We start from the raw sequence: 55,284 nt of genomic DNA on the forward strand, positions 1-55,284 counted from the left end.
AAAGTGACGACAGAGGCAGAAACGGAATTCCGCACAATTATGTCAGTTGTAAATACGATTAGTACTTCAGTGGAACAAATTGTAGAAGAGGTACATAACATCGGTCATGAGCAAGGAGAAATTACAGCGGTCATGCATACAATTGCTGGTACGAGTCAAGAAAGCGCAGCTGTTTCGGAAGAGGTAAATGCTGCAACTGAATCACAAGTGAATCATCTAGAAAAGGTAGCCCATACGATGGAAAGTTTGACCGAGCATATGAGAGACTTAGAAAGATTAGTTGAGCAGTTTAAAATAGAGGAATAACAAATTAGTAAAATGATGAGTATTTCGGTAAAATAGACAATGGATATATAAGAAGCAATTATAGGAGGAAGACTACTATGGCAATTGTTGACGTATCGATTATTCCAGTAGGAACAGGTAATCCAAGTGTAAGTGAATATGTAGCAGAAGTACAAAAGGTGCTAGAGAAAAATGCAGATCGCGTGAAGTATCAATTAACACCAATGAATACAATTATTGAAGGAGATCTTCCTGTCATTCTAGAAGTAATTCAACAAATGCATGAAGTTCCATATGCGAAAGGTGCGCAGCGCGTTGCGACAACAATTCGTATTGATGATCGTCGCGATAAAGTAAGCACAATGGAGAAGAAATTAAACTCTGTTCGATCAAAATTATAAAGAAAAGCAGCGATCTTCGCTGCTTTTTTCATATAGGAGGTAGATAAAATGAGTGAAAAGTTTAACGAACAATTTGACGGGTTGTTAGAGAAATACACGGAACTATTACTTGGAGAGAGCAATGAAGAGAGAAAAGAACAGGTGCAGAAGTGGGCACTGTATTCTTACATAGCCAAGACGATGCCGGCTTTAGTGAAGCATTGGAATGAAACATATCCTGATGCGAAAGAAGAGATGGTACAGTTAATTACAGATATTAAAAGGCTGAATGAAGAGAAGAGAAATGAGCAATAAAAAAACTTGAGGCAAATATAATCTCAAGTTTTCTGTATTAATATCCTTGTATAATTTACATGGAATATAAAGGGTTTTATAGGCATGTCGAATATTTTCGACATGCCTATTTTGTGCCTAGTAAACTCCATTTTTCTAAATGTCGAAAAATATTTCAGGCATATTTATAAGCGAGAATATAGGGTTTTAAATGTTTTTATAGTATTTTATAAATTATCTAAATAATTATTTGTATCCAATAATTTTAAACAATGATATAATTTTGAAGAGGGGTAAAAAACAGATAAATCAAGTCATAGGGGTGAATTACATGGAACAATTAATGCGAAATTCGTTTCTTTTCTTATCTAAAAATAAAGCGCTAACAAAACTGGCTAAAAAGTACGGTTTACGCTTTGGTGCAGGTCGCTTTGTCGCAGGGGAGACAATTGAATTAGCGACAGCAGCTATTAAACAATTAAACAAGCAAGGACTTTGTGTAACAATCGATTATTTAGGGGAATTCGTTGATAATGAAGCGGAAGCAAATGAAATGGCTAACCAATCGATTGAAGCAATCCGTGCAATTGGAAGAGAAGGTCTTGATTCGCAACTTTCTTTAAAAATGACTTCTATGGGATTAGATATCTCTGATGAAATCGTAATGAACAATATGCGCCGCATTTTAGAAGCTGCAAAAGAAAATGGTGTGTTCGTTACAATTGATATGGAAGATTATACACGCTGTGGAAAGACGATTGATATCTTTAAACAGTTAAAGTCTGAGTACGATAATATTGGTACTGTTATTCAAGCTTACCTATATCGTACAGAAAAAGATATTGAGGACTTAAATGCTTATAATCCTAATTTACGTCTTGTAAAAGGGGCTTATAAAGAACCTGAAGAAGTGGCGTTCCCGGACAAGAAAGATGTAGATGACAATTATAAAAAGATTATTAAAATGCACTTATTAAATGGAAATTATACTGCAATTGCTTCACATGACGAAGCGATTATTGAATATACGAAAAAACTTGCCGAAGAACACAACATTCCAAGAGACCAATTTGAATTCCAAATGTTATATGGTATTCGTAATGAGCGTCAACTTGAGCTAGTAAAAGAAGGTTACAAAATGCGTGTTTACGTACCTTATGGAAACGACTGGTATGGCTACTTCATGCGTCGTCTAGCAGAGCGTCCAGCAAACGTTGCGTTCGTATTAAAAGGTATGGTTAAAAAATAACCAAGGAGAAAATACTCCTTGGTTATTTTAATTGCTGAAATGCGTAATGTGCCATTTTCTTCGTATCAGGATATAGTTGCGTGCGAGTAGAAGATAATACAACATTAATAACGCGTTTACCGTCTTTTTCATCCACTGTTACGACCGTATATTTTCCGAGTGCTGATAGACCGCTCTTACTTCCAATTGCATATGGATCATCATATAGTTCTTCTCGTCCATAGTTTGCGATGTTTGGAGAGCGTTCCGAAGTATGTAAAGTTGTACGTGTTGAATTCATATATTCTAAAACAACTGGGTACTTTAATGCTTCTTTCGTAATCATAGCAATGTCATATGGTGATACTTTATTTCCAAGTGCATCAGCACCACTTGCGTTTTTGAAAGTCGCATGCTTTGTACCAAGTTCCTTCGCTCTAGCATTCATCATTTTTACAAATTCATTTTTTGATCCTGCGATATGTTCTGCGATGGATTCAGCTATTGGGTCTGCACTAATGATAAGCATCAGTTTTAATGCCTCATCACGCTTTAACTTTTCCCCAGCACGAAGTTTAATTTTTTTACTTTGACTTTCTGTTTTAATTGCGTTCTCTGTAACTGTAATTTCTTCGTCTTCTTTTACATTCTCTAGTAAAAGAAGGGTTGTCATCATTTTGGCTATACTAGCCGGATAGGAGCGTTCGTCCTCTCGTTTTCCATACAAAATTTCACCTGTGTCTGCATCAATTGTAATGGCGTATTGCCCAGTGATACTAGGTTGATCGGATCTTACAGCTTGCTGTCTTTGTGCGTAAGAAAAGAAAATCATCCCTGTAAATAGTGTGGCAATCATTACAATCATAACTATTGTTCGTTTCATCATCGTTCCCTCTTTTGTTTTCCATATGTACAAATAAATTGGGCAGAAAAAGTAGCCATTACCCATTATGCCACGTTCTCTGCCCAAAAATATAGCGTTATTTTTCGCCCATATTATGCTTCTTATATTGCTGGTTATTACCTTGACGGCCCTTTTCCACACCGTGATTATGCGGACCTGCATTTCCAGTTACGCTTGCTGCACTAATTCCAGCCTTTGAAGGGTTCTTCTTAAGTTTTGCCATATATATTCCTCCAGTTTCGTCAGATTATAAAAAGGGAAAGTGTATTTTAGTGAAGAAAATACATATATAGCATGGGCAAATAAAAGAAAAATATTTATTTCAGAAAATTTTATCAATAAATATATTGCGAAAATTTAAACAGTATCATATATTTATTAGTAGAGGCTCACTCATTGATTGCGACTTATGTCGAAAAATTGAATGAGCATTCATTCAAGAATAGGGGGAGAAATGGATGTTCCAAATTAAAAAGGCTGCTGTTCTAGGTTCAGGCGTAATGGGTTCAGGGATTGCGGCACACTTAGCTAATATTGGTATTCCGACATTATTGCTTGATATTGTACCACCTGCGCTTACGAAAGAAGAAGAAGCGAAGGGACTTACATTAGAACATAAAAGTGTGAGAAATCGTTTTAGTAATACGGCACTGCAAAAACTATTAAAGCAAAAACCAGCTCCTCTGACAGTGAAAGGAAACCTAGCACTGATTGAAGCAGGTAACTTAGAAGATGATCTTGAGCGTCTAGCTGATGTAGATTGGATTATTGAAGTAGTAGTTGAAAACTTAGATATTAAAAAGAAACTATTTGAAAAAGTAGATGCTGTTCGTAAACCGGGTTCTATTGTAAGCTCGAATACGTCAGGCATTTCAGTTGAAAAAATGGCAGAAGGTCGTTCAGACGACTTCCAGAAACACTTCTTAGGCACACACTTTTTTAACCCACCACGATATTTAAAACTTCTAGAGGTAATACCGACGAAAGAAACTGATCCACAAGTATTAAGCTTCATGAAATTATTTGGCGAAGACGTTCTTGGAAAGGGCGTTGTTATCGCAAAAGACACACCAAACTTTATTGGAAACCGCATCGGTACGTATGGTTTACTTGTAACTCTTCAAGAGATGGTAAAACGCGGCTATAGCATTGGGGAAGTTGATTCTGTAACAGGCCCGCTTATTGGTCGTCCGAAGAGCGCAACGTTCCGTACATTAGATGTTGTTGGTTTAGATACATTCGTACACGTTGCAAATAACGTATATGAAAATGTACAAGAAGAAGAGCGCGATGTATTTAAAGTACCAGCTTTCATGCATGACATGCTTGATAAAAAATGGCTTGGAAGCAAAACTGGTCAAGGATTCTTCTTAAAACAAGGAAAAGAAATTTTAGAATTAAATCCTGAAACGATGGAGTACGAAGCTCGTAAAAAATTAAAAGCTGCATCGATCGAGTTAAGTAAACAAGAAAAAGGTTTATCGAATAAATTGAAAGCGCTTGTATATGCGAAAGATCGCGCAGGAGAGTTGTTATGGAATATCATCACACCAACTCTTTTATACTCTGCAAAACTTCATAAAGAAATTGCCGACGATATCGTTGCAATTGACCAAGCGATGAAGTGGGGATTCGGCTGGGAGCAAGGACCATTTGAAGTTTGGGATGCAATCGGCGTTGAAAAGTCCGTTCAAAAGATGGAAGAAAACGGCGTAGTTGTTCCGACTTGGGTGAAAGACATGTTAGAGAAAGGATTCACTACTTTCTACAAACATGATAACGGAGATAGCTACTATTACGATAATGGCGAATATAAGCTAATTGAGCGTAATAAAAAGGCAATTTCTCTTAAACAATTAAAAGCAAAAAATGGTGTATTAAAGAAAAATAGCGGAGCGAGCTTAATCGATTTAGGCGACGGTATCCTTTGCTTAGAATTCCATTCGAAGAGCAATGCAATCGGTATGGATATTACGCAAATGATTAACTACGCTGTTGACGAAGTAGAAAAGAATTACAAAGGTCTTGTTATCGGTAACCAATCGAAGAACTTCTGCGTTGGTGCAAACTTAGCAATGATCTTAATGGAAGCGCAAGATGACAACTACTTTGAAATTGAGTTAGTTGTGAAAAACTTCCAAGATGCAATGACGAAAATTAAATATTCTTCTAAGCCAGTTGTAGCAGCGCCATATGGTATGACGCTTGGCGGAGGTACAGAAGTTTGCTTACCAGCAGCTAGCATCCAAGCTTCTAGTGAAACGTATATGGGCTTAGTAGAAGTTGGTGTTGGCTTAATCCCTGGCGGAGGCGGTAACAAAGAGCTATACATTAAGCACTTAAATAAAATGGCAAACGGCGTAGAGTTTGATCTGCAAAAAGTTGCAAATAAAGTGTTCGAAACAGTCGCAATGGCGAAAGTTTCAACTTCAGGACAAGAAGCAGTTTCTCATAACTTCTTAGGTGATAAAGACGGTATTAGTGTGAATGGTGATCACTTACTATACGATGCAAAACAGAAAGCACTTGCTTTATATGAAGCGGGTTATAAAGCACCAATCCGTAAAAAGATACCGGTTGTTGGTGAAACAGGATATGCAACTCTTGCACTTGGTGCAGAAGCAATGCACTTATCTGGTTATATTTCAGAGTACGATCTTCACATTGCAAAGAAACTTGCATATGTCATCGCGGGTGGAAAAGTGCCGTACGGAACAGAAGTTGATGAGCAGTATTTATTAGATGTAGAACGTGAAGCATTTATTAGCTTAGTAAGTGAGATGAAATCACAAGCAAGAATGCAGCACATGCTTGTAAAAGGAAAGCCATTACGTAACTAATAACGAGGGGAGATATCGTTCATGAGAGAAGCTGTCATTGTTGCGGGAGCAAGAACACCAATTGGAAAAGCAAAGAGGGGTTCATTAAAAACAGTTCGTCCTGACGATTTAGGGGCGTTAGTAGTAAAAGAAACGTTAAAGCGTGCGAATTATGAAGGACCAATCGATGATTTAATTTTTGGTTGTGCGATGCCAGAAGCAGAGCAAGGTTTAAATATGGCTCGTAATATCGGGGGATTAGCAGGTCTTTCTTACGATGTTCCAGCTATTACAATTAACCGTTACTGTTCTTCAGGTTTACAAAGTATCGCTTACGGAGCAGAGCGCATTATGCTTGGTCACTCGGAGGCGGTATTATCAGGCGGAGCGGAATCAATGAGTTTAGTTCCAATGATGGGACACGTTGTTCGTCCAAACAGTCGCCTTGTAGAAGCAGCTCCAGAATATTATATGGGTATGGGACATACAGCAGAGCAAGTTGCTGTGAAATATGGAATTTCTCGTGAAGAGCAAGATGCATTTGCAGTAAGAAGTCATCAACGCGCTGCCAAAGCATTAGCTGCAGGTAACTTCGCTGATGAAACAGTATCTGTAGATGTAACGTTACGTACTGTTGGAGCAAACAACAAATTACAAGAAGAAACAATCACTTTCGCACAAGACGAAGGTGTAAGAGCAGAAACGACATTAGACATTTTAGGTAAATTACGTCCAGCATTTAACGTTCGCGGTTCTGTAACAGCTGGTAACTCTTCACAAATGAGTGATGGTGCAGCATCTGTATTATTAATGGATCGTGAAAAAGCAGTAAGTGATGGTATGAAGCCACTTGCGAAATTCCGTTCATTTGCAGTAGCGGGTGTACCACCAGAAGTAATGGGAATCGGCCCAATCGCAGCAATTCCGAAAGCGTTAAAACTAGCTGGTTTAGAACTATCTGATATCGGTCTATTCGAACTAAATGAAGCATTCGCTTCACAATCAATCCAAGTTATTCGTGAGCTTGGCTTAGATGAAGAAAAAGTAAACGTAAACGGCGGTGCAATCGCACTTGGACATCCACTTGGTTGTACAGGAGCAAAACTAACACTATCTCTTATTCACGAAATGAAACGCCGCAACGAACAATTCGGTATCGTAACAATGTGTATCGGCGGCGGAATGGGAGCAGCGGGAGTATTTGAATTACTATAAAAAAGTGGAAGCGGCTTGCTCAGAATGTGAGGGGGATGGAGCTTCAGACGTAGAGGCGCTCTTTGCCTCGCAGGAAGAAGCGAAGCCACCGAACATTCTAGCCGCTGGAACTGGATTATAAAGAATGGAAGCAACAAAGGTTTATAAAAACAAAAGGGAGAGCCAGCTTCTTTCAAAATGGAAGAAGCGGCTTATGAAAATATGAAGGAGGAAATTTTCATGGAAAAAACAGTAGGAAGTGCGGTTAAAGGCGGTAGCTTTTTAGTTGATGAGATTACGATTGATCAAGTGTTTACGCCAGAAGATTTTTCATCTGAGCATAAAATGATTGCAAAAACGACAGAGGACTTTATCGTAAATGAAGTTCTTCCAGAGCTTGAATATTTAGAGCAACATGAGTTTGATCGCTCTGTTCGTCTTTTAAAAGAAGCTGGGGAACTTGGTTTATTAGGCGCTGACGTACCAGAAGAGTATGGCGGAATTGGTCTTGATAAAGTAAGCTCAGCGTTAATCGCAGAGAAATTCTCTCGCGCTGGTGGTTTTGCAATTACTCACGGTGCTCACGTAGGTATCGGATCATTACCAATCGTATTATTTGGTAATGAAGAGCAAAAGAAAAAATATTTACCACTACTTGCAACTGGTGAAAAATTAGCTGCATACGCATTAACTGAACCAGGTTCAGGATCTGATGCATTAGGTGCAAAAACAACTGCACGTTTAAATGCAGAAGGTACACATTACGTATTAAATGGTGAAAAGCAATGGATTACAAACTCAGCATTCGCTGATGTGTTTATCGTATACGCAAAAATTGATGGAGAGCACTTCTCAGCATTTATCGTAGAGAAAGAATATGCTGGCGTATCTACAAGCCCAGAAGAAAAGAAAATGGGTATTAAATGTTCTTCAACTCGTACGTTAATTTTAGAAGATGCATTAGTACCGAAAGAGAACTTACTTGGTGAAGTCGGTAAAGGTCATATTATCGCATTCAACATTTTAAATATCGGTCGTTATAAATTAGGTGTTGGTACAGTTGGATCTGCGAAACGTGCAGTTGAAATTTCAGCACAATATGCAAACCAACGTCAACAGTTCAAACAACCAATCGCTCGCTTCCCATTAATTCAAGAGAAACTTGCGAATATGGCAGCGAAAACATATGCAGCTGAAAGCTCTGTATACCGTACAGTAGGTTTATTCGAAAGCCGCATGAGCACATTATCTGAAGAAGAAGTGAAGGACGGTAAAGCAGTAGCAGCTTCTATCGCTGAATATGCAATCGAGTGCTCTTTAAATAAAGTATTCGGTTCTGAAGTACTAGACTATACAGTAGATGAAGGTGTTCAAATTCACGGTGGTTACGGATTTATGGCAGAGTACGAGATTGAAAGAATGTACCGCGATTCTCGTATTAACCGTATTTTCGAAGGAACGAATGAAATTAACCGCCTAATCGTACCAGGTACGTTCTTACGTAAAGCGATGAAAGGTGAATTACCACTTCTTCAAAAAGCACAAAAATTACAAGAAGAGTTAATGATGATGATGCCAGAAGAAGTAGGCGATGAGCCATTAGCACTTCAAAAATATTTAGTAAGTAATGCGAAGAAAATTGGCTTAATGGTAGCTGGATTAGCAGCTCAAAAATACGGTAAAGCATTAGATAAAGAGCAAGAAATTCTTGTGAATATCGCTGACATCGTAAGCAACCTATACGCAATGGAGTCAGCTGTTCTTCGTACAGAAAAAGCAATTAAAGCAACTGGTCTTGAAAAGAATAAACAAAAAGTGTTATACACTGAAGTATTCTGTCAAGAAGCATTCAACGAAATTGAAGCAGATGCGAAAGAAACACTTATCGCAGTTGAAAACGGCGACATGCTGCGCATGATGTTATCATCATTACGTAAATTAACTCGCCACACACCACTTAACGTAATTCCAAAGAAACGTGAAATCGCTGCGAAAATTTTAGAAGATGAGCGTTACACAGTTTAATAGTTGTACAGAAAAGTAGTCGTATAAATGGCTACTTTTCTTTTTTTTTGTAAAAATTAAATTTTTAGTGACATAAAACTAATACCATTAGTATAATGAAACTAATGGTATTAGTTTTTGTGAAAAGGGAGATGGAAATATGAGAATGATACATGAAAAAACGGTATATCAATTGTCATTTTTGCCAAGAGTGTTTCCTGTGAATTGTTACTTTGTGGAGGAAGAAGATGGTTTAACTTTAATTGATGCGGCTTTGCCATATAGCGCAAAAGGTATTTTACAGGCGGCTGAAAAAATAGGGAAACCAATTACGAATATTGTATTAACACATGCGCATGATGATCACATCGGTGCATTAGACGCATTAAAGGAAGTACTTCCTAATGTTCTAGTCTATATTTCTAAGCGGGACGCAAAGCTGTTAGAAGGAGATACGACGTTACAAAAGGAAGAACCAAATACGCCAATAAAAGGCGGTGTACCTAAAAAGGTAAAAACGGTACCTGATATTTTATTAGAAGATGGCGACCGAGTTGGATCGCTTCTTGCGATTATGACACCGGGACATACGCCAGGATCCATGTCGTTTCTTGATGTACGAAATAAAGCTCTTATTGTCGGGGATGCATTTCAAACGAGAGGAGGTATGGCTGTTTCGGGACAAATGAGATTTTGGTTTCCGTTTCCTGCGATGGCAACTTGGAGTAAAGAAGTCGCATTACAAAGTGCAGAGAAGTTAAGAGAATATGAGCCGTCCTTGCTTGCGGCAGGGCATGGGAAAATGATAAAAGATCCAGATGTTATCATAGAGCTTGCTATTAAGGAAGCGAAGCGGAATATAGAAAGTAGAAAAGAGGGTTAATTTATGTCACCGAGAATCGGACTTACATTACAGAAAATTGTAGAAACAGCAGCAGAAATTGCAGATACAAATGGAATACAAGAAGTAACGTTAGCTTCATTGGCGCAAACATTAGGGGTACGTTCACCCTCGCTATACAATCATGTGAAAGGTTTACAAGATGTACGGAAAAATCTTGGTATTTACGGAATCAAACAGCTGTATAACAGACTGGAAGAAGCGGCCGAGGGTAAACGGATGGATGAAGCAATTCATGCTTTAGGAGAAGCGTATGTAGCATTCGTACGTAAACACCCTGGACTGTATGAAGCAACCTTTTTACGAGATGAAGAAGTAAGAAAAGCAGGTGACGGGATTGTAAAGCTTTGTCTGCAGGTGTTACAACAGTACGGCTTAGAAGGAGAGAATGCACTTCATGCGACACGTGGATTCAGAAGTATTTGTCACGGGTTTGCATCGATTGAACAGCAAGGTGGATTTGGTCTGCCGCTAGATTTAGATACAAGTTTACATGTATTGTTGGAAACGTTTATTAAAGGATTACGTGTGATGCGAGATTGAATAGGAAGCGAGACAGCCGGAAACCTTAGAAGCGATTCTAAGGTTTTTTAGTGTATATGATTTAAAAAAATGGTAGATGAATTAAATTTTCACTTTATTTGTGTTAAAAATAAATTACAATAAAAATATAGAAAATAATGTAAAATAAGGAGAGGTTATGAAACAGAGTGGGAATTTAAAAAACAATCTCGTTGTACTTAGAGCAGAAAAACGTTGGTCACAAACTGATTTAGCGAACAAAGCAGGGGTAAGTAGACAAACGATCGCCTCAATTGAAGCAAATCGTTACAACCCATCTCTAATTTTAGCTTTTGAAATTGCACATATTTTAGGTAAGGAGTTTCATGAAGTTTTTCAATATAAGATAGAGGAGGAAACGGAATGAGTATTGTAATAGGGATCATCATCTCAGTAGCAGGACTAATAGGTGTTCTATATTCAACACGTTTTCAGAAGAATGAGGGGGAAGATGAAAGAGGCGAGCATATTACAGGGAATGCAGCTAAAATTTCATTATTTGTATTTTTATTTCTATATTTAGTTATCTTTTTAATTGGGAATCTATATTCACTGACAGGCGAACAGTATAAGTTAGCAAATGCATGTTTATTAGCTGGAGTACTTTGTTCTTATGCTCTAACTATTGTAGTTTTAAAAAGAAAATATTAGATGAGAAAGAGCCTCTTTTTATGTGTCAACACTGATAAAAAAGAGGAAAAGGAGAGATTTTTTATGATGGGTGCTTTAAAACATCATCGTGATGAGCGTGCAATAAACTTATTTTTTCTTTATACTTAATAATAGGGGCAAATATAATATTTCAGGGGGAAGTATATGATTGATATTATTGGAATGATTGGGATTGCTGGAATGATTTTTATTATTCTAATGGTTGCTATCGTCAAAACTATTAAAGATGGAAAAAAAAGAAGATAATAACGAACAATAATTAAAAAGACTTAAACTTAATTAGTCTAAGTCTTTTTAATTATTGTTTGCGATTACGATACGGAATGAACCAAATGCTTGTTGACTTGGATAATTATCTTTACTAACTTTATAAGGAAATGGCAAAGCAACCAATTGGAAATTACTTTCTTGATCTACTGTAGGCAATTTAAAATTAAAAATTTGTCTTGTTTCAGGAGCAACAGTAGTATAAGCTACTTTCTTGTTATCTAATATTTCAATTTGTTCCCAATCTTTAAAAGCCACAATAGCATAGTCTATTTCTTCTTTTGATTCATTACCATTTGATACAGTAAGTTCTTTTCCCTCATTTTCAGAAAAAACAGCTTGGAGTTTTTCTTCGTTTTTAGTAACAAATAGTGGTTCATAAAGGTTATCTTTTAAAACAGTTTTTGGTTGTATAGGTTGTACTGGAACGGATTTTGTTTTTTCTTCTTCTTCTTCTTTATGGTTACTGTTAACTGGATACCTCATACTTAGGACTTCTTCTAATATAGCCGCTTTATTTAAGTCATTGTCTTTTAGTTTATATTCGGGTTTTTTTATTATTAAAAAGGTTAATTCTTTTGCATTAGGAGAAACATCTAAAGAAATCTTAGTATCAATTGAACTATTTGGTTTCATCTGGAAAACATAATTCGATATTTCTTTTGTATTCTCTTCTGTTTTAAAGTTTTTTTGTTGGTAATCCTCTAGGACAATTAATCCATAGTTTCGATTTTCATCAACATTATGCATGAATGATAAAGTTACGTTTACATTATTATTTTCGCTAACAATTTCACTTCCATTATCAATATGTTGACCACTTTTATCTTTTAGACCATACGAAACAGTATTAGCTTGCTGATCTCTTTGTTTTGCCTCTTTAATATGCTCTTTAGAAGGTGTATGAGATGTATTTGGGTCCTTCTTTTGGGACGTATTGAACAAGAAATAGACTGCAGCTAATAAAATAAATAGAACGCTGGTAATTATGTATAATTTTTTCATGAAAAACCTCTCAATATTATCATATTATAATTGAAAAAAGATATGCAAAAAGCATATCTTTTTGGTTCTTACCAGTAAGCTTTTGTTTCGTGATTTACATCATTATAGCCGCTTAATTTATAAGTATGATTTCCAATTGCATAATCATCTCCATAGTAAATGCTTGAATTTGTTGCTGTAGCACTTACAAAAGATGATTTATTTGCACTAGCAGATTTTGAATTAATTAAAGAACCATCGCCATTGAAAGTTCTTGATCTTGCATAAATATAGTCTTCTGTTGAAGATGAACTAGACTTAGAAACTGCATAAGGATTCCCTAAAAATGGTGTATAAACGGTAGTATTAGACGTATTAGTCGGTGCAGCTGCAACAACTAAACCAGGAATGTTAGATGTTTTTGCTGTTTGAACCACATCAAAGTCAACTACAACTGGTTGCTTGTCCGCTTTATCCACTTCTGCTGCACTTGCGTTACTAGTAAAACCAAAACCTAAAACTGATAGACCTAAAGTTGCTACTGCTAAAGATTTTTTGATTTTCACTAATTTCCCCACCTTTTATAATTTTGAGAGTTTAAACTCAATTAATACAATATATGAAAATTCAGAAAACATCAACCATATTTTGTAAGAAAAATAGAAATATTTTACTTTTAACAGAATGAAACTAACACTTACTAATAGAGTTGCACTAATAAATACTAAGAAAAACGTAGTATTGCGGTTTTTATAGTCGTTAAGCGCAATGAGTAAAAAACAAATGAGAAATAACATATGTAAAGGTATAGAAGTGAATAGTGGTTTTGAAGTTAATATATCAATCAACAATTTTACATACAGTATCGCATAAACCATTAAGAAGATAACTTTAAAAAATTTTGGCAAAAGCCCACCTACCTACTATGGTTTGTTTGGGGATTATATTGTTGTTATAGGTTACTTATTGAAAAATTGTATTTTTCTGTAATTATAACATTTTACTGGATTTATAAAAAGATGTGATTTATTTGAAATGTAAGGAAGTTTTTTAATGAATACGATTTAAAAAGAACAGAATACTAAAGGAGAATGAAAGAAGAAAGGTAGGAGGATTCTATGCAAAACTTAACAGAGCTTGAAGTAGAAAATTTACGTCATTTGATCGGTGGACACGCAACAATTATTAACAAGTTGGAGCAGTATGCACAGACGTGTACAGATCCACAACTGAAACAAATGCTACAAAAAGATGCGCAAGATGCACGAAATACGAAACAGCAATTAATGACTTTCCTAGGATAGGAGGAAGCGGAACATGAATGAAAAAGATATGGTAAATGATTATTTAGCAGGATTAAATGCAAGTTTAACAAGTTATGCAAATTATATTGCTCAGTCTGATAATGAACAGTTACACCAAACGTTAATTCAAATTCGTAATCAAGATGAAATGCGCCAACGTAATATGTATGAGTACGCAAAGCAAAAAAGTTATTACAAACCGGCAGCACCTGCGAATCCAATGATTGTACAACAATTAAAAAGCCAATTAAGTGCGGAATAACAGGAAAAAGAAAACGAGCGAATCTATTCGCTCGTTTTCTTTTTGTATATGTCAATAAATACATAATAAATATTTTTCCAGTTGTAACAAATATGACGAAAATGGAATATGACAATTCACAAAAAAGACAAAAACTTTGTTCAACATTTCACAAAGTATCCATGGTTTCTATCGTGGGAATCTCTATAATTAGGGGTGTAAAGAACAAAAGAAATAGATTATATGATCAATTAGGAGAGATTGCTATGAAACGAAATACAAGAAAAATTGCAATTATCGGTACTGGATTAGTTGGATCAAGTTGTGCATATTCCATTGTCAATCAAGGCATTTGCGAAGAGCTATTATTAATTGATATAAATCATGAACGTGCAGTTGGGGAAGCAATGGATTTATCACACTGCATTAACTTTACAAATACAAGAACAAAAGTATATGCAGGAAGCTATGAAGACTGCAAAGATATGGATATCGTTATTATTACAGCAGGACCAGCGCCAAAACCAGGGCAAAGTCGCTTAGATACTTTAGGAGCAAGCGCAAAGATTATGGAAAGTGTTGTTGGCGGCGTAATGGAAAGTGGATTTGATGGTATTTTCTTACTTGCATCGAACCCAGTTGATATTATTACATATCAAGTGTGGAAATTATCTGGATTACCTAGAAATCGTGTAATCGGTACTGGTACATCACTAGATTCTTCTCGCTTACGAACAATTTTATCTGAAATGTTACATGTAGATCCTCGTAGTATTCACGGGTATTCATTAGGGGAACATGGTGATTCGCAAATGGTTGTTTGGTCTCACGTAACTGTTGGTGGAAAGCCGATTCTACAAATTTTAGAAGAGAAAAAAGACAAATTTGGTGAAATAGATTTAGATGAAATTGTTGAGAAGACTGCAAAAGCTGGATGGGAAATTTATAAACGAAAAGGTACTACTTATTACGGAATCGGAAATTCTCTAGCATATATTGCGAGCTCAATCTTTAACGATGATTACCGTGTCATTGCTGTATCAGCTATTTTAGATGGGGAGTACGGCGAGTATGATATTTGTACAGGAGTACCAGCTATTATTACTAGAGATGGTATAAAAGAAATTGTAGAACTAAACTTAACAGAGGATGAAGAATCTCGATTCGCAAAATCAAACGATATTTTACGTGATTATATGAAAACAATTGGTTACTAACTTATAGGAGAAGGTGAAACAAATGAAGGAATATATAATGTCTCGTGTATTTAAAGCATCTGCTGGAATCGCACAAGGTATTTTCGTATCCCTTGGAATTGGTTTACTAATCGAAAATATAGGAAGAATTGTTGATATTCCGTTACTTATTACAATCGGAGTTGTTGCAAAATCACTTATGGCACCAGCCATTGGTGCCGGAATTGCTTTTATGCTCGGTGCAAATGGTCTTGTAATCTTCTCGGCTATGGTAGCTGGAGCGATTGGTGCTGGATCCATTTCAATTACTGAAGCAGGTCTAATTATTAAAACAGGTGAGCCAATCGGTGCATTATTAACAGCGACTTTGGCTGTATATATTGGTAAACGTTTAAGCGGGAAAACTGCTTTAGATATGATGCTCGTTCCATTTGCGGCCATATTAGGTTCTGGTTTAGTCGGTATTTGGTTATCTCATAATATTACTCCTGTTTTAAATACAGTTGGAGCATTTATTAAAGATAGTTCAGCTGGTAGCCCGTTTATCGCTTCTATCGTTATTGCAGTCGTTTGGGGACTATTACTTATCTCTCCAGCTTCATCGGCTGCGTTAGCGATTGCACTTAGCTTAGATGGTGTTGCGGGTGGTGCTGCTCTTGCAGGCTGTGTTGCTCAGTTTATCGGATTCTCTGTTATCTCAGCGAAAGAAAATAATTTAGGCGGTATATTAGCTCAAGCACTTTGTACTCCGAAAGTACAGTTGCCAAATATCACTAAAAATCCAATGATTCTCGTCCCAACTGTTGTCGCCAGTGCGATAGTTGGTCCAGTATCCGCATTGATTTTCCAACTGGAAGCAGGAAAAGAAATTGCAGGTCTTGGATTGAGTTCTCTTATCGCACCAATTAATTTAATTTCTAGCGAAGGATGGGAAGTTGTCCCTGCGATGGTAATCACTTATATCATCATTCCAGTAGCTGTTTCTTATATACTTTACATTGCTCTTAAAAAAGCAGGTCGTATTCACTCTGGTGATATGACTGTACCGCAATCTTAAATTGAAAATCTCCTTTTATATAGAGAAAAGCAGACTGGAAGCCACAGTCTGCTTTTTACATTTTTTGATTTTGTTTTACTGGAACACGTACCGTTTCTTTTGCTAATAATAGCTGCACGCCGAAGTATAGTATGCTTGCAAGCGTCATTCCAGAAATGGCGTCTACAAACGCGTGTTGTTTCGTAAATAACGTTGATAAAATAATAAGCGTACCGAAGAAGGTAAGAATGTAATATTCAAAAGCATGTTGTTCTCTACGTCTAAAGGCAGCTAACATAATGATAAAGGTAGTAAGAACGTGAATGCTAGGGAAACAGTTCACCGGTTGATCGATACTATAAATATAGCGGACTAGTTCGGAAAATATGTCTGATCCAACGACTGTTGGACGTGGTACAGTTGTTTGCCAAAAATAATAAATAGAAAAACAAGCAAGTTTTCCAAGAATTACACTACTTAAAGTGACATAATATTGTTTTCGATCCGCAAAGCAGTAATAAATAAGTGCGCCGTATAAGTAAGGAAACCACAGTAAATAAGGAATAATAAATGCTTTTACAAATGGAATCCAATCGTCTACTACAGTTGTGACATCTACTGCGTGAACAGCCGATTTATTTAATACATCGTAAAGGGGACTTACGAGTACGAGTAGAAGTATATAACTTAACGGAAGAAAAGATGAAAGTTTAAATTTCTTCATGATAATCTCCTATGTTTAGTAATGTAAGTAAATTCAATTGATTATAATATAGAAACGTAATTTGGGCTATCGATTTTACTTACATTTTCTTGAATGAACCTTACGTTTTTGTCACTTGACTGAAAAGAAGGGGAGGGTGCTATATGAAGCGTTTATCGTATTTCTTAGTTTTTATATTGATATGCCTAGTCGGTGCTGGGTGTGCAAAGGATAAAGAAGGAGAGAAATTAGAATATAACGGAAGAGCACTCGTCATTGGAGTTGTTGGAGAAAAACCGAAAGATACGTTTAGGAATATAAAGTTTGAGGAAATGAAGTTAGAAGATCTGGAAAAGAAATCTAAGGAAGTGGATGGTTTTCTAATAATGAAAGATCACTTTCAAGAAGCCTCAACAGATCAGTATAAAAATGTATTTTCATCGTTAAAAAAACCAGTGTTTTTTATCGGTTTACAAGATAAATCATTTTCGATTTTTATTACAAAAGGGATAGAGTATAACAGTGCCCGAAAAGATGTAAATGCTATGTATACGCAAGGATTTGCAAATATCGGAAGTGGTGAAGGACAACAATGGGCAGTTGGTTTATCGAATGGTGGAAATACTGAAGAAAGCATTCATAATATGTATGTCGTCGTATTTCAAACAATTGCAGATTATTTGAATCGATGAAGAAGGAGCCTGTAAACAAGGCTTCTCCTTTATTTCGCATTGAGGAATCGGTTATATAATGGTCCAAAGGATTCCATTGTTATGAGGTTACTAGTAGGACTTTTTTATTAACAGTAATTCCTCAATATGCAAGAAATATGCAAATATGCATATTGTATTTATTTGGATATTTTGTATGTTAAAATTAAATATAGGGATTTTTGTATATAAATAATTAAAATCAGAAATATCCAATGAATTTTGAGAGGTGTTACATGTTTACAAACAAGAAATTAATTCGAATTGGTCTAACATTACTTGTATGTTTATTTGTAATTGATTTTACAATCGGTTATTTTCAAGCATATCTTGAATCAGCGGCAGGTATTAAATGGGTAATATCAGAAACTTGGAAAACTATTTTGTTAGATGCCCCTGAAAGTATATTGGTTATTTTAGGTGCAATTGCTTTATATGATTTCACAAAAGAAACATCGCAAAAAGACGCATCAATTTAGATGTGTCTTTTTTCTTTGCAGTAATTTCTTCAACATTATGGAATACTCTCACTATTACGGCCAAAATCGTTATTTCCTTTTATCCCGCTTTAATGGGCAGTAAGATCCCCACCTCAAAATTCAGCGAAAGCAAAGAATTTAGGTGGGGGATCAACTGCCCATAAAGGTCCGATTGGTTCAACTAATAATCAGTGGGAGATGAAGAAAACCCCCACTGATTAAAGTTTCACTTTATCTGTACGCCTTGTCATGTAAAGTGTTGCCAGGTTTTGTGACTATAGGCTGAAATGGTTAAATAAACGTTTGTTTAAGATGTATGTTTGGTAAAAAGAAACTGATGTAGCTCAAAGGTTAACAAAGAAAAATAGGGAATTAATCAAACGTTTGTTTAAGGTGTATGTTCGGTAGGAAGAAACTGATGCACCCCAAGGGTTAGCAAAGAAAAATAGGGATTTAATCAAACGTTTGTTTAAGATATATGTTCGGCGAGTGATAAGAGAAGAATCTAAAAAATTTATTATTTATTTTTTCTTAACAAATGGCGGAAAAATAAGAAAAATTTGCAGGATTATTAAAAATTATCACGAAATAAGTAAAAGTTTAGCGAATAATCGTTTGAAATAATAAAACGTTTTCTATATGATAAAGGTAAAGGTTAGTAAAAAAGTAGGTGAATTTATGACAGTAACATTTTATTCATATCCAAAGTGTGGCACATGTCAAAAAGCAAAGAAATGGTTTGAGGCAAACGATGTAGCATATGAGATGATTCATATTGTTGAAAATCCACCATCAAAAGAAGATTTACGTAATTTACATGAAAAAAGTGAATTACCATTGAAAAAATTCTTTAATACAAGTGGAATGCGTTACCGTGAACTTGGTCTGAAAGATAAGTTAAAAGATGCAAGTGAAGACGAAATGTACGAGCTTTTAGCATCTGATGGCATGTTGATTAAACGTCCAATCGTAACAAATGGAACGAATGTAACACTTGGTTTTAACGAAGAGCAGTTTGAAAGTGTGTGGAAAAAGTACCAATAAGGTATTTTTACATAATTAATACATTCACTGGAGGTACAGTCATGAGCATTCCAAATAATTTACGTTACTCTGAAGAACACGAATGGGTAAAAACTGAAGGTAATGAAGTTGTTATCGGTATTACTCACTTTGCACAAAGTGAGCTAGGCGATATCGTATTCGTTGAACTTCCAGAAGTAGGTGCAACAATCGAAGCTGACGAGCCATTCGGAAGCGTAGAATCTGTTAAAACAGTTTCTGAGTTATACGCACCTGTAAGCGGTAAAGTTGTAGCAGTAAACGAAGAATTAAGTGACCAACCAGAACTTGTTAACGAATCTCCATACGAGGGTGCATGGATGGTTAAAGTTGAACTTTCTGATGCAAGCCAAGTTGAGAAGTTATTAACTGCTGAAAAATATGCAGAGATGACAAACCAAGACTAATTATAGTCGACTAAAGGACAGCCTTTGTGCTGTCCTTTTTTATTTTGTGCTACATCATACATTTAAAATCGAGTGTAAATGAATAAGCTATTATGGAAATGAACGTTTTTCGGTAAGGTTTCATGGGGCTTCTTGATCTAAACAGGTGGCTTCGCTTCTTCCTGCAAGGAAAAAGTGCCTTTACGTCAGAAGCTCCATCCCCCTCACAATCTGAACGAGCCACTTCCGCTTTTCTTTATGATCTAGCTCCAGTGGCTAGAACAGTCGGTCATTTCACTCCTGAACTTGAGGCAAAAGGCGCCTCTAGTTCAGGAGTTCCAATGTCCTCTTGTTCTGAACGAGCCACTTCCGCTTTTCTTTTGCAAAAATAAACAGGAAACAACATGAAAATAACGAATATACTATATACTAAGTTAAAGGTTGTATAGTATATGGTGATCGGGTGATGACATATGATTTATGTGGAAAAAGTCATTATTGTAGAAGGTACATCAGATAGAAGAAAGATTGAATCTATTATTCGGGAACCGGTGGAAATTGTTTGTACAAATGGTACAATTGGTTTGGCGAAAATGGATGAGCTCGTTGATCAGTTTTTTGATAAAGAAGTGTATGTACTTGTGGATGCTGATGATGCTGGAGAAAAGTTAAGGAAACAATTTCGAAAAGAATTTCCGCAAGCAGAGCATATTTATATTGATCGCTCGTACCGAGAAGTGGCAACTGCGCCATCTTCACACTTAGCAAATGTACTATGGGGAGCTGACATTGACGTTTATACAGAATATTTACGGTAAGGAATGATAGAAGTGATTGATTGGACAGGAGCCGAAGCAACAGCCCTAATAGAGAATGAAGAAAAAACAGTGTTATATGTATATACTCCAATGTGTGGAACATGCCAATTAGCAAAAAAGATGTTAACTGTCGTTGAGATGACAATTGAACATTTGAAAATTGGAATGTTAGATTTAAATTATGCTCCGCATGTAGCGAAAGAGTATGGAATCGAAAGTGTGCCGTGTTTACTTGTTTTTGAAAATGGGACACTCATGAAGAAGATATATGCATTTCATTCGGTTGAATATTTATATACGGAATTAAAGTAGGCGGCAAAGTTTTTGCCGCCTCGACATATTTCTTGGGAAATATGTCGAGATGCAGGGTGGTTACAGTATTTGTCGAGCGAAAGTAACAGGATTGCTCTTTAGTAAGAGGGAATGGTATGTGTAATAGAAAGTGATATGAAGGATGTGATTCAAGGTGAAATTATATTCTTTGCTGCAATCATTTGTAAATTACGCTAATGGTCAATATCATTTAGAGCCGCTTTTAAGACAAGGAGAAAAAACTGTTAATTTCCGCTTTGGAGATGAAAGTTGTTCGTTACAAATTTCAAGAGATTATATAGAACTGCTACATGAGGAAATAGGGACGGAGCAAATTGTTTGTGTAGATGAAGAAGATGTAAAACAATTGGTAAACGGCAATGTACGATTGCAAATGTTAATGAACGATGGACGTGTACAATATTCGGGAACATATCGAACGATGCTATTAGTCGAATCGATGTTTCACATATGTAAACCGATGTCAGTAGGGGCTTAAAATTCTGAAGGTTCATTTTTTACGAAAATTTCTGTTGACATGGTGTGTGGATATTGATACAATTCAATTCATAAAATATAGACAATTTCATAAATTACAAATCAGACGAAAATGTAATCTGATTTCTCTTATCAAGAGAGGTGGAGGGACTGTGCCCTGTGAAGCCCGGCAACCGTCAACTTATGTTGAAATGGTGCCAATTCCTGCAAAGCAAATGCTTTGAGAGATGAGAGAGAGGGATAATGCTGTTATATACGCACATAAACCTTTCTGCTTCTCTAAAGCAGAAAGGTTTTTTTATTGTTTGAATGTGGAGGACATTCAAACAATAAAAGTAGTGATACCGGTGGACTACACGCATTAAACATAAAAAATTGCGGAGTCGATCAAAAATCTAGCTCCAGCGGCTAGAAAGTCGGTCGTTTCATCCCTTCCTATGAGGCAAAAAGCGCCTCTACGTCAGGGATTTGGGCGTCCTCTTGTTCTAAACGAGCCGCTTACGCTTTTTATTAAAAAAAGGGGTGATACACCATGATTCTATTAGAGAATGTAAAGAAAATATATAAAGCAAAAAGCGGTGATGTCACTGCTGTAGATAACGCTAATTTAAAAATAGACAAAGGTGAAATCTTTGGTGTTATCGGATATAGTGGCGCTGGGAAAAGTTCTTTAATCAGATTATTCAATCAGTTAGAGAAACCAACTTCTGGCCAAATTACAATTGCAAATCGCGTGATTTCAGCGATTACAGGAAGTGAACTTCGTAAAGCAAGGCAAGAAATCGGAATGATTTTTCAGCATTTCAACTTACTTTGGTCACGAACTGTACGCGAAAATATCGAGTTCCCGCTGGAAATTGCAGGTGTTGATAAGGCGAAGAGAAGAAAACGCGTGGATGAGTTAATTCATCTTGTTGGATTAGAAGGAAGAGGAGATGCGTATCCATCTCAGCTGAGCGGAGGACAAAAGCAACGTGTTGGTATTGCAAGAGCATTAGCTAACAATCCGCAAGTACTATTATGTGATGAAGCAACGTCAGCTCTTGATCCAGAAACGACAGATCAAATTTTAGATTTATTATTAGATATTAATAAGCGTCTCGGTTTAACAATTGTACTCATTACACATGAGATGCACGTGATTCGAAAGATTTGTAATCGAGTGGCGGTAATGGAAAAAGGAAAGATTGTAGAAACGGGTCCAGTACTTGATGTATTCCGTAATCCACAGCAAGATATTACAAAACGATTTGTAAAGCAATTAACAGATTCTGAAGATACAAATGAAACGATTGAAAGTTTAATTGAAAAATATCCAGATGGTAAAGTAGTTCGTTTGCAGTTTATCGGTGAAGCTGTAGAAAGACCAGTACTTCAAAGATTAATGCAACGCAGTGATATAGAAGTTAGCATTTTGCAAGGAAATATCGCACAAACGAATGACGGTTCTTACGGTAGTTTAGTTGTTCATTTAAATGGTGAGGAAACAGCGATTCAGCAAGCAATAGAGGGAATACATCAAGATCAAGTAGAGCTGGAGGTGATTGCACATGGATAAGTTACTCGCAAATGTTGATTGGAATCAAATGTTAGAAGCAACTGGTGAAACGTTATATATGACGGCAATCGCAGCTCTTGCCACATTTGTTTTAGGACTCATTTTAGGATTGTTACTCTTTATGACAGCGAAAGATAATTTATGGGAAAACAAGACGGTTAACACAGCAATTGGAGCATTCGTAAATATATTCCGTTCGATACCGTTTATTATTTTAATCATTTTATTAATCCCATTCACAAAGATTTTGCTTGGAACAATTCTGGGAGCGAGTGCAGCATTGCCAGCTTTAATTATTGGAGCGGCACCGTTTTACGCGAGAATGGTTGAAATCGCACTTCGCGAAATTGATAAAGGTGTAATTGAAGCTTCAAAAGCGATGGGAGCAAAAACAAGCACAATTATTTTGAAAGTATTGATTCCAGAATCGTTACCGGCATTAGTATCTGGTATTACGGTTACGACAATTGCTTTAGTAGGCTATACAGCAATGGCGGGAGTTGTTGGTGCTGGTGGCCTTGGAACACTTGCATATTTAGAAGGATTCCAACGAGGAAATAACGATGTGACAATCGTTGCGACAATTTGTGTATTACTAGTTGTATTTTTCATTCAGTGGATTGGTGATCGTGTAACGGTTCGAATAGATAAACGATAATAAAAAACGGGAGGATGTTTCAAATGAAAAAATTATTACTTACAGCACTTATTTCAACTTCAATTTTTGGGTTAGCTGCTTGTGGCGGGAAAGATAAAGATGAGAAGAAACTAGTTATAGGTGCTTCTAACGTACCGCACGCTGAAATTTTAGAAAAGGCAAAACCGTTACTCGAGAAAAAAGGAATTGAATTAGAAGTGAAAAAATTCCAAGATTACGTGTTGCCAAATAAATCGTTAGCGGATAAGGATCTAGATGCAAACTACTTCCAGCACATTCCGTATTTAGAAAAAGAAATTAAAGATAAAAAATATGATTTTGAAATAGCGGGGAAAATTCATATTGAACCAATTGGTGTATACTCTCAAAAATATAAGAGCTTAAAAGAGCTTCCAGACGGAGCGACAATTATTATGAGTAATTCCGTTACTGACCATGGACGTGGTTTAGCAATTTTACAAAAAGAAGGCATTTTAAAAATTAAAGATGGAGTAGATCCAGTTAGTGCAACGCCAAAAGATATTGCAGATAATCCGAAAAACTTAAAGTTTAAAACGGATATTGAGCCTGGTTTGTTACCACAAGTGTATAACAATAAAGAAGGCGACGCTGTTTTAATTAACTCAAACTATGCGATTGATGCGAAGTTAAACCCAGAAAAAGATGCAATTGCAATTGAAGGTGATGATTCTCCATATGCAAACGTAGTAGTGGTTCGTAAAGGTGATAAAGATAAAAAGGCGATTAAAGAGCTAGTAGAAGTGTTACATTCTAAAGAAATCGAAGACTTTATTACTAAAGAATATAAAGGAGCGGTTGTTCCTGTAAAAGAATAATTGCGATTGAAGGATCAGACTCTCCATATGCAAATATTATTGCGGTTCGTAAAGGTGACGAGAAGAAAAAAGAAATGAAAGAGCTAGTAGGAGTATTGCATTCAAAAGAAATTCAAGATTTTATTAATAAAGAATATAAAGATGCTGTACTTCCGGTAAGTGAATAAATATAAGGAAAGGACTGGTAATTTTCTAGTCCTTTTTTCTTTATATAAATAAGAAGAAAGGTGTATCATATAAGGATGCAAGTGAAATACTTATATACATTTGTGAAAAAATTGTTACTTTTTTTCGCCGTTTGCGATATCATTTTATTTGATATAAAATTAGAATGAGAATAAAATGAGAATATGAACGTTTTAGGAATTTTTAAAATGTATATATAGGATTAATGGAGGTATTGAGATGGCTGGTTCTACATTAACGGTTAAAGACTTACACGTATCAATTGATGGCAAAGAAATTTTAAAAGGTGTAAACCTTGAAGTAAAAGGTGGAGAAATCCACGCAATTATGGGACCTAACGGAACAGGTAAATCAACTTTATCTTCTGCAATTATGGGTCACCCAAAGTATGAAGTAACAGAAGGTAGCATCATCATCGACGGTGAAGATGTATTAGAAATGGAAGTAGACGAGCGTGCGCAAGCAGGTCTATTCCTAGCAATGCAATATCCAAGTGAAATTAGCGGAGTAACAAACGCTGACTTCTTACGTTCTGCAATTAACGCACGTCGTGAAGAAGGCGATGAAATTTCTCTTATGAAATTTATCCGTACATTAGATAAAAACATGGAATTCCTAGAAATGGATCCAGAAATGGCACAACGTTACTTAAACGAAGGTTTCTCTGGTGGAGAGAAAAAACGTAACGAAATTCTTCAATTAATGATGATTGAGCCAAAAATCGCAATCTTAGATGAAATCGACTCAGGTCTTGATATCGATGCATTAAAAGTTGTATCTAAAGGTATTAACGAAATGCGCGGCGAAGAGTTCGGTTGCCTAATGATTACGCATTACCAACGTTTATTAAACTACATCACTCCAGACTTCGTTCACGTTATGATGAACGGTCGTATCGTTAAATCTGGTGGCCCTGAGCTTGCACAACGTCTAGAAGCTGAAGGTTACGACTGGATTAAAAAAGAATTAGGTATTGAAGACGAAACAACAGAGCAAGAAGCGTAAGAGAGGAGCATAAACATGACAATCGGTACATTACCTTTCGATCAAGAAACAATCCGTCAACGCGCAAGCGAAGTAAACGAAGCTGCTTGGTTGACTGAGTTCCGCTTACAAGCGCTTGCACAAGCAACTGAACTTCCAATGCCAACGCCTGATAAAACGAAAATTGAAAAATGGGACTTTATCGGAAAAGGCGACGCTGCTAAGCAAGAGCCTGTAAGTTCTTTAACAGAGCTTCCAGAAGCAGTGAAAAACTTAATCGATGAAAATAACAGCGTATTAGTACAACGCACTGGTACAACTGCATTCGTTTCTTTAGCAGACGAAGCAAAAGAAAAAGGTGTTATTTTTACAGACATCGTAACAGCTGCAACTGAGCACGCTGAGCTAGTACAAAAGTACTTAATGAAAGACGGCGTGAAAGTAGACGAGCATCGTCTAACTGCACTTCATGCTGCATTAATCAACGGCGGTGCATTCGTATATGTTCCGAAAAACGTTGTTCTTGAAACTCCACTTCAAGCTGTATTCTTAGTAGACGGTGAAGAAGCTAACGTATATAACCACGTATTATTCGTAGCTGATGCGAACAGTACTGCAACTTATGTGGAAAACTACGTTGCAAATGAAAATGCTAAAGGTATTGCAAATATCGTGGCAGAAGTAATCGTGGAACAAGGCGCACAAGTGAAATTCGGTGCGGTTGATCTATTAGCAAAAGACGTAACAACTTACGTTAACCGCCGCGGTATTGTTGGACGCGACGGCCGTGTTGATTGGGCTCTAGGCCTTATGAACGACGGAAACACAATTTCAGAGAACGTTACAAACTTAATGGGCGACGGTTCATATGCTGATACGAAAACAGTAACAATTGGCCGTGGTAACCAAACGCAAAACTTTACAACTAAAGTTGTTCACTTCGGTAAACATTCTGAAGGTTGGATTTTAAAACACGGTGTACAAAAAGATAGCGCAACATCTATCTTTAACGGAATTGGTAAGATTGAACACGGTGCATCTAAATCAAATGCACAACAATCTTCTCGCGTTCTTATGTTAGATGAAAAAGCTCGTGGGGATGCAAACCCAATTCTTCTAATCGACGAAGATGATGTAATGGCAGGTCACGCAGCTTCAGTAGGTCGCGTAGATCCAGTCCAACTATACTACTTGATGAGCCGTGGTATTCCAAAACGCGAAGCAGAACGTTTAGTCATCCATGGATTCTTAGCACCTGTAGTTAATGAGCTTCCAATTGAAGGAGTAAAGGCACAGCTTGTTGAGGTAATTGAAAGGAAAGTTCGCTAATGAATATTCATGAAATACGCAAACAGTTTCCAATTCTTGATCAAAAAGTGAACGGCAAACAACTTGTTTATTTCGATAGTGCAGCAACTTCTCAAAAACCAATTCAAGTCATTGAAACGTTAGAACGTTACTATAAAGAATATAATTCTAACGTGCATCGCGGTGTTCATACGCTCGGTACGAAAGCTACCGACGCGTATGAAGGTGCACGCGAGAAAGTTCGTAAGTTTATTAACGCGAAATCAATGGAAGAGATTATTTTCACGCGCGGAACGACAACTGCATTAAATACAGTAGCGGCTAGCTATGGTCTTGAAAATGTAAAAGAAGGCGATGAAATCGTTATTTCTTACATGGAGCACCATAGTAATATCATTCCGTGGCAACAAGTTGCGAAGAAAACTGGTGCAACTTTAAAATACCTTCCGCTTCAACCAGACGGTACAATTTCTTTAGAAGATGTTCGTCAAACAGTTACACCGAATACGAAAATCGTTTCTATTATGCAAGTATCAAACGTGCTTGGAACGATTAACCCTGTAAAAGAAATCGGAGCAATCGCACATGAAAATGGCGCAATTATGGTCGTTGACGGTGCACAAAGTACACCTCACATGAAAGTAGATGTACAAGATTTAAACTGTGATTTCTACGCATTATCTGCTCATAAGATGTGCGGACCTACAGGTATCGGCGTATTATATGGTAAAAAAGAATTGCTAAACAATATGGAGCCAATTGAATTTGGCGGTGAAATGATTGATTTCGTAGATTTACAAGAATCTACGTGGAAAGAGCTTCCGTGGAAGTTTGAAGCAGGTACACCGATTATCGGTAATGCAATCGGACTTGGTGCGGCAATTGATTTCCTAGAAGAAATCGGTCTTCATAATATTGAAAAGCATGAGCATGAATTAGCGCAGTACGCTTTAGAAAGACTATCAGAAGTAGATGGCGTTACAATTTATGGTCCAAAGCATCGCGCTGGTCTTGTTACATTTAATATTGAAGACGTACATCCTCACGATGTAGCGACAGTATTAGATGTAGAAGGTATCGCGGTTCGCGCAGGACACCACTGTGCACAACCGCTTATGAAGTGGCTGAAAGCTTCTTCAACAGCACGTGCGAGCTTCTATTTATATAATACAAAAGAAGAAATTGATACATTTGTTGAATCGCTAATCAAGACAAAGGAGTATTTCACAAATGTCATTTAATAATTTAGATACGTTATATCGTCAAGTTATTATGGATCATTATAAAAATCCTCGTAACCATGGCGTGTTAGAAGATAGTGTTACAGTTAACTTGAACAATCCAACTTGCGGTGATCGTATTCAACTTACGATGAAAGTAGAAGAAGGTATTGTGCAAGAAGCGAAGTTTGAAGGAGAAGGATGTTCTATCTCAATGTCTTCAGCTTCAATGATGACACAAGCAGTAAAAGGTAAGAAAATTGAAGAGGCACTTCAGCTTTCTAAAATTTTCTCTGACATGATGCTAGGAAAAGAGTACGATGACAGCATCGATTTAGGAGATATTGAAGCATTACAAGGCGTATGCAAGTTCCCTGCACGTATTAAATGTGCAACATTAGCGTGGAAAGCGTTAGAAAAGGGCTTAAACGAAGATAAGTAATGTTAAAGGTTCCTAAAAACGAGGTTATCTAAGGAGGGACACACCAACATGGCGAAGCAACTGCCAGATATCGGCGATTATAAATATGGTTTCAAAGACAAAGACGTTTCGATTTTCCGTGCTGGACGCGGTTTAACAAAAGAGATCGTTGAAGAGATTTCACGTATGAAAGAAGAACCACAGTGGATGTTAGACTTCCGTTTAAAATCACTGGATAAGTTCTATGAAATGCCAATGCCGCAATGGGGCGGCGACTTAAACGACTTAGATTTCGATGAAATTACGTACTACGTAAAACCATCTGAGAAATCTGAGAAGTCTTGGGATGAAGTACCTGATGAAATTAAAGCTACATTTGATAAATTAGGTATTCCAGAAGCTGAGCAAAAATATTTAGCTGGTGTATCTGCACAGTACGAATCTGAAGTTGTATACCACAACATGAAAGAAGACCTAGAAGCTCTAGGAATCGTCTTCAAAGATACAGATAGCGCATTAAAAGAGAACGAAGATATTTTCCGTGAGCATTTCGGAAAAGTAATCCCACCAACAGACAACAAATTCTCTGCATTAAACTCTGCAGTTTGGTCTGGTGGATCATTCATCTACGTTCCAAAAGGTGTTAAAGTTGATACACCACTTCAAGCGTATTTCCGTATTAACTCTGAAAATATGGGACAATTCGAGCGTACGCTTATCATCGTAGACGAAGGCGCACACGTACACTACGTAGAAGGTTGTACAGCACCTGTTTACACGACTAACTCACTTCACAGTGCGGTAGTAGAAATCATCATTAAGAAAGATGCATATTGCCGTTATACAACAATCCAAAACTGGGCGAACAACGTATACAACCTAGTTACAAAACGTGCGGTTTGTGAAGAAAACGCAACGATGGAGTGGATTGACGGTAACATTGGATCTAAATTAACGATGAAATACCCAGCAGTTATCTTAAAAGGCGAAGGCGCTCGTGGTTTAACATTATCTATCGCGATTGCTGGTAAAGGCCAACACCAAGATGCTGGTGCGAAAATGATTCACTTAGCACCAAACACGTCTTCAACAATCGTTTCTAAATCGATTGCGAAGCATGGTGGTAAAGTAACTTACCGTGGTATCGTACACTTCGGACCAAAAGCGAAAAACTCTCGCTCTAACATCGAGTGTGACACGTTAATCATGGATAACCAATCTACATCTGATACAATTCCTTACAACGAAATCAAAAACGATTACGTTTCACTTGAGCACGAAGCGAAAGTATCGAAAGTATCAGAAGAACAATTATTCTACCTAATGAGCCGCGGTATTTCTGAGCAAGAAGCTACAGAAATGATCGTAATGGGCTTCATCGAGCCATTCACTCGCGAACTTCCAATGGAATACGCAGTTGAAATGAACCGCCTAATCAAGTTTGAGATGGAAGGTTCTATTGGTTAATAGATAAAGTAGAAGCGCCCTGCATAGCAGGGCGCTTTTTTATGTTGTGTTTAGTTGGGGTCAGTTTAGGGCAGGTTGGGATACTCAGGTGGGTGTTCAGTTAAATATATCAACGATTTTTCAAATATATCGACCACAACTCAGAATATATCAGCGATTATTTCAATATATCGACGATTCGACAAGGAATATCGACTTATCAACAAATTACGACATAGCAGAACTGGGCATATACCCCTCAATATTTAGAGGAAAGAGGAGCACTTATTCATAAAGCGCCGAATTGAAGTAGTTGATGCTAAGATACTGACAGACCCATGGGGGAAATCCACCAAAATACTCGCAAAACCACTCAAAAAAAATTCTCACAAATCCCCGCTTTACCAACTAATCCACAAACTAGAAAAATAAAGTTTCTCATATAAAAAGGGCAATCTTTTGCTTTTTCCCATAATGCGAGTACAATGTAAAATAGCAAGAAAAGACGAAAAGTATTTACAGGATTATTGCGTACGCATAGCGTAAATGGCAGTAAGGAACTGAGAGGAGGTTTTTTCTCTGAATATAAATAAAGAAACAATCATCCACCTTTATCATACAAACGATATACATAGTCACTTTGAAAATTGGCCGCAAATTTCTCGGTTTGTACAAGGAGAGAAAAAGCGAAGACAGGAAGCGGGAGAGACCGTTTTGACGGTTGATATCGGCGATCATGTGGATCGTTTTCATAGTATTTCGGAAGCGACGAATGGACTTGGCAATACGAAGCTTTTGAATGAGGCGTTATATGATTATGTAACGATCGGAAATAATGAAGGAATTACGTTAGCGAAGGAGCATTTGAATCGTCTATATGATGATGCTGGATTTGAGGTGCTTGTCGCGAATTTATTTGAAAAAGAAGGTGTACGTCCGGAGTGGGCAAAGCCTTATAAATTACATACAACGACAGATGGGATTACGATTGCTTTTATCGGGTTAACGGTTGCGTATCCAGAGTTTTATCAAATGTTAGATTGGCATATTGAAGATCCAATCGAACATTTAGAGTCTATTTTAGAAGAAGTGAGAGATGAGGCTCATATAACGGTTGTCCTTTCTCACCTTGGAAAAAGTATGGATGAGTATATGGCGGAGCATTATGATGTAGATGTTATTTTAGGGGCACATACGCATCATTTATTTGAGCGAGGCGTTCTTATGAATAATACGTTACTTTGCTGTTGTGAAAAGTGGGGACGTTACGTTGGGCACGTTCAGCTTACTGTGGATAAAGAGGCGAAGAAGCTGTTGAAAAAGGACGGTAGAGCGATTAAGACAGAACGTTTAGGTGCTTATAGCAAACCGTTATCCACAATTGAATTGCTGCAAGAAGAAAGTAAACAGATTATGGCAGAGCCTGTTGTTCATTTAAAGGAATCATTACCAGTTAATTGGTTTCAGGAGACAGCATTTTCGCACATGCTAGCAAATGCGCTGAAAACGTGGTGCGGTGCAGAGATTGGAATGGTGAACGCGGGTGTACTTCTTGAAGGATTAGAAGAAGGTGTTGTAAAGCGCGGAGATATTCACAGAATTTGTCCACATCCCATTAATCCATGTTTATTAAAAGTGCCGGGAAAAACGCTACGAGAAGTTATTTTAAAAGCACGTCGCCCGAATATGGAGAACCTTGAGGTAAAAGGATTCGGATTTCGCGGGAAAGTGATGGGGAAAATGATTTACGCTGGTGTGGAAGTTATTCCAGATACGATTCCTGGAAATAAAATTTTACTCGAAGATGTATTAATTAACGGGGAATCGCTAGAATTAGATCGCATATATACAGTAGGAACGATTGATATGTTTACATTCGGCTACTTATACCCAGAGCTATCCACACTTTCTGACAAACAATATTATATGCCAGAACTACTTAGAGATGTGTTAACAGACATGTTAATAACTCATACATCTTCCGTCAAACTATAGGCTAGTTAACTTGTAACACTCATTTTTCTCTTGTCATACAGATAAGAAAGAGAGGAGTGTGAACTATGGTTAATGTGGAGCCAATTATAATCGATAATTATACGTTTATTGCGGTTAGCGTCAAACTTCCAAAGACAAATTTGCTAGCTGTAATGAGCGATAAAGGATATATTATGTGCGGTGCATTAGATGTAGGTCTTTTAAATGAGAAGTTAGGGGATCGAGGTATTATTGCTGGCCGTGCGGTTGGTGTAAGAACGATTGAACAACTTCTTGAAGCACCGCTAGAATCAGTAACGATTGAAGCTGAAGCTTTAGGTATTACGGCTGGCACAATCGGAAAAGAAGCATTATTAAAAATGAGATAAGCATATATCGTCCCTCCTTCTTGCATAGAAATGATATAAGAAGGAGGGTTTTTTATGAGTATATTTCGTTCGAAAAATTCGCGGTTTCGAAGGGGGCCTATTTCCTTTCGGCACATACTGCTTATGTCATTTATTCTTTTTGTCATATTACTGGTGCAAGGATTATGGATTGTGAATAGCAGCATTCAGCCGACATTAATGAAATATGGAGAAGTAGAGACACATAAAATGGCGAAAGCGGTTATGACGAAGGCGCTAAAAGATAGAATCGATGAAGGATTCGATGTCGATTCATTAATGAAAGTACAAAATGATAAAAACGGGAAAGTATCTACAATTAATTTAAATACGAAACAAGTAAATGAAATCGTAACGTCAACGACCACATACATAGAAAAATATTTACAGCAAGTAGAACAAGGGAATTTGAAGGGAATAGGTATTTCTGAAAAAAATGGGGCAATGATGGCAGTTCCTTTTGGTCGTGTAACAAATAATGCGCTTCTTGGAAATATAGGACCAGATATTCCAATTGATTTCACGACGATTGGTCATGTGAATACGGATATTAAACAAAAAATTGAACCGCACGGGATCAATACGACAGCGATTCAAATTATTATGGAAATGGAAGTCACGTTGCAAGTGGTTATTCCCTTTCATACGAAAGAAATAAAGGTAAAACAAGATGTTCCGATTGCAACGCGTATCGTTCAAGGGGAAGTGCCTACGTATTATGGAAGCGGGAGTGTCGCTGTACCTGATAAAAAGAAAACGGATAGTTAGCATAAATAAAAAATAACCGTAGCAATGTGCTACGGTTATCGTTTTGTATTCGCGCGTTCTTTTCGCTCCCAAAGACTTAAATGCATGTATGGATCGAAAGCCCATTCTGTGTAGCCATTGTCTTTATACATGCCGAAATGTAAGTGGGGCGGGAATTTTCCAGCTGTGCCGGGAGGACCGTAACCGGTGCTACCAACAAATCCGATTACTTTTCCAGGCTCGACAATTTGTCCGAGCTGTATTTCTTTTGAGAATCCGCCTAAATGAGCGTAATAATGATAATTATTATGAAGGTCGCGAATACCAATGCGCCATCCGCCAAGGCGATTCCAGCCTTTTGTTTCAATGATGCCATAGCAAGTAGACCTTACTGGTACGCCATAGCCTGCAAAAATATCGGTTCCTTCATGAACTCTCCTTCCCCCAAAACTTCTTCCAGCGCCGAAAGTACTACGATAACTATGGTCACTACGAATCGGAAGAGGGAAAGCATTTCCTTCTAAATTAATACGTCCGTAATGTTTATAAATTTGGGCGTATTCGGTAATTAATTCAACTGTTTTCGCACGTCTATAATATTCCCAAAGCATAATATGAATACGATCTTCGGACGTTCCTTGTTTCTTTAAAATCGTTGCTGCTGTATGCAAAAGATCACGGTCGTTATTTGCATTTGCAAATCCATCTTTGTCACCATCTAAACCTAACCCGCCAAATAAAGAAATGGTATGGGGAAGAGTGTCGTTACCATTAACAGGTCCAGCCCATATTTCTGGTTTGAAATAAAGGGAAATGATGGCATCTGGTTTTTTCGGAATATCTTTTCTTACGCTCCGTATATTTCTTTCGTATTGATCCATTGCAGCTAAGTAATACCACGGAATGCCTGAAGATTGTTCGGTTTCTTTATATAGTGCCATGCGCTTTTCGTATATGCTTTGCTGATTATCTTCACCGTAAGCGATGTTTTGGTGGAGAAGAAAGCAAATCGAAAGCAAAATAGAAATTTTTCGAAGCATGAAATAGACTCCTTTCACATCATCACTCTTTTTAGTGTGGGATATACGGAGTATTTCATTATAGGGAACGATTGGAAAAAATCTTAGAATCTTCATTTGAGCAAATCGCTTTCATACGTTAGAATAGATATGTTACATTGAAAGAAGCGAACACGGTAAACTATTTCATATTGTGCGGAGTTGATAACCATGACAAAACAAACAGAATATAAGCGCAAGCCCGAATGGTTGAAAATTAAGTTAAACACGAATGAAAACTATACAGGCTTAAAGAAAATGATGCGTTCTAAAAATCTTCATACAGTTTGTGAAGAAGCAAAATGTCCGAATATTCATGAATGCTGGGCTGTAAGAAAAACAGCAACATTTATGATTTTAGGTGCAGTATGTACACGTGCTTGTCGTTTCTGTGCGGTTAAAACAGGCTTACCAACTGAGCTTGATTTACAAGAGCCAGAACGCGTAGCAGATTCTGTAGTACAAATGGGCTTAAAGCACGTTGTTATAACAGCGGTTGCACGTGATGATTTAAAAGATGGGGGAGCAGCTGTTTTTGCTGAAACAGTACGCGCTGTACGTCGTAAAAATCCATTTACGTCAATCGAAGTATTACCATCTGATATGGGTGGAGTAGAAGAAAACTTAAAAATGTTAATGGATGCAAAACCAGATATTTTAAACCATAACATTGAAACAGTACGTCGATTATCTGACCGAGTTCGCGCTAGAGCAAAATATGATCGTTCATTAGAGTTTTTACGTCGAGCAAAAGAAATGCAGCCTGATATTCCAACTAAATCGAGCATTATGGTGGGCTTAGGTGAAACGAGAGAAGATTTAATTGAAGCAATGGATGATTTACGTGCAAACAATGTGGATATTCTAACTCTTGGACAATACCTACAACCATCTAAGAAGCATTTACCAGTTCTTAAATATTACCCACCAGCAGAATTTGCAGAGCTTAAAGAAATTGCACTTAGCAAGGGCTTTAGCCACTGTGAAGCTGGTCCACTTGTGCGTTCTTCTTACCATGCGGACGAGCAAGTTCGTTCTGCAAAAGAAAACACAGCAGAAGCAAAATAATGAAAAAAGAGAGCTAATGATTAGCTCTCTTTTTGTTTATGCTCTAAAACAGTATTTGAACATGTTAATAAAATCTTTTTTAATTCTTCTGTGGATAATTCAATTGTAAATTCAGGTACACCAGGTGTAATTAAAATTTTATTGTACGTATAAATAGCGCTATCCACAATAATTGTTACATGTTGTGAATAACCGAAAGGAGCTACACATCCCGGTGTACAACCAGTCTCTTCCCTTAGTTCATTAGGTGAACAGAGAGATAAGCGTTCTCCCGTTATTTCTTTCATTTCTTCCCGGTTTAACCGAGTTCCTTCTAACGTAAAAAATACGTAATAATTTCCGGATTTTGATTTCAAGAATAAGCTTTTACTGGGAGTACCTTGTAAGCCAAGCCTTTCACGTACGATCCGATCTGTCTCATAATCGAGTACCGGTTCGTGTTCAAATTTTTCATAAGAAGCATTTGTTTTATGTAGTAAAGCAAGTACATCTTCGTACATATGGAGTGATACCCCTTTCTATTGTTAGTGCAGTTTCTTCTCGTGGCGTCAACTGAATGTGTTGGAAAGAGATATTACTTGGATGGTGCTTCCCATAATCGTTTTATAGTACATTGTTCATCGATTATAATTTCATAAACATCAGGATTCGTTAAAGCTCTCCATTCATGAAAGCCGATCGTATGATCAAAGTGCTTTAAAATGAGCGTAAGTAAGTTTCCATGTGTAACGAGTAGTGTTGTAGTATAGTTTAATGTTAAAACGTCTTGGATAAGCGATATAGCACGGTTCGTTGCTTGTTTTGTCGACTCTCCGCCTGAAAAGGCAATATCTATATTTGTAAAAGTAAATTCTAGTTTCTGCATCCAATCGTCCATTGGAACGTCGCTTAATGTGCGTTCAGCTAATCGTTCATCTTCTCGGATAGACAAATTAGCTTGGAGTGCATAAGGCCGAATAGAATCGATAGCTCGCACAAATGGGCTTGAAATAATATGATCTATTTGTGGTTGGTTTTCTAAGAGGAATGTAGCAAGAATGTTTGCTTGATTTTTTCCTGCAATCGTTAATTCGGCACCACGTTCTTGGCCAGTTGCTGAACAATGTCGTATGACAATCAATTTCTTCATAATTCATCCCCATCTTTCAAGTTGACGCTATATACTTCGACAAAAGTGGAAAAAATTCCTTTTTACTGGAAACGGCATGATGATTTAAATATGTGGAAAAGTAATGTGGATAATGAACATTTGAGGTGCAGTAATGAAAAAATTGATATGTATCGTATTCATGATTTGTTTTCTTATGCAATTGTCCACAACATATGCAGAGTCCAATCAAAAGTTAGAGTATCCAAGTAATCGGAATAAGCTACTTGTTAGTGAGGATGTGTTTTACGAACAGTTAGATAAGAAAATTTATAAAGAATATGAAAATGCAGCGTATAGTGTTCGTAAAAAAGTTTCATTTAAAGAAGTGGCTGATGAGGAATTTATTTTTAGGCAAAAAACAAATGCCGACTGTCACAATAAAATGAAGATGGACGGTTCTTTCGTTCATCCTGATCGCCAAGTATACTTCTTTGCTTCCTTTACTCAAAATGAAGTAGAAGAGTTTCATAAGTACATCGTTATAGATGCAGAAACGAAGAGGGAGCTGCAAGGAGAAAAAAGTTATCATCATTATGACAATCCATATAAAAAATAACCCGCCAATTGGCGGGTTATTTTTATTCCGGCACATTCATTAACTTTTCTTTCATTTTACGAATAAGAATGACAGCACCAATTGTGAAGAGAAGGGTAATTCCTTCGGCAACAAAGATGTTGATTGTTTTCGTTTGATAAAGTGCCGCGAAGAAGTCTACAAGTGCGTGGAATAGTATAGCGTACACAAGGAAGATATACTTCTTCTGTTTTACTGCGTATAAAACAAGCATCGTAAAGGCAATTTGCAACACAAGAGCCATCATTCTTTCCAAGCTACCAAGGAAGTATAAATAAGCAGGTTGTTCTATTAACATATCCTTTACAACATTTAATTGTGGTAGTTTTTCTGCCATTTGAGCGAAGCTACCGTTGTTAATAGCATTTGCGAATATAAGTGCCTGTAATGCCGAGAATCCGCCGACTAAAATGGATTCAATCCCCCCATGACCTATTCCGTAAGCAAAACCATCTTTATATTCTTGATATTTTTTTAGTAGGAAGAAGAAGGCAACGAAACGTCCTAATTCTTCAAAAATACCAGCGGTTAGTCCGCCATAAAGTGCAAAGACAAATGGATTTTCTAAAATTGGAGCGATTGCTGGATTTCCGCGCATAAATAGGTGGAACGGTGTCTCGAGAATTTGAGTAAACCCAATAAAAATAAGAACACCGACGCCGACTACTTTCCAATTAATATGATATTTTTTACGAAAATAAACAAACGCAATAATAGGTACCAGAATCGAAAGCACAAGTTGAATTGTGATACTGGCAATTACTGTACTTGAAACCATACTTTCACCGCTTTCTAATATATGTACATATCTATTATGCATGAAATATAGTAGAGATGAAACTTTTAACAAAAAAATGAATTTACTTATTGACTCTAACGTTGCGTCATACTTTATCGTATGTATTAAGGGGGAGATACACATGACAATGAAGGTAAAAGAAGTAGCTAATTTAGTTGGAATTAGTGTGCGCACACTGCATCATTACGATGAAATTGGGTTGTTAACCCCAGACGAGACGACAGAGTCTGGATATCGTCTGTATTCCAATGAAAATTTAGAGACATTGCAGCAAATTTTGTTTTTTAAAGAACTAGGCTTCCCTTTGAAGAAAATTAAAGAAATTATCATGAGTCCATCATTTGACCGAGAAGAAGCGCTACAGCTTCATAAGAAAATGCTTCTTGAAAAGCGTGCTAGGTTAGACAAAGTGATCGCGACGATTGATAAAACAATTCAGCATACAAAAGGAGAGATTGAAATGACGAATAAAGAAAAATTTGAAGGCTTCGATTTCAGCCATAATCCGTACGAAGAAGAAGCGCGTGAAAGATGGGGAGACGCAGCTGTAGATAAAGCGAATGAATATGCGAAAGGTATGTCAAAAAACAATCAAGAAGAGTTTAATACGATTTACAGAAATTTAGCGGCGCTTAGACACGGCGCACCAGATTCTGAAGAAGCACAGAAAGCAATCGGAGTATGGTACGATTACTTGCAAAACTTCGGTGAGTATTCATTCAATGCTTTTAAAGGACTCGGTCAAATGTACGTCGCTGATGAGCGCTTCACGAAAAATATCGATAAGTTTGGTGAGGGATTAGCGCAGTTTATGTGTGATGCGATGGCGGTTTATGCGGATCGTAAGAAATAGTCAAAAATAAAGAAGGTGGAGATTTTCTCCACCTTCTTTATTTTTTTATCATATCATTTAAAGTTTGACTCTCTGTATTATTCAAATGAGGATTTTTACTCATTTCACGCTTTAACATATCAAGGCTCTGTGTATATTCTGTATCATTTAATGCGCCAGATTGCAGGCCTTGAATTTGAGAAATCAACTTTTGGTCTGTTGATACATATGCTTTATAATAGCGAGGGACGATGGATAACGCAGCTCTATATACTTGATCCGCTACGAGTTTTGGATCCGTTGTGTTTGCACGGTATACAACAAATACTTCATCATCGGTAACGAGTGTAGCAGCGTTTGTAACGTCAGGAAGTTTGACTGTCATACTTGTAATCATTTCAGCGACTTTCTCACGGTTAATGGCCCCTACTTGTTTGTTAGATACTTCATGCTTTTGTTTAGATGAATAGCCGACTCTTGTAAGTCGTGTATTTGTATTTTCCGTATGATACATGTCGTTTTTATTGGAAACAAGAACACGACTTCCTTCTTCACGTTCCATTTCGGCTTTATTCGTTGATTGGCAGCCTGCAAATAAGGAAAGAGTGAGAAGAGAAAGTATAATTTGTTTTTTCACGATGTATCACCTCCTTCTCCATAGCATGCACTAATTTTCAATTTTTTGTATTTGAAATTGTTGGTTGGTATGCTTTGTGATACGATAAAAAGAAGAATGCTTAGAGAGGAAGTTAATGATGGAGCAAAAGCAAGAGATTCATGCTACGGTGAGCATTAATAATGTTCAGTACGAAGTAATTAAAAACTTTCGTGACGGTTTTAGTGAAGAAGCATTTAAAGAGCGCTATGCAGAAATTTTAAATAAATATGATTACATCGTTGGGGACTGGGGTTATGAGCAACTTAGATTGCGCGGATTCTTTGATGATAGTAACCAGCGTGCGACATATGATACGAAAATTAGTACGTTAACGGAGTATTTATACGAGTACTGTAACTTTGGTTGTGCACACTTCGTATTACGAAAAGTGAAGAAGTAAAAAAATCCTCTTACGATTGTAAGAGGATTTTTTGCATTATAAACAAATCGAGATATGATCGCCTTCAGAAAGTATTGTATTTGGTTTCATTTGCTGCCGGGAAACATGATCATACTACAGATGCATTACGTTCCTTTTTGAGACTCCCAGGATTAAAGTCGCAAGCCTGAATCTTTGCGGAATGAAGGATGGGATTCTTGAATGACTAAACGTTCGCAGTCCATTTCTGTTTTGAACAGTCTTCAAGATGAGGGCATCTCATTGCCCCTCCTAAACCAGACCATATAGGTGCTTAGGCTGATTGACTGTTACCATCAATCACAGTTGCGTAGCGAATGTTCATCGCCCCAACGATATCACGATGTGTCTTAAATCCACATCGACACTTGTATTTTCTATCTCGCGCCTTGTTCTTTTCGGCACATTGCGGACAACTTTGACTTGTATAAGATGGATTCACATATTCAACTTGAATACCAGCTAGCATTGCTTTATACGCAATAAATCGTGATAAACGATAGAATGACCAAGTGTGTAGGTTTTTTTCGTTTTTACGGCTTGTTCTTGCCGTCTGTCTTATATTCGTTAGTTTTTCTAATCGAATGACAGAAATATGATTATCAACCGCAAAATTAATAATTTTACGACTTATTTTATGATCTTTGTCCTGCATCCATCTTTGCTCTTTATTATCTAATTGCTGAATGGCATTCAATTTTTTGTCTTTTCTTAACTTCTTACGAACACTACGAAACTGACGCTTCTTATATTTGTTTTGTCTACCATTCCCAAAGAAACGAACCTTATCATCATCTGTGATTGCTACCGCAGGGACCTTGAGGCCTAGGTCTATCCCTAAAATTTTCGTTCCTACTCCTTCATTCGTAGGAAGTGTGACAGATATTTGGGCCATCCACTTATTCGATTTCTTTGTGATACGAAGTGTGCCTAACTTATGTTTTAACAAATTTAAATTGCGATTGTTTTTATCGACTAATAAAGCGCGTACCTTTAAACGAGTTGACTTTCCATTTATCATTAACGGGATAGAAGTATGATTGTAATCGAAGGAATAATTTTGATTGTTCCATACGCAAATAGGCTTCTTTAGAATCGGAATAGTTTTATAATTGCTCTTCTTTACTTTTGTAGCAAACAAACTTTTCGCATCTTTAATCGCTTGATTCTTCACCGCGCTTGGGATATTCGCTTTAATATCTTTTGTGCTTTTCTTTGTACTTTTCTTTGCTTCAACCATTTCTGATACAAGTGTATTTATAACTTTGATATATTCATGGCTACTTTGTTCCAATAAACGAATTTGTACTTTTGTTGGAATCAATTTCACTTTCACTGTCAGGGTCTGTGACATATGTTTCATCCCCTTATTTTTGGATTTCCGGCATCGGTTATTCGATAAGTTTTTAGCAACATGTTGAAATGTTCTTCTATCAATTACTTATTTACGGAAAACTACAACAGGAAAAAGACAGAAGAAACTACTTATACTTTGGCGTTCCTTCTATTTATTTTTAATTATAATATATTAAATTGAATATTGAAAATATTTATAATGGAAAAACACCAGCTAAAAAGCTGGTGCCTAAAATAAATTATATAAGTTCAAATAAAAATGAGCGTAGTTCTTCTGCAATTTCTTCAGTCATAGAAAATGCATGCTCTAAGTAGCCTGGTTCGTTTAAATCGTCAGTGCCGATGATTGCGAATTTATTGCGCTGCATATCAAGGACAATTGTTTTACCGTAATGACGATCAGAGTATAAAAGCGCTAAATCATGACGCTCATTTTCTCCCATAAAGCTAACGAAACGCGTTTTTGTAGCGACAGTATCGTCGTACAGAAAGAAACGTTCTTCCATACACATGGCTCCTTTATTAAATATCTAAGTTTAAGTGTGGCTTATGATCTAAATGGTGATGCGTTTTAATGAATCGTACTGTTCTTGTTTTGTAACGCATTACAATAGAATATGTTTCAGCTAAATCTCCGCCTAGGAATTTCACGCCGTCTAATAATTCACCAGCAGATACACCAGTTGCTGAGAAGATTGCATCATCACCAGATACTAAATCTTCTAACATAAGAAGTTGACGAGGGTCTTCTAATCCCATTTCACGACAACGAGCTTCTTCTTCTTCGTTCATTGGAACTAAGCGAGCTTGCATTTCACCTTCAAGACATTTTAATGCTGCTGCAGAAATAACACCTTCTGGAGCTCCGCCAATACCTACGAATAAGTCGATACCTGTCCCAGGTAGTGCTGTTGCGATTGACGCACCAACATCACCATCACCAAATAATTTTACGCGTGCACCTTTTGCACGAACACGATCAATAATATCTTGATGACGTTCACGTTCTTGAACGATAACCGTTAGATCACGAATCTTTTTATTGTTAGCTTCTGCTACAATTTCAATTGTTTTTTCAATTGGATCATCTAAGCTAATTTTACCAGCTGCTTTTGGACCAACCGCGATTTTTTCCATGTACATATCAGGAGCATGAAGAAGGTTTCCTTTATCTGCGATTGCGATAACTGCCATTGCATTTGCAAGACCTTTTGCAACGATGTTTGTACCTTCTAATGGGTCAACGGCGATGTCTACTTCTGGACCGTTACCTGTTCCTAGTTCTTCATCAATATACAGCATCGGTGCTTCATCAAGTTCTCCTTCACCAATTACAACTGTACCTGCCATGTTTACTGAATCAAACATATCACGCATTGCTGTAGTTGCTGCATCATCTGCTTCGTTCTTCTTTCCGCGGCCCATCCACTGTGCGGATGCTAATGCTGCTGCTTCTGTTACACGGACAATTTCTAGTGCGAGTTCACGTTCCAAGATTTCATTCCTCCAATTTCAAAAATCATACAAATATAACTATAACAAATAACGGAGAAAAGGTGAATTCGAAAAATTGTCGATTTTTTCAGAAGAAAGCGTTACAATTAAAATGTAAATGCTTTAATTTCCAGGTAGGTGACATTCATGTATTTTGTAGACAGAAAGAAAATAGAACAAATGCTAGTATGTTTAGAACGAGCAACAAGTACATTTCAAGAGAAAAAGATATATGAAACCGAGTTTGAATTTTACGCATTAGAGCGCATAGCCCATCTTATTATTGATTGTGTATTAGATGTAGGGAATGCGATGATCGATGGATTTATTATGCGCGACCCAGGAAGCTATGAAGATATTATTGATATTTTAATGGACGAGCGAGTGATAAGTGCAGAAGATGGACAAGGAATGAAAGAAATTATCCTTCTTCGAAAAATGCTTACGCAAGATTATATTCAAATGAATCATGATGAATTATATAAGACGATTCAAAAACATATTGCAGTGGTAGAAAAATACCCAGCAAATATTCGCAGTTATTTAGAGAAGGAATTAGGGCCTGTATCTGCATTTGTACCAGAATAATTATGCTTATAAGATCCCCAAAGAATGCCTTTTGGGGGTCTTATATTGTATGTGAGGGAGAAGGGTGAAACATGGGGGAAGCACGTACGACGAAAGATGAAATTGTGCAGTTGTTGAAAGTAAAGGGAGAGCACACGGTAGCGGAACTAGCTGAAGTTTTAGAGATTACAGAAATGGCGATTCGAAGACATTTAAGTAATCTTGAGAAGGATGGTTTCATCTATTCCAAGATGGTAAGGCAACATGTCGGAAGACCAACTTATTTGTATGGATTAAGCGAAAAGGGAGAAGATACATTCCCGAAAGAGTATAAGCAATTCGCAATTGATATGCTAGAAGATTTAGCGCGAATGGGCGATGAAAAAATACTTCGCTACGTTTTAAAAGAGAGAACGAAGCGTATGGAAGAACAGTTACAAAAGCGTGTGAGTAACCAAAAGAATTTAGCATATAAAGTGCAAGAGATAGCGGCTATGCAAGAGAAAAATGGTTATATGGTTCAAATTAAGAGAGACGGAGAGAACTCTTTCGTAATTGAAAAACAAAACTGTCCGTTAAAGGAAATTGCAGAGAGATTCCCGCAAGTATGCGAAGATGAAAAAGAGATGTATAAGCGTTTATTTGCAGGAGCAGATGTAAAGACGTTAGCAAATATGTGCGAGGGCGATTGTAGTTGTTCTTACCAAATAAAAGAGAAAAAATGAACGTTATGGGGCGCTTTAAGGTAAAGCGTTTTTTTCTTTTGGAAAAGCGGGTAATATAAGAGTGGTATGATAAGGTGAGAACGTTAGCATAGAAGGAGAGACATAATATGTATAAAGGTTACTTAATTGACTTAGACGGTACAATGTATCGCGGAGAAGAACAAATTGAAGAAGCGAGCGACTTCGTAAAAGCATTAGGAGAGCGCGGCATTCCTTATTTATTCGTTACGAATAACTCAACGCGTAAACCAGAACAAGTGGCAGAAAAACTTGTTCGTTTCGATATTCCAGCGAAAGCAGAGCAAGTTTTCACAACGAGTATGGCGACAGCAAACTTCATTTACGAACGTAAACAAGACGCAACTGTATATATGATTGGTGAAGAAGGCTTACATGATGCGCTTGTGGAAAAAGGATTTGAACTTGTGGATGAAAATCCTGATTTCGTTGTTGTTGGTTTAGATCGTGACATCACATATGAAAAATTAGCAAAAGCTTGTCTTGCTGTGCGTAACGGCGCAACGTTTATTTCTACAAATGGAGACATTGCCATTCCAACTGAGCGCGGATTATTACCAGGTAACGGTTCATTAACATCAGTTGTAACAGTATCAACAGGTGTGGATCCAATCTTCATCGGAAAACCAGAATCAATCATTATGGAACAAGCTTTAAAAGTACTTGGCATAGAAAAAAATGAAGCATTAATGGTTGGGGATAACTACGATACAGACATTTTAGCAGGAATAAATGCTGGTATGCATACCCTTCTTGTCCACACTGGAGTCACAACTGTGGAGAAGTTAACAGAATATGAAGTACAACCAACGCAAGTTGTGCATAACTTGACGGAGTGGATTGAGAAGATGTAATGAAAAACAGGTAACCAGGATAGGTTACCTGTTTTTTATTAGAATGCACGATTCACAACATCTTTAACCTCTTCAAGATATTGCTTACGCACACTATTATCCACAGAAGGAACACTTGTATAGAATGTATGCTCAATTGTTTCAATGCCTGTAAATTCAAAGATACCAACATCTGCTGTTTTCTTCATTGCATCAAACATACCGCCTGCTGTGTATGCTTCTTTCGTATTTCCCATTGTAGATAATAATAAGCCTTTTTTACCGCTTAATAACTTCTCAATACCATTTTCACCGTAAGCATAAGCGAAGCCGTGGCTAAATACACGGTCAACGTATCCTTTTAAAATAGCAGGAAGTCCCGCCCACCAAACTGGATAAATGAATGTAATGCTATCAGCCCAAGAGATATGCTCTTGCTCTTCTTTAATATCTTCTGGTGTGTTTCCTTGAGAAAATGAGATGAAATCGGAAGCGCCTAATACTGGATTGAAGTTTAATTCGTATAGATCGCGAACGCGTACTTCATGACCTTTTTCTTCTAATTCACTTTTTACCGTTTCTAAAATCGCATGGTTGAAGCTTTCTGTATTTGGGTGTGCATAAACGATTACATGTTTCATTGTTCTTCCTCCTATTTGTGGATAGTTTTTTATTTATGTAACTATTATGGTTACTTCTTTTGCGGAAGTCAAATGATACATATGTATGTATAAAAAGACGGCTAAAATCGTCTTTCTATACCCCGCTCATACAAAGAACAAAGAAAACAAATAAAATGATGACAATACCAATACCGAAGTTAAATACGAGAGTACTATCCATCTTATGTAACCTCCTTATTTGAAAGTAAAAAGCACTCTAGCCAAGAGTGCTTTTTTATTTTGAGTCTACTTCAAAACTTTGAGAAAAGGGTTCATGCATGTAAAGAGTTACATTATTTTATGTGTTTATGCTTTGAAATGAGTAAGTCCTTGTGAGGTATAGAAAAAAAGACACTCTTTAGAGTGTCTTTCATGATGACAAAATGTGCCAATTGCTTGAGTTTGATAAGGCGCTAATATCCGTTTTAACGCCTTTTCTTTGATCAAGAAGTGTAGCAACAGCGATTCAGATAAATTGTACCATTTGATTTATAAGTGTGCGTATGCAATTGTGCATATTTTAATTATGAGGTAGGTAATGAACTATGAATAATTTGAAGGGATTTACTTACGATTTCTTCTGCGGCATATATGCCAATTGCATCTGTTTTTACAATCTGGGGTTGTAAATGATTATATGTTGTCCCTAATTCACCGTGAAGTGGTGCGAAGGCATAGTTAGCTTTTTCAAGCATGCATAAATCAAGTAAAGAATCTCCAGCGGTAATAATAGTGTCTATTTGTAGCACTTCTTTTATATATTGCACAGCATCCCATTTGTTAATAGGCTTCGGTACAAAATATAATTTTCTACCTTGAAGTGAATGAGCCCAGCCTTGTTTGTCTAACCAAGAAATGAAGGATGTTAATTCGTCATAAGGAATGTTCTCTCGTTTAATGATGCAATAGTGGAATAAATCATCAGCTGTTTTTTGTGATATAACCCAATCTTTATGAGCAATTTGTTCAAATTCCTTTAGTATATCATTTCTCTCTAAACATTCTACTGAAAGTCTTTTTTTTATTTCTTTGTTCCAAGTAACATCTTGCTTGCCGTCATGAAGGATATTACCGCCGTTACTTGTAATGGCATATTCGGGAATGATTTCATTTTGGAATACAGTAATACGCTGAAACTGTTCAATCGTTCTTGTTGTAACTGGGATAAAATATGAGTGCAGTTGCAATTTTTTTAGTAGTGAAATGGTTTTGTGTGATATGAAAGAAATTTCTTTTCCGTCTAAAGTTTCAATGAGCTGAATTGATTCATTTTCTATATGGGCACGAAATGATTTTCGGGAATAAATAAGTGTCTGATCAAGATCACTAGCGAAAATCATATCGTTTCCCTCCTAAGAGGCTTAATGAGCCCGCAACATGAATACGTCATATTCTCATATATTTCAATAGGGACATTCTTTTCTTTAGCAAGAAGTAAAATATGCTTTAAATCAGGATTGTTTTGCTTGCGTATTAAAATTTTCCACGGTATTCTCCGGAGTAATACGCGAGTTGTTTCACCGACTCCTGGTTTAATTAAGTTAATATCGTCAATTTCAAAGTGAGTTTGGATAGACTGTATATCTTTTAATCCTTGCCAAGATGGATCGGTGTATGTTGAAGCGATATGATGTAATTGATTATCTATATGAGAATGAACAGAAGGGAATAAATCTGTTACCTCATTGATGAAGAAATTTGATAAATCTTCTTGTTCTAGCTCTTTATAATATTTAACACCATGAAAATCGTTTGGGCCAATATAGGTGTCATTTAGTACAGTGCGGCTAATTAGTCCAGAGACGGTTGCATTTAAGCAAGCACTAGGGATAAGAAAATCTTTGCGTGTACCGTAAATTGAAGTACAGTAACCCGGATCAGCAAGTACAGCCATACAATGAGAAAGGTGTGTATTATTTTTCTCGTTAAATGTATGTACTGCATGTTCCAATTCCTTTTTTATTGCACCCTTTCCAGTCCACCCATCAATGAATTGAATTGTTTCTTTAGGGTGATGTTCTAAAATATAGTGAAGTGCATTTTCATCGATACCGCGTCCGCGAATAATGGAAATACAATAGTGAGGTACATCAAGGTTATATTGATAGCGTATATAGCGTTTTATAAGAATACCGATTGGTGTACCAGCACGAGCTAATGAGACGAGGACAAGATTCGTTCCTTTAGTCTGTATGATTTGTTCAGCGACAACTCCAACTGCGGTTGCTAGTTTGTGCTTGTATTGTTGCAGGGAGGAAAAGAATAAATCCATATATGCTTTAGATGGTTTATATTCCACTGGTAACATTTCAGAATAATGTGTACCAGCTTGAATTGCCTGTTCTCTCGTTTCTGTGGAACTTTCTTTCATTAAATCACTAATATCTTTTAATAGAAAAATAGTATCACTTGGATCGTAACTACTAATATGGGAATTTACTTTTATCATAATTATCAACCTTCCTTTTCTATGCTATTTGAAAATGAGACGATATGAATACAGGGAATAACCGTTTGTAACTGATGTAGAAGAGGAAATAGAGCTTCTTCTCCTACATCACGTTCCATAAAAACAAATACTTCATCGTAATCATGGGGTGAAATATTATAAAAGTAATTTGTAATAGTAGAATCTTCAGGACTTGGATATGGGAAATGATTATGAATGGCGTAGTTCATATCATTTGAAACAGGGTGGATCGGACTTCGTGTTGTAGATTGATATAAAATATTTTCACCCATTGCAGCAGCGATTTTCATTGGAATATACATAAATTCACCCGTTCCGAGGCAGAGTGTTCGTTTTCCAATTCTTTTTCTTTGTAACGTTTTTCCTGCTTCTTGAGTAAAAGAATGAATGTGCTTTTGTTCATATGATGAAATACCAAAGCGTCCAGTATATTTTATGTAATCTGATGTACAAGGTAATGTTGGACAAGTAATGGTATGTTTTTTGAAATAAGGTTTTGTTTCTTCAGTTTGTATAGTTGGTTTTGAAATATTCAACGGTTGGCCAGTTGTATGAATAATTCCTTCTAATAAAGAAATAACATGAATTTTTATTTGAAGTTCTTCTTCTAGTTGTTTAAATTGTCTTCTATTAGTATTAGAACGCCAGTCTAATAAAGAAGCAATGATATATTCTTCTCGTGGAAATTGCTGTTGAATGGACCTGATAATATTTAGTGCGGTTTTTCCGGTTGTCATCTCATCATCTACGAGAACGATCGGATTGTTGTTTTGAAAAAAGCTCTTATCGACATAACAACGGTGTGATGTTGCATGGGAATGTTCTTCCTCAAATGTAATGACAGATTCGAGATTGGGTATCGATTCCCTAGTTGTATGTACATACTTTGCATTTTGAAAGCATTGAAACATAGAATGGCCAAGTGCTGTTGCTGTTTCAGCGAATCCGATAAATAAAACTTCTTCTTGCAAGGGATATTGATAATGAAATACTTCTTCTGGAATTTCATCAACTTCTAATGAAATAAGATTTAAAATTTCTTTTTGAAACGGATGAAAAGCATGATGTAGTATTTCCATATATCTTGCAGCAAGGGCAAACCCACTTGCTAGAGAGATTGCAGGTTTAATAGGAAGATGCTTTCCAAGAATTGTACTCACAAATAAAAAACTCCGCTTCTTATTTATCCTCGCCGCCATTTGAAAAAGATTATCTAACGCTAAATTATATGGATTATCACGTACTTCTACATGAACTTTTATAGTATTTAAAATGTTATACGTGTTGTTTTGCGTTTGTAATAAGGAGATCGGTAAATTGTTTGTTTTCATGTAGCACCCCGTAAATATTAGATTTTAAAATGGTTTTGCGAGCCCAGTTATAATGAGGCTTTACTTCATTCATTTTGTTAGCAAAACTGCTTTTTAGCACTCCGTTATACGTATCTGCATTTTGTAAAATTGACCTTGCGTCTAAATAATCTTCCATTGTGACAATGTGCATTGCTTGTACAACTTTAATATGAGATGGATGAATAACTGTTTTTCCGATTAATCCATTTGCATGGTCAAGCGATACCTCTTGAATGAGCCCTTCTTCGTAATCATTAGAAAAATATTCCCATACACATCCTGAAATAACATATTCATTTGTAGCTCTGGAGAAAATATTAATAATGTCTGAAATACAATCACGAACAACAGTAATATGATAGATTGGTGTGTATTTATTACGCCGAATACCAAATATACTTGAAAAATCAGTGGCACCAATACGTACATTTAAGATGTAATCATGATAGGAATCTAGTAAATCTTTTATTTGTAATAAGGACGCTAAGCGTGTTTCTTTATACATAATTTCTGGTGATTCTAAAATCGGCATTCCATAAAGGGATAATGAATATAGCTCGTTTATATATGCAAGCTGATCGATATAAGTCTTTCCATTAACGGGTGTGAATTTTGGAAAGACGAAACCACATAAGCAATGAACAGCACTACCTAATTCGGTAACAATTGTCTTCATTTGACTTGGCTGTCGAACTCTAATAAAAAGAAGTGGAATGTCTGATTGACTTAGTATGTTGGCACTGACTAAGTTGGCGATTTGCTGTATTTGAACGACGATGTTTTGCTCTGCAAGTTTTACTTCCTCATCACTGATAGAGTCTTCTAGACAAAGAATCATCGAAATAGCTTCCACATGTTTTTTTCTAATTATTTCTTCCGCGATCGTTTCTTTCGTGCCAGGAGTATATAGTGTAGCCCCTAATGCGTACGCTAATTGCTCTTTCTCTATACTTTTTGAAAAACTAAGAGGTTCTTTATAGAAAAAATTTTGACGTTCTTCTAAGGAGAGATAAGAAAAGTAATTCAAATTGTCACCACCTTATTTCAAATAATTCTGTTTAATCGTAACATAATAAGAAAAATCTTCCATAAAAATGAGGCGATAAATTTAAAAAACATATTGAGAAAGATGAATTATAAGATGAATATCGAATAGTGTTAGTAGAAATATAATAGGGGGAAGAGAAGGATGGATATACATAAGTTAACGATAGCAGAAGCAAATGAGATAAATACGTGGACGTACGAAGAACCTTATAATTTGTATAGTTTTTCAGGTGAGGAAGAAGTAATAGAAGAATTATTAGATGGGACGTATTATGGCTGCTGTGACGATAATGGGGAGTTTATCGGCTATTTTTGTTTTGGAGAAAATGCACAAGTGCCAGGGGGAAGAGATGCTCATTTATATGGTGGAGAAGATGTAATTGATATCGGACTTGGCATGAAGCCAGCGTTAACAGGGAAAGGGCTGGGGAAAATGTTTTTTCAAGCTGGGATAGCCTTTGCTGCAAAAGAATACAAGCCGAAAATGTTGCGACTTAGTGTAGCGACATTTAATACAAGAGCGATTACGCTTTATAAAAACATAGGTTTTCAGCAAGGTCCTATTTTTTTGAGCCGTGGAAGAGAATTTATGCTTATGGAATACGAAAGACCGTCAGTATGAAACTGACGGTCTTTCATGTTTTATCCCGCTTTAATGGGCAGTAAGACCTCCACCTCAAGATTCAGCGAAAGCAAAGAAGTTAGGTGGGGGGCGGGCTGCCCATTAAAGTCCGATTGGTGAGGGCTGATTAAAGTTTTCACTTTATTATTCCGAATGCTCAGCTCTGTGCGCTAAGCGGCTTGAAGCAGCGGCAGCAATTCCTCCAACGATATCATCAAGGAATGTATGCACCTTTCCAGTTGATTTATCATTTAAGTATTCTAAAATACCAGGTTTTAATTTATCGATATATCCAAAGTTCGTGAAACCGATAGAGCCGTACACATTAACGATAGAAAGTGCGATTACTTCATCAATTCCGTATAAGCCTTCATCACGTTTTACGATATCTTGTAACGGTTCACTTAACATTCCTTTTTCAGCAAGGACATCGAGTTCGATACCAGTAATCAGTGCGTTTTGTACTTCACGTTTTGATAATACACGCTCAACGTTATAACGGCATTCTGACATCTCTAAATTTGGATGATATTTTTTTTGAAGAAAATGAACAAGTTCAGCAATATCGTCAATTGTTACACCGCGCTCTTGTAATAGTTGTAATGCTCTTTCTTGTAGTTGATTCGATTCTTTCATGTTTATCACCTTTTTTTCTTTTTAGTATTTGTATACGTTTCGTTGCTTTATCACGTGCATAGGAATGAAAGGCGAGCACAAGCTCATATATATAAAGAAAAACCATAGGTGGCGACTGCGATGATTCATCATATTTATGAGCATTATCATATGCATGTTAAAGAATTAATCCCCCTTGGCCCCTATAAAAGCTTTTGGATTCGCAACAAAATTTATGTACTTGTTCCAATTGGAGAAATGGAGGAAGAAGTACTTGTAGAGATGAAAAAGCTCAGTGACTATATGAACCAGCAAGGGGATATAACTGTAGCGACTTTCGTTCCGACTATACACGGCTACTATGTAAGTGAGATAGAAGAACAAAATTACTGCTTATTAAAAGGTATGCGTGCGTTAGAACGACATGCTACATCATTAGGAAGTGAGCTTTCTATATTCCATAAACGAGGTGCATTCTTTCCAGAAGAAATTGAACAATTAAGCCGCATCGGTGAATGGAAAGCGTTATGGGAAAGAAGACTCGACCAATTAGAAAAGTTTTGGCAATCACAAGTGATGAACCACCCTACAGACGTATTCGATCAATTGTTTATTGAATCCTTCCCGTATTACTTAGGAGTTGCAGAAAATGCAATTCAATATGTTGTCGATACAGAGATGGATGATACGCCGCAACTAACTGATGCAGCAACCATTTGCCAAGAACGATTCACACCTTTATTATGGCATCAAACGAAGCGTCTCAAACTTCCTTTTGATTGGGTATATGATCACCCAACTCGAGATATGGCAGAATTAATCCGCTATATGATGATAGAAAAAAGGAAAGATTGGGAGCAAACAATCGTTCAATTTGTTACAGATTACGAACGAAATTATTCGCTATCCTCATTTGGTTGGCGCTTATTATTTGCAAGGCTCCTGTTCCCACTTCACTATTTTGAAACAGTAGAACGATATTACCAAACGGGAAACGAAGAACAAAAAAGCATATATAGAGATCGCTTAGAAGCCATTTTACACGATGTGAACCGCTCTGAGCAATTTATGAAGCACTTTTATGGATCACTTCGTTTACCAGTTGATAAGCTCGGGATTAGAAAATTAGATTGGCTGTCTTAAAATGAAAAAAGAGACCGGGTGAGGTCTCTTTTTTATACTACAATTGTATGTAATACATTATGCCCCTACTGGTTGATCTGCACATATATTTAAAATGAATTGATGTTGTTCGATTTTTTCATTTACTTTACTCAATAATTCTTGTTGGATCTCTTTAAATAAAAATTGGTAGCTCGCATTCCACGTTGGTATAACGGATGAAAGATCTAATAAATACTCTTTTTTCTTCTCTAGTTCTTGAATTGTTAAAAAAGTGTTCCCCATTTTTGGCATGTGTCGTCCCCCTATGTTTTTTACTTTATATGTGTGAACGATTCACTATATAGTATCAATTATCTCATTTTTTGAGAAGGATTTCCAATTTTGTTTTATGATGTTAAAGTGGGAGTGTTATTTGAATAAAAAAAGAGACCCAGATGGGTCTCTTTCTAGGAAACGATTCTGAACGAGCCGCTTCCGCTTTTAATTAAAATACTTGTTCTACTTCAATAACGCCTGGTACTTCTTCAAGTAATGCGCGTTCGATACCAGCTTTTAGTGTGATTGTAGAACTTGGGCAGCTTCCGCATGCACCCATAAGGCGTAATTTTACGATACCTTCTTCAATGTCTACTAATTCAACGTCTCCGCCATCGCGAAGTAAGAATGGACGTAATTTATCTAATACTTCTAGTACTTGTTCTTGCATATGTGGGTTTTCCATTTTTATCGACTCCTTTCATCAGTTTTATTATAATCAAGATAGAGGGGAAAATCTATTTTTTCTGTTCTTGTTTTAATGTCGAAATTTTTTATCATGTTTACAACGTGTTTTTTCAGTATAGGGGTATGGAATAAGTTTGTAAAATGATGTGCTTATGCACTAAGACATCTGAATATACTGTTGAAACAAGAAGTGGGGGAGAAGAAATGGTTAATGTGCAAGTGTATGGGACGAAAGTAATTTGTGCGAGCTGCGTTGGAATGCCATCTTCAACAGAAACGTTTGAGTGGTTACAAGCGGCGATTGGTCGTAAATATGAAGGACAAGAAAATAAATTTAATTTCGAGTATATCGATTTTCAAGAAGAACAAGAAGATGAAGATAAAAAAGCATTCGCAGAGCGAGTAGTGGAGGAAGATTTATTTTATCCGGTCGTTCTTGTAAATGGAGAAATTGTTGGAGAAGGAAATCCTCGTTTGAAGGATGTTTACGAAGAAATCGAGAAATATTTATAAAGTAGGAAGCCCTTGCGAATGCGCAAAGGCTTTTTTTATTGGAGGGATAGTTGTGAAAAATGGAGTGAAGCATGCGTTACCAACGGAAGTACAACAGTTAATGAAGCAGTACACAATAGAATTAAAAGAAATTTTTTTAGATGAAAAAATAGTCGGCGTATATATTTACGGGTCCATCGCACTCGGTGCATTTCATGCAGAAACGAGCGATGTTGATTTTGTTGCGGTAATAAATGATTCCGTGAATGAAGCTGAAAAACAGCAACTTGTAGAACTTCATAAGAAACTTAGTAATAGTACGTTAGGTAAAAGAATGGATGGTATGTATATTCCGCTTGCTGATTTAGGGAAATACAATGATGAAATGAATGAGTACGTGTATTGTGCAGATGGTAAGGCGAATGTAGGCCATTGGGATATTAATGCGGTCACATGGTGGACATTGAAAAATCAAGGTATTACAGTAATCGGGAAAGAAGCGGAAGACCTTTCGTTTCAAATAGGGTGGGATGATGTAGTCAATACGATGAAATACAACGTAGAACAGTACTGGAGGGGTAAGGCGAAGCGGCCATATTTATTTTTTATAGAAGAGTGGGTAGAATCAGCTGTCGTTACGATGGGCCGCATTTTATATACTCTAGATCATAAAACAATCGTTTCAAAAGATAGAGGATTGCAATACTTGTCAGAACGTTCAGGGGAAGAATGGGAGAGTTTATTAAAAGAAGTAGCAAGAATACGGCAGAATCCAAAAGAAAAGCGAATGCTTTCAAGGTGGAGAAGGGCAGATATGACGAGGAAGTACTTACTGCATTTAATTGAAACGTGTAGAGAGAAATGGTAGGGAAACAGACGATACAGTAGATTGTATCGTCTGTTTTTGTGTTAAAAATGGTATATAATGGTTTAAAAGGTTTAATTATACTGGAGGGGATAGGGTGAATACAGAATTAGCTACTTATGAAGAAAAGAATGTAGTAATGAGTATGCGCGAAGTAATTAGCATGATAATAATTATTTTTGGGGTAATGTATGGAATGGGTTTTTTGAACCTTATATATGACTCTTCCTTATATCCATGGTATGTAGATCATCTTATTCCACCTGGAACGTTTCTCACTATTATTTTAATATACTCACCAGCAAGAAATTACTGTTTACAGTTATTAAAATCAATACAGTTCAATAATTTCAAACATTATGTAACGATAGTAATGACGATGATCGTACTGCTTATATATCTTGCGGTATTAAATTTAGTTTTACCACATGGGCTTCGTGTGGATGAATCTAATCTAGTAATAGAACCTACTAAAAGTGAAATCATTGTATATGTAGTTGTACTCACGATTTTCGCACCGATTTGGGAAGAGCTTGTATTCCGAGGTATGCTTTTTATGAAATTATCTCAGCGTTTCTCTACACTTAGTAGTGCCGTTATAAGTGCTTTTATATTTACTTTAGGTCATCCCCTTACAGTAGGGAGTGTTTTATATATTTTGGGTATAGGGATATGTTTAGCCTACACATATAAGAAAACGAAGAATTTACTCGTTCCAATTGGAATTCATGTATTAAACAATGTATTTTTTATATTAGTAAATTTTCAACTGTAAAAA

Annotated in this window: 67 protein-coding genes, 1 pseudogene and 1 riboswitch (1 of these 69 only partly in view); of the genes and pseudogenes, 47 read left to right on the forward strand and 21 right to left on the reverse strand. The window is 36.7% G+C overall.

All coding sequences use genetic code 11. The features are described 5' to 3' along the window. The 4 genes from Q9B79_RS27090 to Q9B79_RS19440 all read left to right on the forward strand — a co-directional run. On the forward strand, positions 1-306 hold the 3' portion of the coding sequence (locus Q9B79_RS27090) for a methyl-accepting chemotaxis protein (RefSeq protein ID WP_306186766.1). The gene continues 1,695 nt to the left of window position 1, outside the view; the window shows 306 of its 2,001 coding nt (coding positions 1,696-2,001); its start codon lies beyond the left edge, outside the window; it ends in the stop codon at positions 304-306. 77 nt (positions 307-383) lie between these two features. Next, entirely contained in the window at positions 384-686 is a 303-nt protein-coding gene (locus Q9B79_RS19430; RefSeq protein ID WP_098668808.1) for an MTH1187 family thiamine-binding protein, read from the forward strand. 48 nt (positions 687-734) lie between these two features. Then, positions 735-980, forward strand: a complete 246-nt coding sequence (locus tag Q9B79_RS19435; RefSeq protein WP_001290594.1) for a YusU family protein — start codon at positions 735-737, stop codon at positions 978-980. A gap of 310 nt (positions 981-1,290) precedes the next feature. Further along, on the forward strand, positions 1,291-2,208 hold the full coding sequence (locus tag Q9B79_RS19440) for a proline dehydrogenase family protein (RefSeq protein ID WP_000436772.1): 918 nt from the start codon (positions 1,291-1,293) through the stop codon (positions 2,206-2,208). A gap of 22 nt (positions 2,209-2,230) precedes the next feature. Here the strand turns inward: Q9B79_RS19440 and Q9B79_RS19445 are convergent, their stop codons facing one another. Further along, the gene (locus Q9B79_RS19445) at positions 2,231-3,070 is read right to left on the reverse strand and encodes a D-alanyl-D-alanine carboxypeptidase family protein (RefSeq protein ID WP_306186770.1); all 840 of its coding nucleotides are present in this window, start codon (positions 3,068-3,070) and stop codon (positions 2,231-2,233) included. Between the two features lie 97 nt (positions 3,071-3,167). Continuing rightward, positions 3,168-3,314 (reverse strand): YuzL family protein, encoded by a 147-nt coding sequence (locus Q9B79_RS19450; protein WP_001096344.1) that lies wholly within the window; start codon positions 3,312-3,314, stop codon positions 3,168-3,170. Positions 3,315-3,549: 235 nt separating this feature from the next. Here Q9B79_RS19450 and Q9B79_RS19455 point away from each other — a divergent pair, with 235 nt between their 5' ends. The 8 genes from Q9B79_RS19455 (at position 3,550) to Q9B79_RS19490 (ending at position 11,221) form a co-directional block, all read left to right on the forward strand. Then, positions 3,550-5,931, forward strand: a complete 2,382-nt coding sequence (locus tag Q9B79_RS19455) for a 3-hydroxyacyl-CoA dehydrogenase/enoyl-CoA hydratase family protein (RefSeq protein ID WP_306186773.1) — start codon at positions 3,550-3,552, stop codon at positions 5,929-5,931. A 21-nt stretch (positions 5,932-5,952) separates the two neighbouring features. Then, a complete protein-coding gene (locus Q9B79_RS19460) occupies positions 5,953-7,125 on the forward strand; it encodes an acetyl-CoA C-acetyltransferase (protein ID WP_001206335.1) in 1,173 nt (390 codons plus the stop codon). Then, entirely contained in the window at positions 7,112-7,246 is a 135-nt protein-coding gene (locus Q9B79_RS19465; protein ID WP_306186775.1) for a hypothetical protein, read from the forward strand. Before Q9B79_RS19460 ends, Q9B79_RS19465 begins: the two co-directional genes overlap by 14 nt. A 98-nt stretch (positions 7,247-7,344) precedes the next feature. Next, complete coding sequence (locus Q9B79_RS19470) at positions 7,345-9,129, forward strand: acyl-CoA dehydrogenase family protein (RefSeq protein WP_048528292.1); 1,785 nt, start codon at positions 7,345-7,347, stop codon at positions 9,127-9,129. 139 nt (positions 9,130-9,268) lie between these two features. Next, positions 9,269-9,991, forward strand: coding sequence for an MBL fold metallo-hydrolase (locus Q9B79_RS19475; protein WP_306186778.1), 723 nt, complete (start codon positions 9,269-9,271; stop codon positions 9,989-9,991). Positions 9,992-9,994: 3 nt separating this feature from the next. Next, entirely contained in the window at positions 9,995-10,552 is a 558-nt protein-coding gene (locus Q9B79_RS19480; protein ID WP_306186780.1) for a TetR/AcrR family transcriptional regulator, read from the forward strand. A 157-nt stretch (positions 10,553-10,709) separates the two neighbouring features. Beyond that, positions 10,710-10,937, forward strand: coding sequence for a helix-turn-helix transcriptional regulator (locus tag Q9B79_RS19485; protein ID WP_306186782.1), 228 nt, complete (start codon positions 10,710-10,712; stop codon positions 10,935-10,937). Further along, positions 10,934-11,221, forward strand: a complete 288-nt coding sequence (locus Q9B79_RS19490; protein WP_306186783.1) for a DUF2178 domain-containing protein — start codon at positions 10,934-10,936, stop codon at positions 11,219-11,221. Before Q9B79_RS19485 ends, Q9B79_RS19490 begins: the two co-directional genes overlap by 4 nt. A 315-nt stretch (positions 11,222-11,536) precedes the next feature. Here the strand turns inward: Q9B79_RS19490 and Q9B79_RS19495 are convergent, their stop codons facing one another. Continuing rightward, positions 11,537-12,514 (reverse strand): hypothetical protein, encoded by a 978-nt coding sequence (locus Q9B79_RS19495; RefSeq protein ID WP_306186784.1) that lies wholly within the window; start codon positions 12,512-12,514, stop codon positions 11,537-11,539. 68 nt (positions 12,515-12,582) lie between these two features. Next, on the reverse strand, positions 12,583-13,059 hold the full coding sequence (locus Q9B79_RS19500) for a XoxI protein (protein WP_306186785.1): 477 nt from the start codon (positions 13,057-13,059) through the stop codon (positions 12,583-12,585). A 552-nt stretch (positions 13,060-13,611) separates the two neighbouring features. Between Q9B79_RS19500 and Q9B79_RS19505 the strand changes: the two genes are divergently transcribed. The 4 genes from Q9B79_RS19505 to Q9B79_RS19520 all read left to right on the forward strand — a co-directional run bounded on the left by Q9B79_RS19505 (position 13,612) and on the right by Q9B79_RS19520 (position 16,291). Beyond that, on the forward strand, positions 13,612-13,797 hold the full coding sequence (locus tag Q9B79_RS19505; protein WP_001180555.1) for a hypothetical protein: 186 nt from the start codon (positions 13,612-13,614) through the stop codon (positions 13,795-13,797). Between the two features lie 13 nt (positions 13,798-13,810). Then, complete coding sequence (locus Q9B79_RS19510; RefSeq protein ID WP_001002987.1) at positions 13,811-14,059, forward strand: spore coat protein; 249 nt, start codon at positions 13,811-13,813, stop codon at positions 14,057-14,059. 245 nt (positions 14,060-14,304) lie between these two features. Continuing rightward, positions 14,305-15,255, forward strand: coding sequence for an L-lactate dehydrogenase (locus Q9B79_RS19515; RefSeq protein WP_372339556.1), 951 nt, complete (start codon positions 14,305-14,307; stop codon positions 15,253-15,255). 22 nt (positions 15,256-15,277) lie between these two features. After that, positions 15,278-16,291 (forward strand): PTS sugar transporter subunit IIC, encoded by a 1,014-nt coding sequence (locus Q9B79_RS19520; protein WP_000666176.1) that lies wholly within the window; start codon positions 15,278-15,280, stop codon positions 16,289-16,291. A 55-nt stretch (positions 16,292-16,346) separates the two neighbouring features. On the opposite strand, the gene Q9B79_RS19525 is transcribed toward Q9B79_RS19520, so the two are convergent. Continuing rightward, positions 16,347-16,994, reverse strand: coding sequence for a phosphatase PAP2 family protein (locus Q9B79_RS19525; protein WP_306186789.1), 648 nt, complete (start codon positions 16,992-16,994; stop codon positions 16,347-16,349). 143 nt (positions 16,995-17,137) lie between these two features. On the opposite strand from Q9B79_RS19525, the gene Q9B79_RS19530 reads away from it, so the two are divergent. From Q9B79_RS19530 to yunB, 19 genes and pseudogenes are all read left to right on the forward strand, one after another. Then, on the forward strand, positions 17,138-17,665 hold the full coding sequence (locus tag Q9B79_RS19530; RefSeq protein ID WP_306186791.1) for a hypothetical protein: 528 nt from the start codon (positions 17,138-17,140) through the stop codon (positions 17,663-17,665). Between the two features lie 254 nt (positions 17,666-17,919). Then, the gene (locus tag Q9B79_RS19535; protein ID WP_141539472.1) at positions 17,920-18,162 is read left to right on the forward strand and encodes a DUF3937 family protein; all 243 of its coding nucleotides are present in this window, start codon (positions 17,920-17,922) and stop codon (positions 18,160-18,162) included. Between the two features lie 678 nt (positions 18,163-18,840). After that, complete coding sequence (locus Q9B79_RS19540; RefSeq protein WP_000218969.1) at positions 18,841-19,206, forward strand: arsenate reductase family protein; 366 nt, start codon at positions 18,841-18,843, stop codon at positions 19,204-19,206. Positions 19,207-19,247: 41 nt separating this feature from the next. After that, a complete protein-coding gene (gcvH, locus tag Q9B79_RS19545; protein WP_000026900.1) occupies positions 19,248-19,631 on the forward strand; it encodes a glycine cleavage system protein GcvH in 384 nt (127 codons plus the stop codon). A gap of 452 nt (positions 19,632-20,083) precedes the next feature. After that, positions 20,084-20,428 carry a toprim domain-containing protein gene (locus Q9B79_RS19550; protein WP_098668822.1) on the forward strand — a complete coding sequence of 115 codons (345 nt, stop codon included), beginning with the start codon at positions 20,084-20,086 and terminating at the stop codon, positions 20,426-20,428. Between the two features lie 3 nt (positions 20,429-20,431). After that, positions 20,432-20,740, forward strand: coding sequence for a thioredoxin family protein (locus Q9B79_RS19555; protein WP_306186796.1), 309 nt, complete (start codon positions 20,432-20,434; stop codon positions 20,738-20,740). A 154-nt stretch (positions 20,741-20,894) separates the two neighbouring features. Next, a complete protein-coding gene (locus tag Q9B79_RS19560; RefSeq protein ID WP_048528307.1) occupies positions 20,895-21,239 on the forward strand; it encodes a hypothetical protein in 345 nt (114 codons plus the stop codon). Positions 21,240-21,364: 125 nt separating this feature from the next. Next, positions 21,365-21,472: riboswitch (SAM riboswitch) on the forward strand. 298 nt (positions 21,473-21,770) lie between these two features. Next, on the forward strand, positions 21,771-22,796 hold the full coding sequence (locus tag Q9B79_RS19565) for a methionine ABC transporter ATP-binding protein (protein WP_098668823.1): 1,026 nt from the start codon (positions 21,771-21,773) through the stop codon (positions 22,794-22,796). Next, positions 22,789-23,454 carry a methionine ABC transporter permease gene (locus Q9B79_RS19570; protein WP_061678021.1) on the forward strand — a complete coding sequence of 222 codons (666 nt, stop codon included), beginning with the start codon at positions 22,789-22,791 and terminating at the stop codon, positions 23,452-23,454. The genes Q9B79_RS19565 and Q9B79_RS19570 overlap by 8 nt, the downstream gene beginning before the upstream one ends. 23 nt (positions 23,455-23,477) lie before the next feature. Then, the gene (metQ, locus tag Q9B79_RS19575; protein ID WP_306186801.1) at positions 23,478-24,290 is read left to right on the forward strand and encodes a methionine ABC transporter substrate-binding lipoprotein MetQ; all 813 of its coding nucleotides are present in this window, start codon (positions 23,478-23,480) and stop codon (positions 24,288-24,290) included. Continuing rightward, positions 24,281-24,457: pseudogene (locus tag Q9B79_RS19580) on the forward strand (MetQ/NlpA family ABC transporter substrate-binding protein); the annotation flags it as partial. The gene metQ and the pseudogene Q9B79_RS19580, both read left to right, overlap by 10 nt. Positions 24,458-24,695: 238 nt before the next feature. Then, positions 24,696-25,481: a Fe-S cluster assembly ATPase SufC gene (gene sufC / locus Q9B79_RS19585; RefSeq protein ID WP_000929160.1), complete on the forward strand. Its 786-nt coding sequence runs from the start codon at positions 24,696-24,698 to the stop codon at positions 25,479-25,481. Positions 25,482-25,496: 15 nt separating this feature from the next. Further along, positions 25,497-26,789, forward strand: a complete 1,293-nt coding sequence (gene sufD / locus Q9B79_RS19590) for a Fe-S cluster assembly protein SufD (RefSeq protein WP_306186804.1) — start codon at positions 25,497-25,499, stop codon at positions 26,787-26,789. After that, on the forward strand, positions 26,789-28,009 hold the full coding sequence (gene sufS / locus Q9B79_RS19595) for a cysteine desulfurase SufS (RefSeq protein WP_001020769.1): 1,221 nt from the start codon (positions 26,789-26,791) through the stop codon (positions 28,007-28,009). The genes sufD and sufS overlap by 1 nt, the downstream gene beginning before the upstream one ends. Further along, positions 27,999-28,430, forward strand: coding sequence for a Fe-S cluster assembly sulfur transfer protein SufU (gene sufU, locus Q9B79_RS19600; protein ID WP_000009523.1), 432 nt, complete (start codon positions 27,999-28,001; stop codon positions 28,428-28,430). Before sufS ends, sufU begins: the two co-directional genes overlap by 11 nt. 48 nt (positions 28,431-28,478) lie before the next feature. Further along, a complete protein-coding gene (gene sufB / locus Q9B79_RS19605) occupies positions 28,479-29,876 on the forward strand; it encodes a Fe-S cluster assembly protein SufB (RefSeq protein ID WP_001118827.1) in 1,398 nt (465 codons plus the stop codon). Positions 29,877-30,458: 582 nt separating this feature from the next. Further along, positions 30,459-31,850, forward strand: coding sequence for a bifunctional metallophosphatase/5'-nucleotidase (locus Q9B79_RS19610; RefSeq protein ID WP_306186943.1), 1,392 nt, complete (start codon positions 30,459-30,461; stop codon positions 31,848-31,850). A 65-nt stretch (positions 31,851-31,915) separates the two neighbouring features. Continuing rightward, complete coding sequence (locus Q9B79_RS19615) at positions 31,916-32,218, forward strand: YunC family protein (protein WP_000248463.1); 303 nt, start codon at positions 31,916-31,918, stop codon at positions 32,216-32,218. Between the two features lie 54 nt (positions 32,219-32,272). Continuing rightward, positions 32,273-33,004, forward strand: a complete 732-nt coding sequence (gene yunB / locus Q9B79_RS19620) for a sporulation protein YunB (protein ID WP_306186809.1) — start codon at positions 32,273-32,275, stop codon at positions 33,002-33,004. 35 nt (positions 33,005-33,039) lie between these two features. Here the strand turns inward: yunB and Q9B79_RS19625 are convergent, their stop codons facing one another. After that, positions 33,040-34,023 carry a M23 family metallopeptidase gene (locus Q9B79_RS19625; RefSeq protein ID WP_306186811.1) on the reverse strand — a complete coding sequence of 328 codons (984 nt, stop codon included), beginning with the start codon at positions 34,021-34,023 and terminating at the stop codon, positions 33,040-33,042. Between the two features lie 189 nt (positions 34,024-34,212). On the opposite strand from Q9B79_RS19625, the gene lipA reads away from it, so the two are divergent. Then, complete coding sequence (gene lipA, locus Q9B79_RS19630; RefSeq protein ID WP_000166370.1) at positions 34,213-35,109, forward strand: lipoyl synthase; 897 nt, start codon at positions 34,213-34,215, stop codon at positions 35,107-35,109. 20 nt (positions 35,110-35,129) lie between these two features. Here lipA and Q9B79_RS19635 read toward each other — a convergent pair whose 3' ends face one another. Both Q9B79_RS19635 and Q9B79_RS19640 read right to left on the reverse strand, forming a co-directional pair. Further along, positions 35,130-35,609, reverse strand: coding sequence for a YbaK/EbsC family protein (locus Q9B79_RS19635; RefSeq protein ID WP_306186815.1), 480 nt, complete (start codon positions 35,607-35,609; stop codon positions 35,130-35,132). Positions 35,610-35,683: 74 nt separating this feature from the next. After that, entirely contained in the window at positions 35,684-36,238 is a 555-nt protein-coding gene (locus tag Q9B79_RS19640; RefSeq protein WP_306186817.1) for a histidine phosphatase family protein, read from the reverse strand. Between the two features lie 133 nt (positions 36,239-36,371). Between Q9B79_RS19640 and Q9B79_RS19645 the strand changes: the two genes are divergently transcribed. Beyond that, positions 36,372-36,815: a hypothetical protein gene (locus Q9B79_RS19645; protein ID WP_306186819.1), complete on the forward strand. Its 444-nt coding sequence runs from the start codon at positions 36,372-36,374 to the stop codon at positions 36,813-36,815. A gap of 22 nt (positions 36,816-36,837) precedes the next feature. On the opposite strand, the gene Q9B79_RS19650 is transcribed toward Q9B79_RS19645, so the two are convergent. Beyond that, a complete protein-coding gene (locus Q9B79_RS19650; RefSeq protein ID WP_306186946.1) occupies positions 36,838-37,653 on the reverse strand; it encodes a YhfC family intramembrane metalloprotease in 816 nt (271 codons plus the stop codon). 100 nt (positions 37,654-37,753) lie between these two features. Here Q9B79_RS19650 and Q9B79_RS19655 point away from each other — a divergent pair, with 100 nt between their 5' ends. After that, positions 37,754-38,485, forward strand: coding sequence for a MerR family transcriptional regulator (locus Q9B79_RS19655; protein ID WP_306186821.1), 732 nt, complete (start codon positions 37,754-37,756; stop codon positions 38,483-38,485). Positions 38,486-38,522: 37 nt separating this feature from the next. Here Q9B79_RS19655 and Q9B79_RS19660 read toward each other — a convergent pair whose 3' ends face one another. Continuing rightward, on the reverse strand, positions 38,523-39,101 hold the full coding sequence (locus tag Q9B79_RS19660) for a YhcN/YlaJ family sporulation lipoprotein (RefSeq protein WP_306186823.1): 579 nt from the start codon (positions 39,099-39,101) through the stop codon (positions 38,523-38,525). A gap of 118 nt (positions 39,102-39,219) precedes the next feature. Between Q9B79_RS19660 and Q9B79_RS19665 the strand changes: the two genes are divergently transcribed. Beyond that, the gene (locus Q9B79_RS19665; protein ID WP_000435943.1) at positions 39,220-39,522 is read left to right on the forward strand and encodes a YutD family protein; all 303 of its coding nucleotides are present in this window, start codon (positions 39,220-39,222) and stop codon (positions 39,520-39,522) included. A gap of 292 nt (positions 39,523-39,814) precedes the next feature. On the opposite strand, the gene Q9B79_RS19670 is transcribed toward Q9B79_RS19665, so the two are convergent. The 3 genes from Q9B79_RS19670 to glpX all read right to left on the reverse strand — a co-directional run bounded on the left by Q9B79_RS19670 (position 39,815) and on the right by glpX (position 42,390). After that, positions 39,815-40,894 carry a transposase gene (locus tag Q9B79_RS19670; RefSeq protein WP_306186826.1) on the reverse strand — a complete coding sequence of 360 codons (1,080 nt, stop codon included), beginning with the start codon at positions 40,892-40,894 and terminating at the stop codon, positions 39,815-39,817. 241 nt (positions 40,895-41,135) lie between these two features. Further along, positions 41,136-41,402, reverse strand: coding sequence for a DUF3055 domain-containing protein (locus tag Q9B79_RS19675; RefSeq protein WP_000392610.1), 267 nt, complete (start codon positions 41,400-41,402; stop codon positions 41,136-41,138). Between the two features lie 16 nt (positions 41,403-41,418). After that, complete coding sequence (glpX, locus tag Q9B79_RS19680) at positions 41,419-42,390, reverse strand: class II fructose-bisphosphatase (protein WP_306186829.1); 972 nt, start codon at positions 42,388-42,390, stop codon at positions 41,419-41,421. A gap of 147 nt (positions 42,391-42,537) precedes the next feature. Here glpX and Q9B79_RS19685 point away from each other — a divergent pair, with 147 nt between their 5' ends. The 3 genes from Q9B79_RS19685 to Q9B79_RS19695 all read left to right on the forward strand — a co-directional run bounded on the left by Q9B79_RS19685 (position 42,538) and on the right by Q9B79_RS19695 (position 44,554). Further along, positions 42,538-42,978, forward strand: a complete 441-nt coding sequence (locus Q9B79_RS19685; RefSeq protein ID WP_000274001.1) for a DUF86 domain-containing protein — start codon at positions 42,538-42,540, stop codon at positions 42,976-42,978. A 71-nt stretch (positions 42,979-43,049) separates the two neighbouring features. After that, positions 43,050-43,682, forward strand: coding sequence for a helix-turn-helix transcriptional regulator (locus tag Q9B79_RS19690; protein WP_229132278.1), 633 nt, complete (start codon positions 43,050-43,052; stop codon positions 43,680-43,682). A 107-nt stretch (positions 43,683-43,789) separates the two neighbouring features. Further along, positions 43,790-44,554, forward strand: a complete 765-nt coding sequence (locus Q9B79_RS19695; RefSeq protein WP_306186834.1) for a TIGR01457 family HAD-type hydrolase — start codon at positions 43,790-43,792, stop codon at positions 44,552-44,554. 38 nt (positions 44,555-44,592) lie between these two features. On the opposite strand, the gene Q9B79_RS19700 is transcribed toward Q9B79_RS19695, so the two are convergent. The 5 genes from Q9B79_RS19700 to Q9B79_RS19720 all read right to left on the reverse strand — a co-directional run bounded on the left by Q9B79_RS19700 (position 44,593) and on the right by Q9B79_RS19720 (position 50,044). Further along, positions 44,593-45,174 carry an NAD(P)H-dependent oxidoreductase gene (locus Q9B79_RS19700; protein ID WP_088080787.1) on the reverse strand — a complete coding sequence of 194 codons (582 nt, stop codon included), beginning with the start codon at positions 45,172-45,174 and terminating at the stop codon, positions 44,593-44,595. A gap of 545 nt (positions 45,175-45,719) precedes the next feature. After that, complete coding sequence (locus Q9B79_RS19705) at positions 45,720-46,535, reverse strand: HAD family hydrolase (RefSeq protein ID WP_306186837.1); 816 nt, start codon at positions 46,533-46,535, stop codon at positions 45,720-45,722. Further along, the gene (locus Q9B79_RS19710; RefSeq protein WP_306186839.1) at positions 46,532-47,644 is read right to left on the reverse strand and encodes a cysteine protease StiP family protein; all 1,113 of its coding nucleotides are present in this window, start codon (positions 47,642-47,644) and stop codon (positions 46,532-46,534) included. Before Q9B79_RS19710 ends, Q9B79_RS19705 begins: the two co-directional genes overlap by 4 nt. A 5-nt stretch (positions 47,645-47,649) precedes the next feature. After that, the gene (locus tag Q9B79_RS19715; RefSeq protein WP_306186841.1) at positions 47,650-48,996 is read right to left on the reverse strand and encodes a phosphoribosyltransferase family protein; all 1,347 of its coding nucleotides are present in this window, start codon (positions 48,994-48,996) and stop codon (positions 47,650-47,652) included. Next, a complete protein-coding gene (locus tag Q9B79_RS19720; RefSeq protein WP_306186842.1) occupies positions 48,941-50,044 on the reverse strand; it encodes an HpcH/HpaI aldolase/citrate lyase family protein in 1,104 nt (367 codons plus the stop codon). Before Q9B79_RS19720 ends, Q9B79_RS19715 begins: the two co-directional genes overlap by 56 nt. Before the next feature lie 162 nt (positions 50,045-50,206). On the opposite strand from Q9B79_RS19720, the gene Q9B79_RS19725 reads away from it, so the two are divergent. Beyond that, entirely contained in the window at positions 50,207-50,686 is a 480-nt protein-coding gene (locus Q9B79_RS19725; protein ID WP_306186843.1) for a GNAT family N-acetyltransferase, read from the forward strand. A 144-nt stretch (positions 50,687-50,830) separates the two neighbouring features. On the opposite strand, the gene Q9B79_RS19730 is transcribed toward Q9B79_RS19725, so the two are convergent. Beyond that, positions 50,831-51,322, reverse strand: coding sequence for a phosphatidylglycerophosphatase A family protein (locus Q9B79_RS19730; RefSeq protein ID WP_000665103.1), 492 nt, complete (start codon positions 51,320-51,322; stop codon positions 50,831-50,833). A 120-nt stretch (positions 51,323-51,442) separates the two neighbouring features. Between Q9B79_RS19730 and yutH the strand changes: the two genes are divergently transcribed. Further along, entirely contained in the window at positions 51,443-52,444 is a 1,002-nt protein-coding gene (gene yutH, locus Q9B79_RS19735; RefSeq protein WP_306186845.1) for a spore coat putative kinase YutH, read from the forward strand. 57 nt (positions 52,445-52,501) lie between these two features. On the opposite strand, the gene Q9B79_RS19740 is transcribed toward yutH, so the two are convergent. Both Q9B79_RS19740 and Q9B79_RS19745 read right to left on the reverse strand, forming a co-directional pair. Continuing rightward, on the reverse strand, positions 52,502-52,717 hold the full coding sequence (locus tag Q9B79_RS19740) for a carbonic anhydrase (protein ID WP_306186847.1): 216 nt from the start codon (positions 52,715-52,717) through the stop codon (positions 52,502-52,504). 193 nt (positions 52,718-52,910) lie between these two features. Then, positions 52,911-53,147, reverse strand: a complete 237-nt coding sequence (locus tag Q9B79_RS19745; RefSeq protein WP_000431159.1) for a NifU family protein — start codon at positions 53,145-53,147, stop codon at positions 52,911-52,913. Positions 53,148-53,353: 206 nt separating this feature from the next. Here Q9B79_RS19745 and Q9B79_RS19750 point away from each other — a divergent pair, with 206 nt between their 5' ends. The 3 genes from Q9B79_RS19750 to Q9B79_RS19760 all read left to right on the forward strand — a co-directional run bounded on the left by Q9B79_RS19750 (position 53,354) and on the right by Q9B79_RS19760 (position 55,281). Next, the gene (locus tag Q9B79_RS19750) at positions 53,354-53,662 is read left to right on the forward strand and encodes a YuzD family protein (RefSeq protein ID WP_000248590.1); all 309 of its coding nucleotides are present in this window, start codon (positions 53,354-53,356) and stop codon (positions 53,660-53,662) included. Next, on the forward strand, positions 53,631-54,509 hold the full coding sequence (locus tag Q9B79_RS19755) for a nucleotidyltransferase domain-containing protein (protein ID WP_306186851.1): 879 nt from the start codon (positions 53,631-53,633) through the stop codon (positions 54,507-54,509). Before Q9B79_RS19750 ends, Q9B79_RS19755 begins: the two co-directional genes overlap by 32 nt. Before the next feature lie 94 nt (positions 54,510-54,603). Beyond that, positions 54,604-55,281 carry a CPBP family intramembrane glutamic endopeptidase gene (locus tag Q9B79_RS19760; RefSeq protein WP_306186852.1) on the forward strand — a complete coding sequence of 226 codons (678 nt, stop codon included), beginning with the start codon at positions 54,604-54,606 and terminating at the stop codon, positions 55,279-55,281. The last annotated feature ends 3 nt before the right edge of the window (positions 55,282-55,284 follow it).

This window comes from Bacillus sp. MHSD_36 (assembly GCF_030757775.1).
Classification (GTDB): Bacteria; Bacillota; Bacilli; order Bacillales; family Bacillaceae_G; genus Bacillus_A.

Excerpts from the sequence above, each read along its gene's own strand:
- sufU (WP_000009523.1), top strand. The coding sequence starts at position 27,999 with ATGTCATTTAATAATTTAGATACGTTATATCGTCAAGTTATTATGGAT.
- Q9B79_RS19450 (WP_001096344.1), bottom strand. The coding sequence starts at position 3,314 with ATGGCAAAACTTAAGAAGAACCCTTCAAAGGCTGGAATTAGTGCAGCA.
- Q9B79_RS19515 (WP_372339556.1), top strand. The coding sequence starts at position 14,305 with ATGAAACGAAATACAAGAAAAATTGCAATTATCGGTACTGGATTAGTT.
- Q9B79_RS19730 (WP_000665103.1), bottom strand. The coding sequence starts at position 51,322 with ATGAAAGAATCGAATCAACTACAAGAAAGAGCATTACAACTATTACAA.
- gcvH (WP_000026900.1), top strand. The coding sequence starts at position 19,248 with ATGAGCATTCCAAATAATTTACGTTACTCTGAAGAACACGAATGGGTA.
- Q9B79_RS19435 (WP_001290594.1), top strand. The coding sequence starts at position 735 with ATGAGTGAAAAGTTTAACGAACAATTTGACGGGTTGTTAGAGAAATAC.
- Q9B79_RS19490 (WP_306186783.1), top strand. The coding sequence starts at position 10,934 with ATGAGTATTGTAATAGGGATCATCATCTCAGTAGCAGGACTAATAGGT.
- Q9B79_RS19695 (WP_306186834.1), top strand. The coding sequence starts at position 43,790 with ATGTATAAAGGTTACTTAATTGACTTAGACGGTACAATGTATCGCGGA.
- Q9B79_RS19485 (WP_306186782.1), top strand. The coding sequence starts at position 10,710 with ATGAAACAGAGTGGGAATTTAAAAAACAATCTCGTTGTACTTAGAGCA.
- Q9B79_RS19530 (WP_306186791.1), top strand. The coding sequence starts at position 17,138 with ATGAAGCGTTTATCGTATTTCTTAGTTTTTATATTGATATGCCTAGTC.
- Q9B79_RS19625 (WP_306186811.1), bottom strand. The coding sequence starts at position 34,023 with ATGCTTCGAAAAATTTCTATTTTGCTTTCGATTTGCTTTCTTCTCCAC.
- Q9B79_RS19700 (WP_088080787.1), bottom strand. The coding sequence starts at position 45,174 with ATGAAACATGTAATCGTTTATGCACACCCAAATACAGAAAGCTTCAAC.
- Q9B79_RS19755 (WP_306186851.1), top strand. The coding sequence starts at position 53,631 with ATGTTTACGAAGAAATCGAGAAATATTTATAAAGTAGGAAGCCCTTGC.
- Q9B79_RS19710 (WP_306186839.1), bottom strand. The coding sequence starts at position 47,644 with ATGATAAAAGTAAATTCCCATATTAGTAGTTACGATCCAAGTGATACT.
- Q9B79_RS19540 (WP_000218969.1), top strand. The coding sequence starts at position 18,841 with ATGACAGTAACATTTTATTCATATCCAAAGTGTGGCACATGTCAAAAA.
- sufS (WP_001020769.1), top strand. The coding sequence starts at position 26,789 with ATGAATATTCATGAAATACGCAAACAGTTTCCAATTCTTGATCAAAAA.
- metQ (WP_306186801.1), top strand. The coding sequence starts at position 23,478 with ATGAAAAAATTATTACTTACAGCACTTATTTCAACTTCAATTTTTGGG.
- Q9B79_RS19645 (WP_306186819.1), top strand. The coding sequence starts at position 36,372 with ATGAAAAAATTGATATGTATCGTATTCATGATTTGTTTTCTTATGCAA.
- Q9B79_RS19535 (WP_141539472.1), top strand. The coding sequence starts at position 17,920 with ATGTTTACAAACAAGAAATTAATTCGAATTGGTCTAACATTACTTGTA.
- Q9B79_RS19745 (WP_000431159.1), bottom strand. The coding sequence starts at position 53,147 with ATGGAAAACCCACATATGCAAGAACAAGTACTAGAAGTATTAGATAAA.
- Q9B79_RS19570 (WP_061678021.1), top strand. The coding sequence starts at position 22,789 with ATGGATAAGTTACTCGCAAATGTTGATTGGAATCAAATGTTAGAAGCA.
- Q9B79_RS19615 (WP_000248463.1), top strand. The coding sequence starts at position 31,916 with ATGGTTAATGTGGAGCCAATTATAATCGATAATTATACGTTTATTGCG.
- Q9B79_RS19640 (WP_306186817.1), bottom strand. The coding sequence starts at position 36,238 with ATGAAGAAATTGATTGTCATACGACATTGTTCAGCAACTGGCCAAGAA.
- Q9B79_RS19510 (WP_001002987.1), top strand. The coding sequence starts at position 13,811 with ATGAATGAAAAAGATATGGTAAATGATTATTTAGCAGGATTAAATGCA.
- Q9B79_RS19475 (WP_306186778.1), top strand. The coding sequence starts at position 9,269 with ATGAGAATGATACATGAAAAAACGGTATATCAATTGTCATTTTTGCCA.
- Q9B79_RS19520 (WP_000666176.1), top strand. The coding sequence starts at position 15,278 with ATGAAGGAATATATAATGTCTCGTGTATTTAAAGCATCTGCTGGAATC.
- Q9B79_RS19705 (WP_306186837.1), bottom strand. The coding sequence starts at position 46,535 with ATGATTTTCGCTAGTGATCTTGATCAGACACTTATTTATTCCCGAAAA.
- Q9B79_RS19505 (WP_001180555.1), top strand. The coding sequence starts at position 13,612 with ATGCAAAACTTAACAGAGCTTGAAGTAGAAAATTTACGTCATTTGATC.
- Q9B79_RS19550 (WP_098668822.1), top strand. The coding sequence starts at position 20,084 with ATGATTTATGTGGAAAAAGTCATTATTGTAGAAGGTACATCAGATAGA.
- Q9B79_RS19635 (WP_306186815.1), bottom strand. The coding sequence starts at position 35,609 with ATGTACGAAGATGTACTTGCTTTACTACATAAAACAAATGCTTCTTAT.
- Q9B79_RS19525 (WP_306186789.1), bottom strand. The coding sequence starts at position 16,994 with ATGAAGAAATTTAAACTTTCATCTTTTCTTCCGTTAAGTTATATACTT.
- Q9B79_RS19565 (WP_098668823.1), top strand. The coding sequence starts at position 21,771 with ATGATTCTATTAGAGAATGTAAAGAAAATATATAAAGCAAAAAGCGGT.
- yunB (WP_306186809.1), top strand. The coding sequence starts at position 32,273 with ATGAGTATATTTCGTTCGAAAAATTCGCGGTTTCGAAGGGGGCCTATT.
- Q9B79_RS19430 (WP_098668808.1), top strand. The coding sequence starts at position 384 with ATGGCAATTGTTGACGTATCGATTATTCCAGTAGGAACAGGTAATCCA.
- Q9B79_RS19750 (WP_000248590.1), top strand. The coding sequence starts at position 53,354 with ATGGTTAATGTGCAAGTGTATGGGACGAAAGTAATTTGTGCGAGCTGC.
- Q9B79_RS19715 (WP_306186841.1), bottom strand. The coding sequence starts at position 48,996 with ATGAAAACAAACAATTTACCGATCTCCTTATTACAAACGCAAAACAAC.
- yutH (WP_306186845.1), top strand. The coding sequence starts at position 51,443 with ATGATTCATCATATTTATGAGCATTATCATATGCATGTTAAAGAATTA.
- Q9B79_RS19690 (WP_229132278.1), top strand. The coding sequence starts at position 43,050 with ATGGGGGAAGCACGTACGACGAAAGATGAAATTGTGCAGTTGTTGAAA.
- Q9B79_RS19650 (WP_306186946.1), bottom strand. The coding sequence starts at position 37,653 with ATGCATAATAGATATGTACATATATTAGAAAGCGGTGAAAGTATGGTT.
- Q9B79_RS19665 (WP_000435943.1), top strand. The coding sequence starts at position 39,220 with ATGGAGCAAAAGCAAGAGATTCATGCTACGGTGAGCATTAATAATGTT.
- Q9B79_RS19460 (WP_001206335.1), top strand. The coding sequence starts at position 5,953 with ATGAGAGAAGCTGTCATTGTTGCGGGAGCAAGAACACCAATTGGAAAA.
- sufC (WP_000929160.1), top strand. The coding sequence starts at position 24,696 with ATGGCTGGTTCTACATTAACGGTTAAAGACTTACACGTATCAATTGAT.
- lipA (WP_000166370.1), top strand. The coding sequence starts at position 34,213 with ATGACAAAACAAACAGAATATAAGCGCAAGCCCGAATGGTTGAAAATT.
- sufD (WP_306186804.1), top strand. The coding sequence starts at position 25,497 with ATGACAATCGGTACATTACCTTTCGATCAAGAAACAATCCGTCAACGC.
- Q9B79_RS19670 (WP_306186826.1), bottom strand. The coding sequence starts at position 40,894 with ATGTCACAGACCCTGACAGTGAAAGTGAAATTGATTCCAACAAAAGTA.
- Q9B79_RS19445 (WP_306186770.1), bottom strand. The coding sequence starts at position 3,070 with ATGAAACGAACAATAGTTATGATTGTAATGATTGCCACACTATTTACA.
- Q9B79_RS19685 (WP_000274001.1), top strand. The coding sequence starts at position 42,538 with ATGTATTTTGTAGACAGAAAGAAAATAGAACAAATGCTAGTATGTTTA.
- Q9B79_RS19480 (WP_306186780.1), top strand. The coding sequence starts at position 9,995 with ATGTCACCGAGAATCGGACTTACATTACAGAAAATTGTAGAAACAGCA.
- sufB (WP_001118827.1), top strand. The coding sequence starts at position 28,479 with ATGGCGAAGCAACTGCCAGATATCGGCGATTATAAATATGGTTTCAAA.
- Q9B79_RS19495 (WP_306186784.1), bottom strand. The coding sequence starts at position 12,514 with ATGAAAAAATTATACATAATTACCAGCGTTCTATTTATTTTATTAGCT.
- Q9B79_RS19555 (WP_306186796.1), top strand. The coding sequence starts at position 20,432 with ATGATAGAAGTGATTGATTGGACAGGAGCCGAAGCAACAGCCCTAATA.
- Q9B79_RS19455 (WP_306186773.1), top strand. The coding sequence starts at position 3,550 with ATGTTCCAAATTAAAAAGGCTGCTGTTCTAGGTTCAGGCGTAATGGGT.
- Q9B79_RS19740 (WP_306186847.1), bottom strand. The coding sequence starts at position 52,717 with ATGCCAAAAATGGGGAACACTTTTTTAACAATTCAAGAACTAGAGAAG.
- Q9B79_RS19470 (WP_048528292.1), top strand. The coding sequence starts at position 7,345 with ATGGAAAAAACAGTAGGAAGTGCGGTTAAAGGCGGTAGCTTTTTAGTT.
- Q9B79_RS19675 (WP_000392610.1), bottom strand. The coding sequence starts at position 41,402 with ATGGAAGAACGTTTCTTTCTGTACGACGATACTGTCGCTACAAAAACG.
- Q9B79_RS19440 (WP_000436772.1), top strand. The coding sequence starts at position 1,291 with ATGGAACAATTAATGCGAAATTCGTTTCTTTTCTTATCTAAAAATAAA.
- Q9B79_RS19725 (WP_306186843.1), top strand. The coding sequence starts at position 50,207 with ATGGATATACATAAGTTAACGATAGCAGAAGCAAATGAGATAAATACG.
- Q9B79_RS19655 (WP_306186821.1), top strand. The coding sequence starts at position 37,754 with ATGACAATGAAGGTAAAAGAAGTAGCTAATTTAGTTGGAATTAGTGTG.